The 54,049-nt window shown below is 38.8% G+C and carries 67 protein-coding genes (1 of these 67 cut by a window edge); 40 read left to right on the top strand and 27 right to left on the bottom strand.

Annotation, left to right across the window (positions count from 1 at the left end):
• Both AC3WJG_RS00335 and AC3WJG_RS00330 read left to right on the top strand, forming a co-directional pair.
• A protein-coding gene (locus tag AC3WJG_RS00335; protein ID WP_013057886.1) for a manganese catalase family protein crosses the window boundary here: on the top strand, positions 1-709 show its 3' portion. It extends 146 nt beyond the left edge of the window; 709 of the gene's 855 nt are visible here — the last part of the coding sequence; its start codon lies off the left edge, out of view; it ends in the stop codon at positions 707-709.
• Between the two features lie 258 nt (positions 710-967).
• Complete coding sequence (locus AC3WJG_RS00330; RefSeq protein WP_013057884.1) at positions 968-1,108, top strand: hypothetical protein; 141 nt, start codon at positions 968-970, stop codon at positions 1,106-1,108.
• A gap of 470 nt (positions 1,109-1,578) precedes the next feature.
• On the opposite strand, the gene AC3WJG_RS00325 is transcribed toward AC3WJG_RS00330, so the two are convergent.
• The 3 genes from AC3WJG_RS00325 to AC3WJG_RS00315 all read right to left on the bottom strand — a co-directional run bounded on the left by AC3WJG_RS00325 (position 1,579) and on the right by AC3WJG_RS00315 (position 3,820).
• Positions 1,579-2,658, bottom strand: a complete 1,080-nt coding sequence (locus AC3WJG_RS00325; RefSeq protein ID WP_492587857.1) for a PrsW family intramembrane metalloprotease — start codon at positions 2,656-2,658, stop codon at positions 1,579-1,581.
• Between the two features lie 276 nt (positions 2,659-2,934).
• On the bottom strand, positions 2,935-3,183 hold the full coding sequence (locus AC3WJG_RS00320; RefSeq protein ID WP_013083940.1) for a hypothetical protein: 249 nt from the start codon (positions 3,181-3,183) through the stop codon (positions 2,935-2,937).
• Between the two features lie 22 nt (positions 3,184-3,205).
• The gene (locus tag AC3WJG_RS00315; RefSeq protein ID WP_028414459.1) at positions 3,206-3,820 is read right to left on the bottom strand and encodes an NAD(P)-dependent oxidoreductase; all 615 of its coding nucleotides are present in this window, start codon (positions 3,818-3,820) and stop codon (positions 3,206-3,208) included.
• Between the two features lie 266 nt (positions 3,821-4,086).
• On the opposite strand from AC3WJG_RS00315, the gene AC3WJG_RS00310 reads away from it, so the two are divergent.
• Positions 4,087-4,263 (top strand): hypothetical protein, encoded by a 177-nt coding sequence (locus tag AC3WJG_RS00310; protein ID WP_162871486.1) that lies wholly within the window; start codon positions 4,087-4,089, stop codon positions 4,261-4,263.
• A 92-nt stretch (positions 4,264-4,355) separates the two neighbouring features.
• Positions 4,356-5,843 carry a hypothetical protein gene (locus tag AC3WJG_RS00305; RefSeq protein WP_028409256.1) on the top strand — a complete coding sequence of 496 codons (1,488 nt, stop codon included), beginning with the start codon at positions 4,356-4,358 and terminating at the stop codon, positions 5,841-5,843.
• A gap of 236 nt (positions 5,844-6,079) precedes the next feature.
• Here AC3WJG_RS00305 and AC3WJG_RS00300 read toward each other — a convergent pair whose 3' ends face one another.
• Complete coding sequence (locus AC3WJG_RS00300) at positions 6,080-6,802, bottom strand: DUF421 domain-containing protein (protein ID WP_225049449.1); 723 nt, start codon at positions 6,800-6,802, stop codon at positions 6,080-6,082.
• 327 nt (positions 6,803-7,129) lie between these two features.
• Between AC3WJG_RS00300 and cspD the strand changes: the two genes are divergently transcribed.
• Positions 7,130-7,327 (top strand): cold-shock protein CspD, encoded by a 198-nt coding sequence (cspD, locus tag AC3WJG_RS00295; protein ID WP_013057877.1) that lies wholly within the window; start codon positions 7,130-7,132, stop codon positions 7,325-7,327.
• Between the two features lie 242 nt (positions 7,328-7,569).
• Complete coding sequence (locus tag AC3WJG_RS00290; RefSeq protein ID WP_060746373.1) at positions 7,570-9,147, top strand: peptide chain release factor 3; 1,578 nt, start codon at positions 7,570-7,572, stop codon at positions 9,145-9,147.
• Positions 9,148-9,245: 98 nt separating this feature from the next.
• Here AC3WJG_RS00290 and AC3WJG_RS00285 read toward each other — a convergent pair whose 3' ends face one another.
• Positions 9,246-9,572, bottom strand: a complete 327-nt coding sequence (locus tag AC3WJG_RS00285; protein ID WP_013057875.1) for a DMT family transporter — start codon at positions 9,570-9,572, stop codon at positions 9,246-9,248.
• Positions 9,569-10,102, bottom strand: a complete 534-nt coding sequence (locus AC3WJG_RS00280; RefSeq protein ID WP_034276194.1) for a TetR/AcrR family transcriptional regulator — start codon at positions 10,100-10,102, stop codon at positions 9,569-9,571. Before AC3WJG_RS00280 ends, AC3WJG_RS00285 begins: the two co-directional genes overlap by 4 nt.
• 227 nt (positions 10,103-10,329) lie before the next feature.
• On the opposite strand from AC3WJG_RS00280, the gene AC3WJG_RS00275 reads away from it, so the two are divergent.
• Complete coding sequence (locus AC3WJG_RS00275; protein ID WP_028409253.1) at positions 10,330-10,905, top strand: poly-gamma-glutamate hydrolase family protein; 576 nt, start codon at positions 10,330-10,332, stop codon at positions 10,903-10,905.
• On the opposite strand, the gene AC3WJG_RS00270 is transcribed toward AC3WJG_RS00275, so the two are convergent.
• Entirely contained in the window at positions 10,856-11,410 is a 555-nt protein-coding gene (locus AC3WJG_RS00270) for an HAD-IIIA family hydrolase (protein ID WP_060746372.1), read from the bottom strand. The two genes, AC3WJG_RS00275 and AC3WJG_RS00270, sit on opposite strands and share 50 nt — an antisense overlap.
• A gap of 148 nt (positions 11,411-11,558) precedes the next feature.
• On the opposite strand from AC3WJG_RS00270, the gene AC3WJG_RS00265 reads away from it, so the two are divergent.
• Together AC3WJG_RS00265 and AC3WJG_RS00260 are read left to right on the top strand one after the other, a co-directional pair.
• The gene (locus AC3WJG_RS00265; RefSeq protein WP_337134131.1) at positions 11,559-12,881 is read left to right on the top strand and encodes an AlbA family DNA-binding domain-containing protein; all 1,323 of its coding nucleotides are present in this window, start codon (positions 11,559-11,561) and stop codon (positions 12,879-12,881) included.
• Positions 12,882-13,038: 157 nt separating this feature from the next.
• Complete coding sequence (locus AC3WJG_RS00260) at positions 13,039-13,185, top strand: hypothetical protein (protein WP_165351766.1); 147 nt, start codon at positions 13,039-13,041, stop codon at positions 13,183-13,185.
• Between the two features lie 38 nt (positions 13,186-13,223).
• Here AC3WJG_RS00260 and AC3WJG_RS00255 read toward each other — a convergent pair whose 3' ends face one another.
• Positions 13,224-13,667: a hypothetical protein gene (locus tag AC3WJG_RS00255; RefSeq protein WP_013083930.1), complete on the bottom strand. Its 444-nt coding sequence runs from the start codon at positions 13,665-13,667 to the stop codon at positions 13,224-13,226.
• Positions 13,668-13,785: 118 nt separating this feature from the next.
• Between AC3WJG_RS00255 and AC3WJG_RS00250 the strand changes: the two genes are divergently transcribed.
• The 9 genes from AC3WJG_RS00250 (at position 13,786) to AC3WJG_RS00210 (ending at position 19,246) form a co-directional block, all read left to right on the top strand.
• Complete coding sequence (locus tag AC3WJG_RS00250; protein ID WP_013057868.1) at positions 13,786-14,004, top strand: DUF1659 domain-containing protein; 219 nt, start codon at positions 13,786-13,788, stop codon at positions 14,002-14,004.
• 15 nt (positions 14,005-14,019) lie between these two features.
• A complete protein-coding gene (locus AC3WJG_RS00245) occupies positions 14,020-14,232 on the top strand; it encodes a DUF2922 domain-containing protein (RefSeq protein ID WP_028409249.1) in 213 nt (70 codons plus the stop codon).
• A 55-nt stretch (positions 14,233-14,287) separates the two neighbouring features.
• Positions 14,288-14,425, top strand: coding sequence for a YvrJ family protein (locus AC3WJG_RS00240; protein WP_013083928.1), 138 nt, complete (start codon positions 14,288-14,290; stop codon positions 14,423-14,425).
• Between the two features lie 84 nt (positions 14,426-14,509).
• On the top strand, positions 14,510-14,923 hold the full coding sequence (locus AC3WJG_RS00235) for a BlaI/MecI/CopY family transcriptional regulator (protein WP_028409248.1): 414 nt from the start codon (positions 14,510-14,512) through the stop codon (positions 14,921-14,923).
• 3 nt (positions 14,924-14,926) lie between these two features.
• On the top strand, positions 14,927-15,778 hold the full coding sequence (locus AC3WJG_RS00230) for a M56 family metallopeptidase (RefSeq protein WP_098248071.1): 852 nt from the start codon (positions 14,927-14,929) through the stop codon (positions 15,776-15,778).
• A 36-nt stretch (positions 15,779-15,814) separates the two neighbouring features.
• Entirely contained in the window at positions 15,815-16,522 is a 708-nt protein-coding gene (locus AC3WJG_RS00225; RefSeq protein ID WP_028409246.1) for a DsbA family protein, read from the top strand.
• Positions 16,522-16,932 carry a disulfide oxidoreductase gene (locus AC3WJG_RS00220; RefSeq protein ID WP_098432216.1) on the top strand — a complete coding sequence of 137 codons (411 nt, stop codon included), beginning with the start codon at positions 16,522-16,524 and terminating at the stop codon, positions 16,930-16,932. Before AC3WJG_RS00225 ends, AC3WJG_RS00220 begins: the two co-directional genes overlap by 1 nt.
• Before the next feature lie 1,080 nt (positions 16,933-18,012).
• A complete protein-coding gene (locus AC3WJG_RS00215; protein ID WP_028409244.1) occupies positions 18,013-18,495 on the top strand; it encodes a DUF2243 domain-containing protein in 483 nt (160 codons plus the stop codon).
• A complete protein-coding gene (locus AC3WJG_RS00210) occupies positions 18,488-19,246 on the top strand; it encodes a cytochrome c oxidase assembly protein (RefSeq protein ID WP_337134130.1) in 759 nt (252 codons plus the stop codon). The genes AC3WJG_RS00215 and AC3WJG_RS00210 overlap by 8 nt, the downstream gene beginning before the upstream one ends.
• A gap of 38 nt (positions 19,247-19,284) precedes the next feature.
• On the opposite strand, the gene AC3WJG_RS00205 is transcribed toward AC3WJG_RS00210, so the two are convergent.
• Positions 19,285-20,169 (bottom strand): YitT family protein, encoded by an 885-nt coding sequence (locus AC3WJG_RS00205; RefSeq protein WP_098248075.1) that lies wholly within the window; start codon positions 20,167-20,169, stop codon positions 19,285-19,287.
• Between the two features lie 301 nt (positions 20,170-20,470).
• Between AC3WJG_RS00205 and AC3WJG_RS00200 the strand changes: the two genes are divergently transcribed.
• Positions 20,471-20,596 (top strand): hypothetical protein, encoded by a 126-nt coding sequence (locus AC3WJG_RS00200; protein WP_013057857.1) that lies wholly within the window; start codon positions 20,471-20,473, stop codon positions 20,594-20,596.
• A 98-nt stretch (positions 20,597-20,694) separates the two neighbouring features.
• Complete coding sequence (locus AC3WJG_RS00195; protein WP_013057856.1) at positions 20,695-21,168, top strand: hypothetical protein; 474 nt, start codon at positions 20,695-20,697, stop codon at positions 21,166-21,168.
• Positions 21,169-21,195: 27 nt separating this feature from the next.
• Here the strand turns inward: AC3WJG_RS00195 and AC3WJG_RS00190 are convergent, their stop codons facing one another.
• The gene (locus AC3WJG_RS00190) at positions 21,196-21,654 is read right to left on the bottom strand and encodes a GyrI-like domain-containing protein (protein WP_098334374.1); all 459 of its coding nucleotides are present in this window, start codon (positions 21,652-21,654) and stop codon (positions 21,196-21,198) included.
• 251 nt (positions 21,655-21,905) lie between these two features.
• Between AC3WJG_RS00190 and AC3WJG_RS00185 the strand changes: the two genes are divergently transcribed.
• Positions 21,906-22,340 carry a hypothetical protein gene (locus AC3WJG_RS00185; RefSeq protein ID WP_060746361.1) on the top strand — a complete coding sequence of 145 codons (435 nt, stop codon included), beginning with the start codon at positions 21,906-21,908 and terminating at the stop codon, positions 22,338-22,340.
• An 88-nt stretch (positions 22,341-22,428) separates the two neighbouring features.
• Here the strand turns inward: AC3WJG_RS00185 and AC3WJG_RS00180 are convergent, their stop codons facing one another.
• The gene (locus tag AC3WJG_RS00180; protein ID WP_013057853.1) at positions 22,429-22,656 is read right to left on the bottom strand and encodes a hypothetical protein; all 228 of its coding nucleotides are present in this window, start codon (positions 22,654-22,656) and stop codon (positions 22,429-22,431) included.
• A 128-nt stretch (positions 22,657-22,784) separates the two neighbouring features.
• Between AC3WJG_RS00180 and curA the strand changes: the two genes are divergently transcribed.
• Positions 22,785-23,783, top strand: coding sequence for an NADPH-dependent curcumin/dihydrocurcumin reductase (curA, locus tag AC3WJG_RS00175; RefSeq protein ID WP_337134129.1), 999 nt, complete (start codon positions 22,785-22,787; stop codon positions 23,781-23,783).
• Positions 23,784-23,821: 38 nt separating this feature from the next.
• Here the strand turns inward: curA and AC3WJG_RS00170 are convergent, their stop codons facing one another.
• Complete coding sequence (locus AC3WJG_RS00170) at positions 23,822-24,454, bottom strand: YitT family protein (RefSeq protein WP_217598563.1); 633 nt, start codon at positions 24,452-24,454, stop codon at positions 23,822-23,824.
• 417 nt (positions 24,455-24,871) lie between these two features.
• Here AC3WJG_RS00170 and AC3WJG_RS00165 point away from each other — a divergent pair, with 417 nt between their 5' ends.
• Positions 24,872-25,696, top strand: coding sequence for a 5'-nucleotidase, lipoprotein e(P4) family (locus tag AC3WJG_RS00165; protein WP_060746360.1), 825 nt, complete (start codon positions 24,872-24,874; stop codon positions 25,694-25,696).
• Here the strand turns inward: AC3WJG_RS00165 and AC3WJG_RS00160 are convergent.
• Both AC3WJG_RS00160 and AC3WJG_RS00155 read right to left on the bottom strand, forming a co-directional pair.
• The gene (locus tag AC3WJG_RS00160) at positions 25,689-25,904 is read right to left on the bottom strand and encodes a hypothetical protein (RefSeq protein ID WP_180232254.1); all 216 of its coding nucleotides are present in this window, start codon (positions 25,902-25,904) and stop codon (positions 25,689-25,691) included. The genes AC3WJG_RS00165 and AC3WJG_RS00160 overlap by 8 nt on opposite strands.
• Positions 25,905-26,084: 180 nt before the next feature.
• Positions 26,085-26,654 carry a GNAT family N-acetyltransferase gene (locus tag AC3WJG_RS00155; RefSeq protein ID WP_025751097.1) on the bottom strand — a complete coding sequence of 190 codons (570 nt, stop codon included), beginning with the start codon at positions 26,652-26,654 and terminating at the stop codon, positions 26,085-26,087.
• Positions 26,655-26,966: 312 nt separating this feature from the next.
• Here AC3WJG_RS00155 and AC3WJG_RS00150 point away from each other — a divergent pair, with 312 nt between their 5' ends.
• The gene (locus tag AC3WJG_RS00150; protein WP_060746359.1) at positions 26,967-27,758 is read left to right on the top strand and encodes a sulfite exporter TauE/SafE family protein; all 792 of its coding nucleotides are present in this window, start codon (positions 26,967-26,969) and stop codon (positions 27,756-27,758) included.
• 30 nt (positions 27,759-27,788) lie between these two features.
• Here the strand turns inward: AC3WJG_RS00150 and srtD are convergent, their stop codons facing one another.
• The 3 genes from srtD to AC3WJG_RS00135 form a co-directional block, all read right to left on the bottom strand.
• Complete coding sequence (gene srtD, locus AC3WJG_RS00145) at positions 27,789-28,514, bottom strand: class D sortase, LPxTATN-specific (RefSeq protein WP_028409236.1); 726 nt, start codon at positions 28,512-28,514, stop codon at positions 27,789-27,791.
• A 1-nt stretch (position 28,515) separates the two neighbouring features.
• A complete protein-coding gene (locus AC3WJG_RS00140) occupies positions 28,516-29,652 on the bottom strand; it encodes a processed acidic surface protein (RefSeq protein WP_337134128.1) in 1,137 nt (378 codons plus the stop codon).
• Between the two features lie 343 nt (positions 29,653-29,995).
• A complete protein-coding gene (locus AC3WJG_RS00135) occupies positions 29,996-30,127 on the bottom strand; it encodes a hypothetical protein (protein WP_013057845.1) in 132 nt (43 codons plus the stop codon).
• A gap of 335 nt (positions 30,128-30,462) precedes the next feature.
• On the opposite strand from AC3WJG_RS00135, the gene AC3WJG_RS00130 reads away from it, so the two are divergent.
• The 4 genes from AC3WJG_RS00130 to AC3WJG_RS00115 all read left to right on the top strand — a co-directional run bounded on the left by AC3WJG_RS00130 (position 30,463) and on the right by AC3WJG_RS00115 (position 35,392).
• Positions 30,463-31,020 carry a thioredoxin family protein gene (locus AC3WJG_RS00130; protein WP_026106641.1) on the top strand — a complete coding sequence of 186 codons (558 nt, stop codon included), beginning with the start codon at positions 30,463-30,465 and terminating at the stop codon, positions 31,018-31,020.
• Between the two features lie 382 nt (positions 31,021-31,402).
• A complete protein-coding gene (gene aimA, locus AC3WJG_RS00125; protein ID WP_028409234.1) occupies positions 31,403-33,046 on the top strand; it encodes a glutamate/serine transporter AimA in 1,644 nt (547 codons plus the stop codon).
• A gap of 432 nt (positions 33,047-33,478) precedes the next feature.
• Positions 33,479-34,102 carry a LysE family translocator gene (locus AC3WJG_RS00120; protein ID WP_337134127.1) on the top strand — a complete coding sequence of 208 codons (624 nt, stop codon included), beginning with the start codon at positions 33,479-33,481 and terminating at the stop codon, positions 34,100-34,102.
• 444 nt (positions 34,103-34,546) lie between these two features.
• Positions 34,547-35,392, top strand: coding sequence for an N-acetylmuramoyl-L-alanine amidase family protein (locus AC3WJG_RS00115; protein ID WP_098332004.1), 846 nt, complete (start codon positions 34,547-34,549; stop codon positions 35,390-35,392).
• A 12-nt stretch (positions 35,393-35,404) separates the two neighbouring features.
• Here AC3WJG_RS00115 and AC3WJG_RS00110 read toward each other — a convergent pair whose 3' ends face one another.
• From AC3WJG_RS00110 to AC3WJG_RS00085, 6 genes are all read right to left on the bottom strand, one after another.
• Positions 35,405-35,722, bottom strand: a complete 318-nt coding sequence (locus AC3WJG_RS00110) for a DUF3243 domain-containing protein (RefSeq protein ID WP_013083905.1) — start codon at positions 35,720-35,722, stop codon at positions 35,405-35,407.
• Positions 35,723-35,945: 223 nt separating this feature from the next.
• Positions 35,946-36,452 (bottom strand): PCYCGC motif-containing (lipo)protein, encoded by a 507-nt coding sequence (locus AC3WJG_RS00105; RefSeq protein WP_028409232.1) that lies wholly within the window; start codon positions 36,450-36,452, stop codon positions 35,946-35,948.
• An 84-nt stretch (positions 36,453-36,536) separates the two neighbouring features.
• The gene (locus tag AC3WJG_RS00100; protein ID WP_098524749.1) at positions 36,537-37,157 is read right to left on the bottom strand and encodes a class I SAM-dependent methyltransferase; all 621 of its coding nucleotides are present in this window, start codon (positions 37,155-37,157) and stop codon (positions 36,537-36,539) included.
• A gap of 58 nt (positions 37,158-37,215) precedes the next feature.
• On the bottom strand, positions 37,216-39,777 hold the full coding sequence (locus AC3WJG_RS00095; RefSeq protein WP_337134125.1) for a heavy metal translocating P-type ATPase: 2,562 nt from the start codon (positions 39,775-39,777) through the stop codon (positions 37,216-37,218).
• Positions 39,778-39,808: 31 nt separating this feature from the next.
• Positions 39,809-40,168: an ArsR/SmtB family transcription factor gene (locus AC3WJG_RS00090; protein WP_013057833.1), complete on the bottom strand. Its 360-nt coding sequence runs from the start codon at positions 40,166-40,168 to the stop codon at positions 39,809-39,811.
• Between the two features lie 299 nt (positions 40,169-40,467).
• The gene (locus tag AC3WJG_RS00085) at positions 40,468-40,899 is read right to left on the bottom strand and encodes a PAS domain-containing protein (RefSeq protein WP_028409230.1); all 432 of its coding nucleotides are present in this window, start codon (positions 40,897-40,899) and stop codon (positions 40,468-40,470) included.
• A 504-nt stretch (positions 40,900-41,403) separates the two neighbouring features.
• Here AC3WJG_RS00085 and AC3WJG_RS00080 point away from each other — a divergent pair.
• The 7 genes from AC3WJG_RS00080 to qoxD all read left to right on the top strand — a co-directional run bounded on the left by AC3WJG_RS00080 (position 41,404) and on the right by qoxD (position 47,698).
• Positions 41,404-41,556: a hypothetical protein gene (locus AC3WJG_RS00080; protein WP_169305203.1), complete on the top strand. Its 153-nt coding sequence runs from the start codon at positions 41,404-41,406 to the stop codon at positions 41,554-41,556.
• Positions 41,557-42,035: 479 nt separating this feature from the next.
• Complete coding sequence (locus AC3WJG_RS00075) at positions 42,036-42,383, top strand: rhodanese-like domain-containing protein (RefSeq protein ID WP_028409228.1); 348 nt, start codon at positions 42,036-42,038, stop codon at positions 42,381-42,383.
• 307 nt (positions 42,384-42,690) lie between these two features.
• Positions 42,691-43,269, top strand: coding sequence for a hypothetical protein (locus AC3WJG_RS00070; protein ID WP_025751110.1), 579 nt, complete (start codon positions 42,691-42,693; stop codon positions 43,267-43,269).
• Between the two features lie 565 nt (positions 43,270-43,834).
• Positions 43,835-44,788, top strand: a complete 954-nt coding sequence (gene qoxA / locus AC3WJG_RS00065) for a cytochrome aa3 quinol oxidase subunit II (protein WP_013057827.1) — start codon at positions 43,835-43,837, stop codon at positions 44,786-44,788.
• Positions 44,789-44,834: 46 nt separating this feature from the next.
• A complete protein-coding gene (gene qoxB / locus AC3WJG_RS00060) occupies positions 44,835-46,778 on the top strand; it encodes a cytochrome aa3 quinol oxidase subunit I (RefSeq protein ID WP_013083896.1) in 1,944 nt (647 codons plus the stop codon).
• Positions 46,778-47,386: a cytochrome aa3 quinol oxidase subunit III gene (gene qoxC, locus AC3WJG_RS00055; RefSeq protein ID WP_013057825.1), complete on the top strand. Its 609-nt coding sequence runs from the start codon at positions 46,778-46,780 to the stop codon at positions 47,384-47,386. The genes qoxB and qoxC overlap by 1 nt, the downstream gene beginning before the upstream one ends.
• A 3-nt stretch (positions 47,387-47,389) precedes the next feature.
• Positions 47,390-47,698 (top strand): cytochrome aa3 quinol oxidase subunit IV, encoded by a 309-nt coding sequence (gene qoxD / locus AC3WJG_RS00050; RefSeq protein ID WP_013057824.1) that lies wholly within the window; start codon positions 47,390-47,392, stop codon positions 47,696-47,698.
• 29 nt (positions 47,699-47,727) lie between these two features.
• Here the strand turns inward: qoxD and AC3WJG_RS00045 are convergent, their stop codons facing one another.
• Together AC3WJG_RS00045 and AC3WJG_RS00040 are read right to left on the bottom strand one after the other, a co-directional pair.
• A complete protein-coding gene (locus tag AC3WJG_RS00045; protein WP_028409226.1) occupies positions 47,728-48,066 on the bottom strand; it encodes a hypothetical protein in 339 nt (112 codons plus the stop codon).
• A 1-nt stretch (position 48,067) separates the two neighbouring features.
• Entirely contained in the window at positions 48,068-48,847 is a 780-nt protein-coding gene (locus AC3WJG_RS00040; protein WP_098524747.1) for an undecaprenyl-diphosphate phosphatase, read from the bottom strand.
• 181 nt (positions 48,848-49,028) lie between these two features.
• Here AC3WJG_RS00040 and AC3WJG_RS00035 point away from each other — a divergent pair, with 181 nt between their 5' ends.
• From AC3WJG_RS00035 to AC3WJG_RS00025, 3 genes are all read left to right on the top strand, one after another.
• Entirely contained in the window at positions 49,029-49,442 is a 414-nt protein-coding gene (locus tag AC3WJG_RS00035) for a hypothetical protein (protein ID WP_098524746.1), read from the top strand.
• 100 nt (positions 49,443-49,542) lie between these two features.
• A complete protein-coding gene (locus tag AC3WJG_RS00030; protein WP_028409223.1) occupies positions 49,543-50,085 on the top strand; it encodes a GNAT family N-acetyltransferase in 543 nt (180 codons plus the stop codon).
• 133 nt (positions 50,086-50,218) lie between these two features.
• Entirely contained in the window at positions 50,219-51,046 is an 828-nt protein-coding gene (locus AC3WJG_RS00025) for an LCP family protein (protein WP_098524745.1), read from the top strand.
• Positions 51,047-51,080: 34 nt separating this feature from the next.
• Here the strand turns inward: AC3WJG_RS00025 and AC3WJG_RS00020 are convergent, their stop codons facing one another.
• Positions 51,081-51,344 (bottom strand): hypothetical protein, encoded by a 264-nt coding sequence (locus tag AC3WJG_RS00020; RefSeq protein ID WP_013057818.1) that lies wholly within the window; start codon positions 51,342-51,344, stop codon positions 51,081-51,083.
• Positions 51,345-51,757: 413 nt separating this feature from the next.
• Here AC3WJG_RS00020 and hutI point away from each other — a divergent pair, with 413 nt between their 5' ends.
• Together hutI and AC3WJG_RS00010 are read left to right on the top strand one after the other, a co-directional pair.
• Complete coding sequence (hutI, locus tag AC3WJG_RS00015; RefSeq protein ID WP_492587844.1) at positions 51,758-53,035, top strand: imidazolonepropionase; 1,278 nt, start codon at positions 51,758-51,760, stop codon at positions 53,033-53,035.
• Positions 53,036-53,110: 75 nt separating this feature from the next.
• Positions 53,111-53,485, top strand: a complete 375-nt coding sequence (locus AC3WJG_RS00010) for a DUF7674 family protein (protein ID WP_098524743.1) — start codon at positions 53,111-53,113, stop codon at positions 53,483-53,485.
• A gap of 47 nt (positions 53,486-53,532) precedes the next feature.
• Here the strand turns inward: AC3WJG_RS00010 and AC3WJG_RS00005 are convergent, their stop codons facing one another.
• Positions 53,533-53,826, bottom strand: coding sequence for a DUF3817 domain-containing protein (locus tag AC3WJG_RS00005; protein WP_098778950.1), 294 nt, complete (start codon positions 53,824-53,826; stop codon positions 53,533-53,535).
• Positions 53,827-54,049: the final 223 nt, after the last annotated feature.

Here is a 54,049-nt window from a genome sequence, read left to right as displayed (position 1 = left end):
CAGAGGAAAAGAGACGCAGTATCGCGATTTAATGAAAGGTGTTTTTTTAGAAGAAATAGCTCATGTAGAACTCGTTCAAAATACCATTAATGCATTGTTAGATGAATCTGGCGGAGCCGGGGTAGGAAGTCAAGGTTCAGATCAGGCTCCTCTTGATGAAGCCGTAAAACATGCTAATCCTCATCACTATATCATGGGCGCTCAAAGCTCACTGCCAGTAGATGCGGGCGGAAATCCATGGAACGGCTCGTGGGTTTATAATCACGGAAATCTAGTGGCTGATTTGCTGAATAACGTTGTATTAGAATCAACCGGCGTTTTACAAAAAACAAGAATATACGAAATGAGTTCTAACCAAACGTTAAGAGAAACGCTAGGTTTCTTAATCGTTCGAGATAATGCTCATCAAAATGCGTTTGCAAAAGCTCTTGAAACATTAGGCGTGGACTGGGGAAAACTATTCCCTGTACCAAATTATGATATTAACAAATACCCTGAATGCAGAAAATTTGTCGAGATGGGGTATCATAACACGCAATTTGATTTTAGGTTAGATCCGCATCGAATGGGAGAAATATTTCAAGGACAGACGCCAAGCAGAAATGGCGGAGACTTGAGCGTAACACCTCCACCGGAAGCTTTTCCAGTCCCTCATTTATCTGAAATGCCAAATGAGCATGCTCCAGGTTTAGGAGATATGAATGCATAAAAGTATGTGAATCGACTTTAATTAAACAAAGCTAAAATAAATAAAAAACATTGACTGGGAGATAATAGTCAATGTTTTTTATTTGCTTTAGCGAAATTCTTTCATTTCGCTAAAGCAAAGCACATCTCGCCATTCCTGTAAGCGCATGATAAAGAGCTTTTTTACATCTGTTTGTTAGTTTATTTGTTTTTTACAAGAAGAACAGGGAATACTTTCTTTAATCGCTTGTGATAGAAAGCTAATAAGGGGTATGCTGCTATGAGTAACCAAAAAGATGAATTTTTATTTAAACGAGAGCTCTATCGCTTAGTACAAGAATACAAACGCTGTAAAGTTGAAGAAATTAGACGGGCAATTAAAAAGGATATTCTTCTTTTGAAGAAGGTTATAAATAACTAAAATAGATAAGCACCGGCAAAAAAAGCTCATGTTAGTTAATAAATGAGCTTTTTTTTGCTGCTTTAAACTTGTTCAAACGAATTAGTATGTCTGTAAATAGTTTCAGGAAGATTATAGACCATGTTAAACAGAGCTAACGCAGTTGTTTCTAGTTCCTCATAACGATAAATGATATCGTTTTCAATATCGCAGATTTGAAAACTGTTTAATTGTTTTGAATAACTTAGTGTAAACCTATTGGCAAAAGTATGAGTAATGTCGCTATCTCTATAATTTACTAAATTTGCTATCATGTGCTTAATTTCAGTTAGGTTCATCCACCAAGTCACCCTTTCATGTTATTGAAGTTATCATACCATGTACAGGTAGTTTGAATGCTTTTTTTTACAATTTGTAACAACAATTTTCAAAATGAAACATAAAGGTAATAAAAAGTTAAAATGAGCAGTTTAACGCAAGCCGAACATTCCCTATGAGGAGGTAGGTTTTTCTTTGCAGTAGGTCAACTCCAACTTTTTATCTGCGATTTCTTTTAGCCCAATACGAATCATACTGAATACTAAAATCCATAATATAACCGTTAAAATTGTATGTCCAGCGGGCAACATACCTAGTATAGGTGAGTCCCAAAGAGCGTGCATAAAAACGACAAGCAAAAATACACCGAGAAATTTTGGTTTTATCAACATGCTCCACTGAAATTTCTTATTTCCTTGGACGATGCAGACGGCAGCGCCAGTCAAGGCAGCCCACGCCACATGTCCTCCAGGAGCAAAAATACTGCGCCAGAGTATTGTAGAATAGAGCATGTGAAAGCTGCCGGAAAGAAGTGCCCGTAAAGCATAGCCAGCGGTTTCAAAAGCAGCAAAACCAGCTCCTATTGCAGCTCCCAAGAGGAGTCCGTTAAGGATATATCTATATTTAAGATTGCGCACAAAATAAATAACCGCGATAACTTTAGCCAGTTCCTCGCATATTCCAATCACGATCACGTTTGTGTTATTTCCAAGAATATCATAAAACACAAGTGCTAATAAAAGTGAAAGGATTCCGCCAATAAAAACGACATAAACAATTTTGTAAATAGCAATATTCTGCGGAGCGTTCATTTCCCAAAAGAAAATAAGCGTAGTAAATGGTACTGCAAAAGCACCGACTACAATAAGACCGGGTATGAAGTTGATGTTTTCGAACAAGCTTACCCCTAGATATAGCCCTAAGTATGCGACAAGCGCAATAAGAAAGACTCTTGCAAAAAGCCAAGGCTTTGGCCATATATTTACAACTTCTTCTATTTTAGGAGTTGTAAGCCCTGTCCCTACAATAAAAAGCCGTTCAGCTTCCATTTCACTGTGCTGTCGGAAGACTCGAGAGAATATATTTCGAAATTTAGGTTCAACCGAACGTTCATTTCTTGGGATTTTATCAACACGATGGGCAAACAAGTAGAATATGCTGTAGTTTTCGTCGTGGTCCACGATTTCATGGCCGCAATTTAAGCAGAATTTTACCCCTTCCGGATTAGAATAAGCGCAATGGGGGCATTTCATTTATCTTCCTCCTTTTTCTAGATACAAATCGTTTGACGCTTGTCTTATGACATCTTCTACATATATTATGTGAACTGATGAAAAAAGCATAAGAGGGTTTGATAGGTAATTTGCTTAAATAATGGAATGGTATGTATATAAAAGACAGAAGCTATTGCTAAAAGAGACCTCATGAAACCAAAAAAAGGCTGCGTCATAAGCCGAACATTCGACTTACAGCACAGCCCTTTATATGATTAAAAATGTGGATTTAAGCCTGTTTTCTTTACAATGCTACTACGCAATAAAAAAGCTTCCTGAAATAAAAACGATGACACCAATGACCATCATTAATGTTTCGCGGTCTTTTTTTCCTGGTTTTTTATTAGCAGGAAGCAGCGATTTTGAAAGAGGCTTGGCAAAAATGATGACAAGCATGCAAACAGCAGCAAAGATGCCAAGCGCCACCTGAAAATTACCTTCAATAAAGACGCATGCCATTAAAAGTACAAGACTTATTTTCAGAAAAATTTTTGATAGGTTCACTATCAACACTCCTTTAGAACACTTAATACGAAAGACTTAGTGATTTTTTTATATGCCTGTTGTTTTCTACGGCTTGAAGAAGAAAGTGAGCGACGTCAGAACGGCTGATGTTGCGTCCGTTTTCTGGTATGCTAGCTTCTCCTATACGATAATACGTAGTTAATGGACCGCTCGTTAAACCCATTGGCCGAGCAACAGTCCAATCGAGCCCGCTTACCTTCAAGAGCTTCACGGCTTCGTGATGATCGCGAAGCACATTTTTTAAAATACGCTGAGCAAGCCAGCCCGTCATGCCTGGAATTTCTCCGTCGATTCCGGCAGAAGCCGTGTAGGCGATACGCTGAATTCCATTTTCATTCATACATTGAATCAGCAGATTTGTCGTTTCTACTAAAAGGGTAGAATGCCCTAGATTTTCGGTTCCAAGACAAGAAATTACTGCATCACACCCTCGCATGGCCTGACACACTTCATAATAATCAAGCACGTCGCCTTGTATGATGTGTACGTTCGCATGCGTTATCTTAAGCTTAGATGGATTTCGCACAAATGCTTTTACATAATGTCCGTTTTTAATCGCTTGCTTTATTAATTCCTGTCCGGTCCTGCCGCTTGCGCCAATCAAAAAAATGTTCATACGATCAACCCTTTCGTTTCAATGTAGGTAGTAAAAACGAAATTTTCTTTTACCATAACACATTTTTCTCGATTTAGCTTGTCAAAACATAAAAGCTGCTTACGAGATTCACCAAAGTAAGAGGTATCCTCTGTTCTTTTTTAAAACTTATGTCATAGACTGTCTAGAAAACAAAGAAATGTACGAACGGTTTATAAAGGTGTTTAATGCTATAGAAGCGAAAGGGTATTATAGGAATAAGGGACGAACAGAAGGGGCGATGCACTATGAAAAAATCGGTAAGCCGAGCACGTATCATCATAGTACTAATAGGTTTTCCGCTCATCTTTTTCATTATGGCGCTTGTGACGGGTGAGTGGCGATATATGACTTGGACCATTCCGCCTGCACTGATGTCATGTTGGACGGCACTCTTTGTATTAAGGAAGCAAGAAGAAAGATAACAGGAGATTTGAACTATTGCATCGAATTTATAGAAAAAGTATAAAATGATAGAAAGCTATAGTAAGAAAATTTAATGAAGGACGGTGTGAAGATGAACGGACAACAGTTATTGTATGGGTTGCTTACGTCTAAAGGCGATATCCTAAGAGCTGCTTATGTGTTATGTGACCACCGCATTTATACGGAAATGTCAGCACAGTATCAGCAAACGGAGCATACGGATTTTCAAGCGTCATTGGTAGAAGAAATGAAATTGCTTGAAAAACAGCCTGAAGTAGACATGCATCTGCATATTTTGCTTGAAATGGCGAAGTTTTTTGAACTTCCTGTTTCCCATGCTACAACAAATGGCGAGCTGTACGAGCTAAGCGATAACATTGGAAATTTGCTTGTATCTAAATACAATGAGCTGTTTTCAATTGCACGCTGTCATACGCTGGAAGACGTAATGCGCCATCAAATCCGACTGTTCTTTCATCTTATTGATTCGCAATACATGATTGCTACAAATCGTCAGCAAGCTGTGTTTCAGCAGCAGCTGATGAATTGGATTGAACAGCTGCCCCCCATGTATCAGGAAAGAATGATTGATGCATTAGGAGAATATCAGCAGGAAGCACTTGTGAAACTGCTGCAGAAAAAAGGGACAATTGAACTGTACAAACAGCTTCCTCCGCACGCATACCCTGCTATTTCAGGCCTTATGGCAACCGTAATGAGTATCTTTATTCCCGTTAATTACCCGCCAGCACTGCTATTTAGTATGAATGCGCCGCTGTTTTTAATGGCGAGCTTTGAAAGTCATGAAATTATTGCAAAACGCAAGGAAGCTGGAACTTTTTTACCGCTGTTATTGGTAGTTGTTCAGCTGATGTGGACGTACAAGCTTGAGCATCAGGATGAGCTGTTGAATTATCAGTCTCTGCTGATCAAGTGGTCATCTGTACACACAGCGTATCAAGATTATATGAAAAAGAAAGAGCAGTCACTGTTTGACCGTGAACGGTTAGACAGCTTTATTTATAAAACAGAGCAGTATGTTAAGCAGCTCCGCGCTACGGAGAAAAAGACGGTGAAGCAAATTGAAACGCTCAAAACAGCCATTCGCCATCAGCTTGATGAAATGGAGCTCACATCGTTAAACGGAGGGCTTGTGCTTCAAAAAATGATTGAAGAGCATGAATCATTAAAACAAGATGTAGAAGAACTGCAGCGCAAGCTTTCGATTAAAGGTGACTTCTTCTCTAAAGTAAGGCTGACGTTCCGTTCTGCAGAACGAGCCGTCAAAAGCAAAGTGAAAGAAGTAGAGCGTAAAAAAGTGCTTATGCAAATGACGGACTTTATTTTAGCAAATCGCTTGCCCGTATGCGTGGATATCCAAAATGAAATTTATGATTATCAAGACGAGCTGACGACGACTATTTTTCAAATTAATCAGCAGGTCGAGCTGCTTGAAGAAACAAAACAAAGCCGTCAGCTAGCCGATGCAAAAGTACGCCGCTATGATCAAGAAATAAAGCGATTTGAACGGAACTACTATGGCTTGAAAGAAGGAACCGTTGAAGAGGTGGCACAGTAAAACTGGGACAAACACATTTTATCCGAACGAGTTTGATTCTTGATGGAGAATCGAACTTGTTCGGATTTTTTTATGGTGGTCGTGAACATAGGTTTTATATATGTAATTGCTTCTAGCTGTTGATAGGAGACCAAAGCCCTGCACGGAAATCAACAGCGGTGTCACAAGCGATCCATACGAACTCATTTACCTCATTTGTCTGCCTTTAGATTGGCGTAATTAGTTATGTCTCAACCTTATTCTCTGTCTGTAGGAGAGGACAGCTGATCTTTATACTCATCTACATAGAGCATGCCGTTTGTTGACACAACTGCATACAGCACTTGGTTCAACTGAAGCTGACGATTTGAAAGCTCAAGGTTGATCCACTGTTCGGTATAGTGAGATGTTAAATTTTTATGAATAATTTCTCCGTCCATGATGAGTTCTACCGGTAAACTCATTTCTTTAAACGGCTTAGACAAAACGTCCTGTTTGGCAATGTTTTGATAAGCAGTTTTCTTTAATACCGACAGTTTTCCGCTTACTTCTAAAACAGCAAATTCTACTTCAGCAATGTTGAACGTTCCTAGTTCTCGTAAATGCTGATTCAAGTCGTCAATAGAATATTTGACTTTTTTCATATTTGCTTCAAGAAGCTTTCCTTTTTCCATAATAACCGTCGGACGTCCTGTAATCCATTTTCGCAAGCGCCTGCTTTTTAGAGCTGTTGATGCTAAAAGAAAATGAATGGCCACAAGAAAAGCAAAAGAAGCGAACATCGGCAGAAATTTTAATTTTAAATCAAATCCCATATTTGCGATGAACGACCCAATGATGATGGACATCGCAAATGTAAAATGATTATTATGCGTGTTAATTTGTTTTCCAATCAGGAAAGTTGTAATGCTTAAGATAATAAAAGAAACAAAGGTTCTAAGAAGGGACATGAGAATGTCTTCCATAAGTTGTGATGTCACCTGCTTTCTCATAAATAGAAAGAGTATCTATCTCTATAGCGTTATCCATTTAAAGGATCGTTATACAAGAAAAAACATCAAGAAAAATTGCGAATAATGCGTTCACATTCTGCTGCTTAAAAAGGGGCAGAAAGGCTGTAGGTAAGGGATAAAACCAAACAAAAAGAATGTGCAAATTCCTTTGAAATTTTTTGGAGGATTTGTTACAATAAAGGTGCTTATTTTTGTTCGGTAAGGATAGTTCGAAGTGTTCGTCTTGACTTATTGTAAGAGCAGGAATAGAGTAATACACAATGTGTGGATTGTCACACAAGGAGGAAAAGAGATATGTTACAAGGTAAAGTAAAATGGTTCAACGCTGAAAAAGGTTTCGGTTTCATCGAAGTAGAAGGACAAGACGATGTATTCGTTCATTTCTCTGCTATCCAAGGCGAAGGTTTCAAAACTTTAGAAGAAGGTCAAGAAGTTACATTTGAAATCGTTGAAGGCAACCGTGGACCACAAGCTGCTAACGTTCAAAAGTAATTTTTTTTATAAAGTTTAAGCCGATCAGCAGAACGTTTCTCTGGTCGTTCGTTAAACTAAACTGGGAGAAGGCCCCTTTTATAAAAGGGGTCTTTTCTTGTTCGCTCTTTACACCTTGTTGACGATTTCTTTGATTTTGTAGAAGTATTCAAATATGAAAAAAACTAGTCACGCAGTATAAAAAAAGCGTATAATGAAATGATGAAAATAGGAATTGTAGAGCAGAAAGGATTTTAAAACGTATGAACAACCAACTTCAAGAAACGATGGTCGATTCACGTCGTACATTCGCCATTATTTCTCACCCGGATGCCGGGAAAACAACGTTAACAGAAAAAATGCTGTTACTGGGCGGAATGATTCGTTCAGCCGGAACGGTTAAAGGAAAAAAATCAGGTAAGTTTGCTACATCTGACTGGATGGAAATCGAAAAACAACGTGGAATTTCGGTTACATCAAGTGTTATGCAGTTTGAGTATAAAGATCACTTTATTAACATCTTGGATACACCAGGACACGAAGACTTCAGTGAGGATACGTATCGTACCTTAACGGCTGTAGACAGTGCGGTCATGGTTATTGACGGAACAAAAGGGATTGAAGCACAAACGCTTAAACTTTTTAAAGTTTGTCGTATGCGTGGTATTCCTATTCTAACATTTATTAATAAATTAGACCGTGAAGGAAAAGAGCCGCTTGAGCTGCTTGAAGAAATTGAAGATGTACTCGGTATTGAATCATACCCTGTAACGTGGCCAATTGGCATGGGGAAACGATTCCAAGGAACGTATGACCGTTTTTCAAAACAAATTGAAGTATACCAAGGAAACAAAGAGTCATATTTTGCAGACTTTGACGGTGAAAATATCGACGATGAAATTAAAAAACACGTCGATGAAATGTATTTACCAGGCTTAGTGGATGATTTATCTCTATTAGACGAAGCAGGTAATGATTTTTCAATTGAAAAAGTAAAGCAAGGCCTGTTAACACCTGTTTTCTTCGGGAGTGCGATTGCAAACTTTGGTGTACAGTCTTTCTTTAATTCATTTTTACAATTAACATCACCGCCGCAGCCTCGTGAATCAACGAATGGCACCGTTCAGCCTACGGATGAAAACTTCTCAGGTTTCATCTTTAAAATTCAAGCGAACATGAACCCGGCTCACCGCGACCGCATTGCGTTCGTACGCGTATGTTCAGGGAAATTCGAGCGTGGAATGAACGTGACGTTAGCAAGAACGAACCGTAAAATGAAGCTAGCGCAGTCTCATCAGTTCTTGGCATCAAGCCGTGAAACAGTAGACATAGCGTATCCAGGGGATATCATTGGCTTGTATGATTCAGGCACGTATCAAATTGGCGATACCATTGTAGGAGAGGGAAAAGTATTCGAATTTGATGCTCTTCCAAAGTTCCCGCCTGAACTGTTTGTAAAAGTTCGTGCGAAAAATGCAATGAAATCTAAGCACTTTGAAAAAGGAATTAATCAGCTTGTACAAGAAGGAGCCGTACAGCTTTACCGTACGCCGTTCTTTGGAGATTATATTTTAGGAGCAGTCGGTGAACTTCAGTTCCAAGTGTTTGAACACCGTATGAAAGGTGAGTACAACGTCGATCTTGAATTCACGCGCATGTCTCATAACATTGCAAAATGGGTAGACAAATCAACAATTGAAGATCGCATGCTAGATTCTCGCGTGATGCTAGTAGAAGATCGTGATAAACATGCCGTTCTTATGTTTGAAAACGATTTTGTATGGCGTTTGTTCCAGGACAAATATCCATCTGTTAAATTCCTAGATCCGTTTAATCTATAAAAGAGTATAAAAAAAAGGAAAACGATACATACTACTTTCATAAGTAGACAGTCGATTTTCCTCCTTTGCTTAAGAGTCAGTATTTACTGGCTCTTTTTTTAGTGAGCCACTGATTTTAAATTTAAAAGAATGACTCCTGCAATGATTAATACGATGCCAAATACCATCGTGAGACTGCCGCTTTCTTTCCAAATGACTACGCCAATCACAGCTGTTACAGCAGTTCCTACACCAGACCAAATGGCATACGCAACGCTGAGTGGAATGTGTTGAAGCGATGTGGAAAGCGCATAGAAAGCAAGACCAAACCCTAATAAAACACCAAGACTAGGCCAAAATTTTGTAAATCCGTTTGATGCTTTTAACATAGATGTACCAAATAACTCTGAACTAATAGCAATCGCTAAAAATAAATAGGCTTTCATCGAAAACCCTCCTCTGTTAATTTCCGAAGTTGTTGTTGAATCTGTTTTTGCATGTCTGGATCCACGGGTGCGAGCCCAAACATTTGACTGAACCATAATCCGTCAGCTGCTAAGCGCACAATGGTAGCAAGGACTGGATCAATGTCGTCTTGTTCAATGTGCTGCTGCCACTTTTCGTATTGCTTTTGAAAATGCTGCAGGAGTTCAGGATTGGTTGCAATACCTGCAAGTAACCCCGCGCTCATCACTTGTTCACGCTGAAGGTCATGAAGCGTCTCAGCGAGATAAGCCCGGCTCCATTTGCCAGGAGAATCGTCATGTTCAACTTGTACGTTTAGTCCGTCATCATATTTCTTTGTGACTGAATACAACATTTGCTTAATCAATTCATCTTTTGAAGAGAAGTGATACAACAAACCGCCTTTACTGACGCCGGCTTCTTTTGCTACTTTTTCAAGCGTCAAATTTCCAACGCCGTCACGCTGTACAACCTGCGTAGCTGCAAGCAATATATCATCAAATGTAGACACATGAATTTCCTCCTTTTTGATTTTCCCTAGAATACTTTACCGTCTGGACGGTTTGTTTGGCAATACTTTTATTTCGAATTTCAAAAAAAATTTTTGTGCACACTAAAATATAAAGTATAAAAACAAAAATAAATGAGTAAACAAAGGGTTAATCCCTTTACTATATGAAGAAAAAGGAAAAATAAAGCCTGGGTATATGAAGATAAAAGAAAGGTGTGAAGAAACAGATGAGGGATGTGTATCAAAGTTTTCAAGAATTATCTCAGTGTGAACGAGCCGGAATCGATTACGAAATAGAATGTGTCATTCGCCGGAGGGAAATTGTCGTGCTTGCGATTCATGGAGGAACGATGGAAATTGGGACAGAAGAAGTAGCGGAAAAAATAGCAGAAAAGTTGAATGCAACCGTGTACGTATTTAAAACGCTGAAAACAGAAAATCCGTTTGAATTGCATGTTACGTCTGCAAACTACGATGAAGAAATGGCGCGTCATCTTGTTAAAAAATCAGAAGTCACGATTTCTCTTCACGGTGCCTATAGCGATGTCTGCACGACTTATATCGGAGGAAGAGACGAAGAGTTAGAAAAAGCGGTGCGTCATGCGCTCTCAGGTTTTCCGATTAGTGAAACGCCCGTGCATTTAAAAGGCGTTTCACCTCGAAATATCGCCAACGGCAATCAGCGGCATAAAGGACTGCAGCTTGAAATCACCACTCCGCAGTATGAACAATTATTACAGAATAATCAGCTGTTTAACGAGTATGTGAATGCGGTAGTATCAGCTGTGAACTCAGTGATGTAAAGATAAATTCAACAGCTTCCTGTATATTAGCTGCAATAAAGGCTGCTTGTACGTCAGCCCATTTTTCCCGTGCATGTAATGTGTCGTGCCCAGCTCCTGTTAACACTAAAATACATTGTGCCCCTGCTGCATGGGCCGCTACGAGATCTTTCCACCGGTCGCCAATCACGATGCAGTTAGCCAAATTCAAGCTGTGCTCCTCGGCTGCTTTTAACAGCATGCCTGGCCTTGGTTTGCGGCATGAACAATTGTCCGAATCTTCATGAGGACAAAGGTAAACATCATCAAATCCAAAAGATAAAAGTTCAGAGAAAAACTGTGATTTCTTTACCTTTCCTTTTGCAATATCGGGCTGATTGGTAAAGGAAAACAGCGGAATGTTTTGTTTCTTTATGTCGATAATCGCTTGCTTTGCTTGGGGGAACAGCTGAAAATCACCTGGATATTGTATTTCATTACTGCCGCCAATGGTTCCGTCTCGGTCTAAAAATATTGCTTCAATCATATTCTTCACCTCTTTTTCTATCATAATATAAAACAGGATTAATTTGGTAAAAACTTTGTTTTTTGAAAAAAATCAAAGAAATATGACTGTCTTTTTACTTCTCATCATATGGATAAGTTAAATAGAAATGGTGAGGAGGGGAAGACAAGTGAACGAAGAATCGTTTTATTCACCATTTATAAGCGAAGAAGGAAAGAAAAAAACAATTGGAGAAATTGAGTTTTCAGATGTGCAGCGCATGATGGAAAAACATTTAGAAGAAGGCTATCAGCTTGAGTTCAAGCGCGAAGTAAGCTCAACGGTCAAACGGAAAATCCCAAATATCATCGCTTCGTTTGCCAATGAAAAAGGAGGGTGGCTTATTTTTGGCGTAGATGAAGACGACCATTCCATTAACCTGCTCGAGCGCAAGGAATATGAGCTGTTTATTAATAATATGCTTAAAGATGTCACCAATCCCATTCCTCGTATCGTTACGCGTTTTTTATCACCTGAAGATCACCCCGGGCAAGGTGTTTTTGTTATTTGGATTCCTGAAGGTCCGAACCCTCCGTACATGTCTTACGGGAAAATTTACAGAAGAATTGGAAGCGGCACATCTCCTGTTACGGAAATCGATGACCGCTATCATTTAGATCGACTCTATCAAAAATCCGAGGATCAAACGCAGCGAATAGAGGACTTTTGCACAAAAGAACTGTCTATCTATAACAGAAAATGGCAGATGCACGGGAAAAGCTATATTCATTACGGGATGTGTAATATGTACGTGCTGCCACTATATGATTTGCATTTAGTTGAACAAATGGAAGAAGAACGGTTAAAGCAATATATTTTAAGCAAGTCTAGCGAACCCAAACACTATTGTTTGGACGAGGAAAGTACGGTGATGCTGCATACACCGTTTGTTAAAGCCTCTTATTCAGCGGAATCCATCATTTTTCGAAGCACAGATGTGATTGATGCGTATGATAAAACAATTGCGTGGGAGCAGTTTTATAACGGATCAGCTAAGTTTCATATTCCTATTCCGTACATGGAAGAATCAAAACAAATTCATGACGTATTAAAGTCAAGTATTTCAAGCTACATCGATGAGACGATTTTTGAGCAGTTTCAATATATAAACGGACCCTTTTTTCTCACATCTTTAATCAGCTGCATCGGCGGCTACATCGATTGTATGATGGAATTAAAAGCAGAACTGGAAGACATGATTATTGTCATTGACTTAGAGAACGTTCGAAACGATGTGCTTTACTTTCCGCATGAGCAATTTCAAACATTTCTGGAAGGAGAAGGGCTCGTCTTTTCAGATAAAAAGCAATACCGATTTAATCGATCATTTAAAACGACAAAATTAGGAGGGAATTTGGAGCTTCTTGCCTACGTTGATTATATCGTGACAGCGTTTGGCCTTTCAAAAAACCAGTCCATTGACTTCCTTAAACACTCGTTAAATCAAGGATAAAATATACAATTTTTTGACAATAACTAAAAAAATGACAAAAGTAAAAAAAAGTATGATAATATCTTTCGTAAGTAATGAGCAAGTAAAGAAGAGAAAGGGGACTCTTTTTTACGGATGCCGTTGCTAGGTAGGGTTAAACATAAGGGGAGAAAAGGCAATGAAAAAAGCGACATCCATACTTCTAATTGTCCTAGCACTGGCTGGGTTAGGAGGAGTATGCGCTGCTTATTACCATCTGGAGCAGCAAAAGCAAACGGAAGAAATGACGTATGAACAGAACTACATAACCGTAAGAAATGCATGAAAAAACCAGCCGATCGGCTGGTTTTTTTGGGTTTCAAGTCATAGTAAGTAAAATAAAGATTTTGCTTGTTCAGTTTTTTTAAATAACTCCAATGATGTATAGACGCAAAATAGAAAGCCAACGCTTGAAAAAACAAAAAACAAGCGGAGAAAAGGGCGTTTTCTTTGAATGCGAAAGTACGTAAAAACAACGAGTGAACATACAAGCAGTACGCTCATAGCAGCAAATCGAATCGCGAGGTCTGCTAAATCATCAACCGTACGCTGAAACAATTTTAGCGTTTCATCGTTCAAATCAGTCTCAGGAATGTTCGTTTTGTCTTGCTGATTTAACACCCCTACATCCCATTTTTCTCGACTATAATCATGAGAAACCGTGTAGTAAAACGGACCAAGCTTTTTTTCATCTGCACCGTCGTCAGCAAGTGCTGAAGCTGGATGCATGAATGCTAGAACAAAAAATAAAAAGCTCCACTTTCTCATTACCAAAGCCTCTTTCTAACTCAGACTATCTCCCATTATAAACCAAAAATTTTTATGTTTCCATCATCCCTCTTTCCTATTTCCATTTCTATATATAAAGTGAAAGGGGGAATAAAAGATGGCAGAAAAAATTCAGCATTCAAGCCAGCTTCGCTTAGTATTAGAACAAGGAATAAAAGAGGATGGAAAACCCGATTTAAAGACCAAATCCTATATGAACATTCAGCCTGGAAGTTCTGCAGATGCACTCATTACAGCAAGCGAAACCATTGCCAGCCTGCAGTCGCTGCCGCTTGTTGAAATCAACGAAGTTGTCACGTTTTCACTTTTAAAATAAGAAAAGAGGTAGAGTATGAAAACTTTAACGATGCAGTTTTTAAATGAGTCACAAAAAGCAGTAAGTCTATCGATTGAATCACCAAAAGATACGTTAGACGCAGCAGCCATTGCAGCAGCAATGAACGCGCTGATCGCAAGCGATGTCTTTACTTCAAGCGGCGGAGCGCTCGTTGGCAGAAAAGGCGCCCAAATTGTCGAGCGAAATGTAACCGAATTTACGATTTAAAAATGAAAGTCCTTCCACTTCGGTGCGAAGGGCTTTTTTAAAAGGAGAGAGGAAGATGACAGAGTGGTTTACGCTTATCTCAGACGTTGGTTTTCCCGTTGTGGTGACGCTTTATTTACTTCACCGAATTGAAGCCAAGCTCGATACAGTTGTGCTATCCATTCAGCATTTAACCGACGAAGTAAAAAAGTGATTATGACAATTGTAAGGCAGTTGTCATGGAAAAGTTGACGGATTTAACACCTCACACTACAATTAGTAGTGTGAGGTGTCAAATATGAAAATTGAAAAATTCAAATTTAATGAAACCGGCCTTAATCGCTTTTTTGGCCCGCTGGAAGCAAAAATTATGACGGCTTTATGGGACGGAAGTGAAATGTCCATTAAAGATGTGCAGCACGTGCTTGAGAAAGAAAAAGCAGTGAACTTCAACACCGTTATGACCGTTATGAATCGATTGGTGGAAAAAGGCGTGTTGCAAAAGCGTTTAAAAGGACGTACGTCGATGTATCAGCCGATTCTTTCTAAAGAGGAATTTATCGACGCTCAGTCGAAAGAGTTAACGCACGAATTGATCGACGAATTTGGCTCGCTTGCTGTTACTCATATGCTTGATGCGTTAGAAGAGGTCGATGATTCACTGTTAAGCATGCTCGAATCAAAAGTCAAACAGTTAAAAAAGGATGAATAATCAATGAATCAAGGAATACTAAAGCGTTCTAAGCTTATTTTTAACCTGTGCTTTTTTATTGCCGTGACGTTGCTTATGCAAATGGGCATGTATGTGCTGCATTTGCTGTTTGGATGGAATTTATCGTTTAACTTAATTTTACTTTGTAACAAAGTAGCCCACTTTTTCGGCTTGTTTTTTATTGAATACATGCTGAATGCGGTTATTTTTCATACGATGTTTGTACTGTTCATTAAAGCTGTAAAGCAAGTGATTCAAATGCGGAAAGTCCGTAAAATGATTACGAAGCTGCGAAATGAAACAACAACGGCTCGCCTGCAAAAAGCGTACGGAAAGAATGTAACAGTTTTAACAACAGATCAGCCTATTGCATTAACAATGGGGTTGTTTACACCGCACATCGTTCTGTCTACCGGATTGCTCTCAGTGCTTGATGAAAATGAACTAGAAGCTGTTGTTTACCATGAGCAGTCACACGTTGCAAACAAAGATCCGCTCAAAACATTTTTACTCAGCACGCTTGCTTCTGCATTATGGTATATTCCGTTTATTAAATGGAGCCATAAACGTTTCAAAGTCATGCGTGAAGTGCTGGCTGATCAAGATGCCATTGTGAAAAATGGCACATCTGCTCACATCGGCAGCGCCCTTTTAAAAATGCTTAAAACGGGACAGACAAGTCTTTCGTGTGCGCACGTATCGTTTGCTGATACGTCGGTTAATTATCGCATTCAATATATTTTAAATCCGGAAACGAAAATGCCGATGCAGCCTCCTGTTATTTTAACGCTGACGTCGCTATACGTGTTTTTTATTTTGTGCGCGCTAATTTTTACAGCTCTAACAGCTTTGTAAGTTTGTAAGAGAGAAAGAAAAGAAGGAGATGAGATTGTGTCAAAAGCAAAGAAAAAGAAAAAAGTAACGCCCAATCAGCAAACGTCCTCAAGCAAGTGGATTTTTTGGGTGATTGGAATTATTGCGGTCTGTATTTTAGGATTAATCGTCCTTTCGAATATGTCAAAGGGCGGAGGAGATGAAAAGGCCGCTCTTACATATGATAATCAGCCGTATCTTGGAAAAGAGTCAGCTCCGGTAGAAGTGGTAGAGTTTGGAGATTACAAATGCCCGGCTTGTAAAAACTTCACGGAATCTTTTTTCCCGCTGATTCAAAAAGATTATGTGGATACAGGTAAAGTGAAATTCTACTTTATGAACTATGCGTTTATCAACAACGACTCCTCTCGTGCAGCAGAGTTTGCCGAGACGGTATACAAAGAGCTTGGGAACGATACATTTTGGAAATTCCATGAACTTCTTTATAAAAAGCAAAACGCAGCGGATGAAAAGAAAGATGTCTTAACGGAATCTTACTTAGAAGATACGCTGAAAGAAGTATCTAGCGATGCCGATGCGAAAAAAGTAGCGAGTGCTTTTAAAGACGGAAAAGGAAAAAATGCGTTTGATCAAGATATGAAGACAGCCAATGATTTAGGCATTACGGGTACACCAACGATTTATGTAGGCGGCAAAAAATTTGAAGGAAAAACAATCGATGACTTTGATCAAATGGTCAAAGATGCGGCTAAGGAGAACAAATAATGAACAAGTCTTTGGTTTTCGGGTGGATTACAGCGCTTATCGCGATGCTTGGAAGCTTGACGTTTAGTGAAGTTCTTCACTTTATCCCGTGTGAACTTTGCTGGTATCAGCGAATTTTAATGTATCCGCTCGCGATTGTGCTAGGTGTAGCCGTGTACCGGAATGATACGTTCATCTACAAATACGTTCTGCCGTTTTCTGTGATTGGTATGACGCTTTCAGGCTATCATTATTGCCTGCAGAAGATACCGGCTCTTAAAGCATTTGAAACGTGTACAAGCGGTGTTCCTTGCTCAGGTCAATATATTAACTGGCTTGGGTTTATCACCATTCCTTTTTTAGCGTTTATCGCGTTTACCATCATTACGATTATGATGCTTGTTCTTCGCAAGCAGACGAAAAAAGCTTAACCTCCGGGTTAAGCTTTTTTGTGTGAAAACAAAAAAAGGCCCGCTTACAAGAAGCGGGTGCAAATAGGGTACATCTATGAAAAATGATGAAATTGTTTTGACAAGAACAGTATATAAAAGAAAAGTGAAAAAACGGTGAAAAGAGAAAAGCTTTTTTGAAAAACAAGGAGAAAAATATGTTTTTCTTATAAAAAAAGCCCCGCTCACAAAAAGCGGGGAATAAATAGGGGTCATTTATGAAAAATGATGAAATTGCTTTGACAAACTTAGTATACAAAAGAAAAGTGAAAAAACGGTGAAAAGATGGAAGCTTTTAGAAAAAATAAAAAAAGACCTGCTTTTGGGAAACAGGTCACTAGAAAGGGAGTAAAACTATAAAAAATATGCTAATTGGCTTTACACATACTATCTTACCGCCCAATAGTGAAAAAACAGTGAAAAGAAACATCAAACAAAAAAAGACCTGCTCTGGGGAAGCAGGTCTTCACAAAGGAGTAAAACTATGAAAAAAATATGCTAATTGGCTTCGCAAGTACTATCCTATACCTTTATGGTGAAAAAATGGTGAAAAGAGAAACGGGATATAAAAAAGACCTGCTTTGGGGAAACAGGTCTTCAGAAAGGGAGTAAAACTATGAAAAAAATATGCTAATTGGCTTCGCAAATACTATCCTATACCTTTATGGTGAAAAAATGATGAAAAGAGAAACGGGATATAAAAAAAGACCTGCTCTGGGGAAGCAGATCTTCAAAAGGAGTAAAACTATGAAAAAAATATGCTAATTGGCTTCGCAAGTACTATCCTATACCTTCATGGTGAAAAAATGGTGAAAAGAGAAACGGGATATAAAAAAAGACCTGCTTTGGGGAAACAGGTCATTAGAAAGGGAGTAAAACTATGAAAAAAATATGCTAATTGGCTTCGCAAGTACTATCCTATACCTTTATGGTGAAAAGATAGTGAAAACGATATTAGGATATAGCTCCTATTTTTCCATATTATAGATTCATTTCTCTTTAATAGGGTATACGTTCATTAGAATCGATATAAACTTAAAGAGCTGCCAGGGAGGTATATATATGGAAAAGAAACACGAAGCAACTGCAAATCAGCGCGTGGTTCATCGCACTCGAAATAGCTGGTCAGGCTTTTTGTTTGGCGTAGGGTTAGTTGCTTTTATTGATGAAGCAGTGTTTCATCAGCTGCTTCATTGGCATCATTTTTATGATAAATCCACAACGGCCGCTGGTTTAGTGTCGGACGGTTTGTTTCATGCATTCAGCTGGTTCGCTACAATTGCATCACTTTTTATGGTGGCAGATCTAAGGCGCCGAGGCGGCTGGTGGGTGAAAAGGTGGATAGGAGGAGTATTGCTTGGAGCCGGGGCGTTTCAGCTTTATGACGGGACCGTGCAGCACAAGCTTATGGGACTTCATCAAATCCGGTACGGAGTGAAGATCGCACCTTACGACATTACGTGGAATGTACTTGCATGTTTGATGCTGCTTATTGGCATCATGTTAACATGGTTTACACGTAAACAAGGTGCACATCATGATTAAATATGAAGTATTGTCTCAGCTTTTATTAGCCCTGCCTTTTGTCGCTGCCTTTTTTTTATACATGTGGGCTGTAGCTTCTTCGAATGCAACGTATAGAAAATGGTCATTATATAGGACGTCCAGCTGGACACTTGGTATTTTATGCGCCATATTTTCTGTAGCCGGACCGCTCGCAGCCCGTGCTCATATGGACTTTACTGCGCATATGACGGGGCATTTGCTTTTAGGTATGCTAGCTCCGCTTTTAATGGCGTTAGGAGCACCTCTTACGCTGCTGCTTCGCACGCTTCCGGTTCATGCAGCCAGAAAAGTGTCAAAACTTTTAAAAGGACGGTTTGTTCGGTTCATCAGCAGTCCAGTGACAGCTTCTGTTCTTAACGTAGGAGGACTTTGGATTCTTTATACAACAAGTCTGTATGGCATGATGCATCACTCTTTTTTCGTGCATGTCGCTGTACATATTCACGTGTTTTTAGCCGGCTATTTATTCACCGTATCGATGATTTCAATCGATCCTTCGCCGCATCAAAAAACTTTTACGCACCGAGCGTCCGTATTGGTTGTTGCTCTTGCCGCTCACGGTATTTTATCAAAATATGTGTACGCTCACCCGCCTATGCACGTCTCGGCGGAAGGGGCGCAGCAAGGGGCTATGCTGATGTATTACGGAGACGATTTAATCGACTTATGTTTAATTGTGCTTCTTTGTTATGAATGGTTTAAGCGGGTTCAAAAAGTATCTCTTATATAAAAAACGCGCAGAAAGCATGGTGCTTTCTGCGCGTTTTTTTAGTGAATGTTTCGTTTTTTAAAGCGTCCTCCGCGGACTTCGGTAATATCTGCAACGGCTAAAAAGGCAGTAGGGTCAAAATCTTCAACAATGGTTTTTAGCTTTGATTCTTCAAGGCGCGTAATGATGCAGAAAATCACTTTTTTATCATCGCCCGTATAAGCACCTTCACCGTGCAAATAGGTAACGCCTCGACCTAGACGCGCATTAATCGCATCGCCGATGTCATCAGAATGATCACTAATAATCCAAGCTGATTTTGATTCTTCCAATCCTTCTACAACCGTATCAATGGCTTTAGCTGCAATGATGTAAGCAAGGATGGAATACATGGCGCGGTCCCACGTGAACACAAATCCCGCTGCTCCTAAAATGAAGAAGTTGAAAAACATCACAATTTCTCCTACAGAAAACGGAATTTTTTTACTGATTAAAATGGCAAGTATCTCCGTGCCGTCAAGCGCTCCGCCGTAGCGAATTACGAGTCCAATTCCAATTCCAAGAATAATCCCTCCAAAAACGGTAGCAAGAAGAACGTCTGCGGTAAACGCGGGGACTTTATGAAACATAGAAGTTAAGATGGATACAACCAGTATGCCAAAAATAGTGGAAATGGCAAATGTTTTCCCCATTTGCTTGTACCCGATAAATACAAACGGAAGATTTAGTACAAAAAGAAAGATTCCTAGATTTACCCCGGTAATATGCGAAAGCATGATGGAAATACCGGTAATTCCTCCGTCAACAACGTGGTTTGGAACAAGGAAAATCTCAAGTCCTGTGGCCATGAGCAGGGCACCGATCGCAATAGCGATGGCCCTTCCAAATACCTGTCCCTTGGACAGCTTTCGGTGCTGAATTTTCGCTTTTTCGAGTTCTGTCATTTGCATGTCTCCTTTGATGTCTCCTATGTATTTCTCACTTTAGAAAAGTGAAACTATCTTTAATTATACCTTACTATGCACAATTAGTGGGGATAGACGGCTTAATTACTTGTTTCACCATATAAAAAAAGCCTGCTTCAGAGTCATAAGCAGGCTTTTTAAGGAGTAAAACGATGAAAAAAGATAGTTGGCTTCACGGCTTTAACTATATAGAAACTTGATGAAAAAACAGTGAAAATGCCGGCATGTGCGCCAAGAAAATCGGGGATACTAGTTAAAAAAGCCAAAAGGAGATGACGAAATGAGCGTGTGGATGATGTATAATCACTTGATGCATTCGCAAACCTTTTTAAGCAGCGTATTAATTAGCGGTATTCTTCTTGTCAGCGGAGGATTTGTGTACGGCAGAATAATGAGCAAAAAGTGAACCTAATATTGCCACGGATAGGTTGTTGATGGAAGATGCTCACTAGTAGCTTGGTTAATGTTATACTTGCTCCATAAGTTTAGCGTGGAGGTGTCAGCATGAGCAAGCATCATGATTTAACAGCATCATACGGAGAATCGTTAGTGACGTGTGAACATCAGTTTGAAGCTAGCTATTACTATCATCAAGTGCGCGAACAGTGCATGAATCACATTCATGAAATAAGCAAAGCGGTAGATGAATTCACCGTTGATTTTACAGATGAAAGTTTGAAAATATTAGAGCTTCTTTACTATGATCTAGAAGACAGCAATTGTTTTGACTATTTTTCGATGACAAAAGAAGAATTCGAAGAGTGTATGGGCGTATACTTTGGTGAGGTGGTTACGTCTACTATTGACGAAGCGCGCTGGGTTGTGAAAGAATATCCGCTTATGGAAAACAAGTATGTGACCGGAATTGAAAAAGGGAATCTTTCACTCATGTTTCCCCACGGCTTTTTTAACCATAAAGAGCGTCATCCAGAGTGCGTTTTTACTCTTTATCATTTATATAAACAGCTGCAAAAATAGGAAAAGGTGAACATAAGTTCACCTTTTTTATTGTCCCAGCTTTATGGGAATATAAATATCCATTTCATATGTATCACTATATAAATTGTTGTGTATAGCTGTATTTACAATTTCAAGAGCAGGACCTTCAATCATGCTGTAAGGAGAGTTCGGCAGCCATTCATTCCAGATGCTGTTGTACGTCGACCCGAGCGATGTAATGGGACCTCTGTGTTTAAACTGCAGGTATGTAAACGAAGGAAACGTATGAACGCTCATACCATTTGGAATACAAGCCGTATCAGCCACTTCTGTCCCTGCAATATAAAAATAATTTTCTTTTTTCGGAGCCATGCAAATGCCTGTAATCATATGAGGTTCTTTTGAAGAGCTAATCATTTCTTTTTCTTTAAGTATTTGCTTCAAAAGATTCTCTTTTTGATACTCTCCGTTTTTTGCTATGCCTATCACTGAAAATCCTTCTTTATATACAACTTTACCTTGCATAATCCACCTCGAATTTTTCAAGCTCTAGCTTTTATTCTATCAATCATAAATTACTTTACCGTGATTGTAACATAATCTTAAGTAGATATCGATGCAGAAAATGGAACATTACAGGAGACAGCTTTTGTGAATTAAGGAATAGTTTAAGTAAGCTGGTTGATGGAGGTCTTTGAACTCCTAGTCATGTAAATTTAAAGGTAAGTATATACTTTATTACCCTATAATTTATATAACTAAGAGGAGGGAAAGTAATGGGAGACGTGATTCAAAGCCAGCTGAATATATTTTCATCGCAGTCTCAAAGCGTACAGTCGTTGACTTACGGCTCTGAAACAAGCATTTTAACTGTAAATGCTGAGACGAAAAAAAACAATCAGAAGATGAAAATAGATGGGTTTGCTACAATTGAAGCAAACATTCCTCTTGGATTAACTAGTTATCAATACGGGGTAACACTTAAAGTATATAGAAATTCTCAGCTTTTGTTTTCACAGAATTTACAGCAGGGAGCTGCAGCCGTTTTAACACTATCATTTACTCAGCAAAACGCTCTTTCTTTTACGTGGGTAGATACAGTAACATCAATTGGTACGTACACGTACTCAATCAGAATGGAATTTTTTATCCGGTCTTCAACTGGGGTGACCGTTCAAACGACTACCCGTGCAATTGCGATTACTACATAAAAACAGCGCCATAATTCTGGCGCTGTTTTTTTACTGATGCAACACTTTATTTATATAACGTTTATGAAGAGTAAATCCGGGAAACTCCTTAATATAAGTCAAAATGGTAGCTAAACCAGTAGTCGTCCTGCACATTCTTTGTGTTTGAAGCGACAATATGCTCATGACCTTGTTCATCCGTGGCAATCCAATTATAGTTGATATCCATTTTAATCGGATACATATTGCCTTTTTTAAACAAAATAACGGGGGGAGTTACTTCAACAAACTCGTTTAGTTTTTTAACAACATTTTCTTTACAGCGAATTAGCTCCATGTCTTTTTCTCCTTCGGTGTTATTGCACAATCATATTTTTTGCGTTGTGCACAATATATAATTTAAAATAACAAAGGTAAGTTTAGCACATTTTACAAAAAGCAGAGAAATAAAAAGGAGCGATATCGATGAATGAACAAATTTTATTAGCAGAACGCCCAAAAGGAATGCCAACAAAAGATACATTTAAATACGAAAAAATTGAAATGCCTACAGCAAAAGAAGGCGAGGTACTTGTTCAAACACTGTATCTTTCTGTTGATCCGTATATGAGAGGACGCATGAACGATACAAAATCATATGTTCCTCCATTTGAGCTAAACGCACCGCTTGCAGGCGGCATTGTAGCACGCGTAACGGAATCAAAATCAGATCGCTTTAAAGAAGGCGATATCGTGACGGGTATGCTTCCTTGGAAACGCTATTCAGCTGCAGAAGCAAAAAACTTACAGAAAGTTGATCCAGAGCTAGCGCCAATTACAACGGCTATCGGGGTTCTTGGTATGCCTGGTCTCACAGCTTACTTTGGACTGCTTGAAATTGGTCAGCCAAAAGAAGACGAAACAGTAGTCGTTTCCGGTGCAGCAGGTGCTGTTGGATCTGTTGTTGGTCAAATCGCTAAAATTAAAGGCGCACGTGTTGTCGGCATCGCAGGTTCTGAAGATAAAATTGCTTATTTAAAAGATGAGCTCGGATTTGATGAAGTAATTAATTATAAAAAAGGAAATGTAAAAGAAGCGTTGAAAGAAGCGTGTCCTAATGGCGTTGATGTTTACTTTGAAAACGTCGGTGGAGAGATTTCAGATGCAGTCGTTAGCTTATTAAATAAATTTGCGCGCATTCCGCTTTGCGGCCAAATTTCACTGTATAACTTAGAAAAACAAGACGTTGGGCCACGTGTTCAAACACCTTTATTAATTAACAGTGCGTTAATGAAAGGCTTTATCGTAGCCGACTATGCAGACAAATTCCCTGAAGGCATTAAGCAGTTAGGCGAATGGGTGCAGCAAGGGAAAATCAAGTACAGCGAAAACGTTGTAGAAGGTTTTGAAAATGTACCTGAAGCGTTCCTTGGTTTATTTGAAGGAGCAAACTTAGGAAAACAACTTGTAAAAGTAGCAGAATAAGCGTAAAAACCGTGCGGGATCATTCCCGCACGGTTTTTTTACATGGTTGAAGCCGTTTGTTGTTTCGCTTCTTCTTCCATATGTTCACCAGTTCGTTCGATTGGCGAGCGTTTGTGATAGCGTCCAAGCAGTCCTGTCATGATGAAGATACCGATTAACGAATAAAGAACCTGAACTACGCCGAATACCACAGTTGCAGAGCCTACAATCAACACATCTGTCAAAAGCATTGTTTTACCTGGATTGACGCCAAAGCGTTTATCAAGAAACACGCATAGCATGTTGATGCCGCCAAGAGAAGAGCCGTGGCGAAACAAAAAGATTAGTCCAATGCCGACAATAATGCCGCCCAAAACCGCGGCTACAAGCGGATGCGGAAGCGCAAATGAAAAGTTGGCAGCTAATAAATCGGACATCACTGACATCAGGCTAACGCTGATGAAGCTTTTTATCGTAAACTGCAGTCCAATTTGTGTAAGAGCCATAAAATAAAACGGTAGATTGATAATAAAGAACAATACCCCAAATGAAATACCGGTTAAATGCTGCAGCACGATGCCAAGTCCTGCCGTTCCGCCAATAACGAGGTTAGAAGCGGTTAAAAATTGAATTCCGATGGCAACGCATAAGCAGCCAAAGGTAATCCATCCCCATTGTTTTACGTGATTCATATCTCCATCCCCTTTTGTATATTTATACAATACTTTCGATAGAAAACACCGTCTTTTAATTCACAAAATCTATTTTACTATATATCTTTTCAAAAAAAAGCACTTTTGTGAGAGAATCTAACACAAGATAAAAAGTTAGATAATTCAGATTTATTAAGTTGTTTTGGGGCAAATTAATGATAAATCGATATGTTTCTAAAAAAAGATTAAAAAGAAAGAATGAGAAAAACGGATTTTGGAAAATGTATAAACAAATATTTGGATAATGGTTAAAAAAAGGGAGAAAACATTAGTTAAAACGAACTATTTAACTTTACACTTAAAATATTATTCGTCTTTATATTGATTTTTTGTGCATTTAAGGTAATATATAACATTATTAGAATGAAAATATGTAGAGATGGAAGTGGATGCGAAATGAATAAGAAATTATCAGCGTTGACAGGGGTGGCTGTACTTGCTTTTTCACTGACGGCATGTGCCCCTCAGCAGGAAAAAGAAGTGTCTGCTGAGAAAAAAGAACCCACTCAACACCTAGCTGATCAGCAAATCATGGCGGACGCTTGGTATCAAACATCCGGCGAAATGAAAGCTTTGTATTACCAAGGTTACAATACGGGCAAGCTGCGTTTAGATGAGGCGCTTGCAAAAAGTACCGATAAAAAGCCTGCCATTATTTTGGATTTAGATGAGACTGTGCTTGATAATAGTCCATTTCAAGCATCAGCAATCAAAAGCGGCAAAGGATTTCCTTATAAGTGGGATGAGTGGGTGCAAGCAGCAAAAGCGAAAGCAGTACCAGGTGCTGTTGATTTCTTGACGTATGCGGAGCAAAAAGGCGTAGATATTTACTATATTTCAGGCCGTACAACTTCTCAGCTTGAGGCAACAATTAAAAACTTAAAGAATTTACATATTCCTCAAGCAACCAAAGACCATGTGCTATTAACGGGTCCAAAAGATGAAGGAAAAGAAACGCGCCGTCAAAAAGTAGCGACAAATCATAATGTAGTTCTGCTGTTTGGTGATAACTTATCTGATTTTAGCGGCTTTGATAAAAAGTCCATTACTGATCGAAATAAGCTTGTAGAGGAGCAAAAAGAAGCGTTTGGCCAAAAGCTAATCGTATTTCCAAATCCAATGTATGGAGATTGGGAAGGAGCTATTTATAACTACGACTACTCAATTTCGGACAAACAAAAAGATAAGCTTCGCCGCGAACAGCTTCAGTATTTCAATTGAAAAATAGGTTGAAACATAACGAAATCGCTCCAATCAAAAGGCGAACAAATTGGATACATGAGCTGAACCGCTTGTTACACCGCTGTTGATTTCCGTACAAGACTTCGCTTTCCGCGGGCGGCCGATGAGCCTCCTCGTCGCTTTTCTCCTGCGGGGTCTCATCTATTCCGCTTTTCCCGCAGGAGTCTTCGTCTCGCCCTCCAATCAACAGCTGGTAGAATGAAACCTATGTTCACCATCACAATAAAAAATCCGAACGAGGTTGATTCTTCATTAAGAATCAACCTCGTTTGGATTTCTCTTCAACTCACATATTGTTGTCCCAGCTTCTTTTAATCTTTTTACTATACCCTATTTAAACGATAGCTTGTCCAAATGATCCTGCCTTTTAAGAAAGAAGCCAAGGAGCATAAGGAGCTTGCTTCCACTCGTGTTTCAACATGCCATAAATCACAAGGTCATGGTAGTGATCATATAGGTATTCACCTTCTCTGCAAATGCCTTCTTCTGTAAAACCTAGGCGCGCAGGGATGGCTTTACTTTTTTCGTTATTAACGCCGCAGCGTATTTCGACTCGGTGAAGGTTTAGCGTATTAAATGCATAGTTCAGGCATCCGTGTACGGCTCTTGTCATAATACCTTTTCCTTGAAAATCATGTCCAATCCAATAGCCGAGACTTGTACTTTTGTTTCCCCAATTAATTCCGTGAAAACCAATCATCCCGGCGATTTCTCCGTAGTACCGAATGATGGCCTGGAATCCTTGGTTATTATAATATTGAGCTCTCCATTCAGGGATGAGTTCATCATAGTCAGCAATACTTTGCATGCTATCTACCCATGGGAGCCATTCTTTTAGGTAAGGTCTTGACTCGTTAATAAGAGAAAGCAAGGGGAAAGCGTCAGTTGATTCAATCAAATGCAAACTAACTTCGTCATCAATTTTGTATTCAAACATACGAAAGCCTCCTGTGATGATGGGCCTGCTGAGATAAGCGTAACGTGTAGGCAGTTCTAACATCTAGTTTTTCTTTATTCTACCACAAGTAACAGAAGGGAGAACGAGGAAGTTTAGGCTAAAAGTAAATAACGCATAAAGTCGATAGGATTTTAATGATTAAAAAAATTAATAATTGAAAGCACTTTTATCAATATTTTTACAGAAAAGAAGCATATACAGTGATACAATGGAAGAAGAGATAAGGCGTTGTAAGTATACATACTTTCTAACAAACATGATATTGGATTGATAAAAGCAGGTGGTAAAAACATGGATGTACAACTATTAATAACGGTATTTGCACTCGGGTTTTTCGGGTCATTTTTAGCAGGTATGCTTGGAATTGGAGGATCAGTTGTTTTGTATCCGCTGCTGCTATTTGTTCCGCCTCTTGTAGGAGTGGGAACGTTCAGCGCGCACGAAGTAGCTGGTATAGGAGCCGTGCAGTCGCTGTTTGCGTCTGTTTCAGGAGCTCTTGCTTACAAAAAGGGCGGCTATTTGAATAAACCGTTAATTTTATATATGGGTATCAGCGTCTTAGTTGGCAGTCTCATTGGTTCAACGCTATCAAACTCGTTTTCAGAAGGAATGATCAATTTCATTTACGGCGTGATGGCAACAATTGCTGCAGGATTAATGTTTATGCCCAAAAAAAATAATCCAGCGGCCGATTCATTCGAAGTGACGTTTTCAAAACCTTTGGCAGCAGCTCTGGCGTTTTTAGTTGGAATTTGCGGGGGGATTGTTGGAGCAGGGGGCGCATTTTTACTTGTTCCTATTATGATTACCGTGTTAAAAATTCCTGTGCGCGTAACGATTGCAAGCTCATTAGCCGTGACGTTTATTTCGTCTATGGGAACAACATTTGGTAAAGTAATGACGCATCAAGTCCTTTTGCTTCCGGCGCTTATGATTATTGGAGCAAGCTTACTAGCAGCTCCAATCGGCGCTTTTGTCGGGCAAAAGACGAAGGTAGCGTCACTGCAAGTTATCTTAGCGATCGTTATTACGGCGACTTCGCTGAAAATATGGTTTGATTTACTAATGAAATCTATTCATTAAAAAAAGCTGCCTTTTTAAGGACAGCTTTTTTTATTTTGTTGTTGATGACACAAGGTGAGCGACTAAAATATAGCGTTCAGGTGCTGAACCAACGTAATTAAACGGATAACAGGTGCTGACGGTTAAAGTGGCTCTAGGCTTCGGCACAATAACAGTCCGGTCATCCGCATCAACGATTCGTACTTTGTTCACTTTGTATGTGAAGGTGCCTGCTGCCGTGTTCACCACGAGCGAATCGCCTTCACCCACGTCGCCAAGCTTACGAAAAACCGTATCGCGATGTCCTGATAGAACAGAATTGTCGTTTTGACCAGGCAGCACACTTCCTGCAAAATGACCCACGCCTTTTTCTAATTCATCTTCGTTCGTACCGTGATAAATCGGCAGCTTAGCGTTTAATTTAGGGATATATAATTCTCCCATTAAATCACCGATTTTCGGCTGTTTCGGGTAAGACACATTTGACACTTTCGGCTTTTTTTCCGGGCTAGCAGTACGAGAGTGTACCGTTTTTTTAGCTTCAACAGAAGAAGCTTCAGCAGAAGAGTCTGCTGTTGAAGAATCCTTGCTTTTAGAAACTGAAGCTGCGGCTGGTTCTTCTGTATCCATTGTTTTAAATGCCAAATAGCCTCTTGCAAATTTATAGGCGTTTGTGGTCGTAAACCAAAGACCAAAGCAAATGACGGCGGCTAAAAGGGAAAGAACAATCAACCGCTTTTTGCGATTGATTGTTCTTCTTGTTTTTCTTGGTTCCATTTTATGCACGTCTCACTTTGCGGAAAAGAACAAAGCCAGCGGCTACAAGCACTAATCCAATTAATGTATTTGTTACATAATTAGAAGCCGTTTCCGGAAGTTTTCCGCCTTTAACGGTTTTTTGTACAGCGCCATTCGTTTGTTTCTTTACAGGTTCTTGTTTCTTTTCTACTGCTGGTTTTTGCGCTTGAGCTGGTTTTGCTGCAGCTTCAGCAGATTTTTCCACTTCTTTTCCTGTGTCTGTGATGATATCAGAATTAAACATATCGCCTGTGATCACCATGTCTGCTAAAAATTTACCGTCTGTTGTATAAAGAGAAATTTTTAGACTTGCATTTTTTAATTCTTCTAAGTTGATTAAATCAGTAAGAGAAAGCGGTCTTTCATTTCCGCCTTGTACAAGTGAAAACTTAGCGTCTAAATGGAAGATTGATAGCATTTCTTTATAAATAGACATTAATTCAGCGATTTGATCAGCAGATAATTCTGTTGCTGTATCAAAATCTTCGAATGCCGCTAAGCGCTCGCCTAATTGATCTAAGCGGTTAAGCGTTGCTTCGTTTGAAAGCTCATCTTCTAACGATGTAAAATGTGCTTCAATTCGATTTAATTCTTCTGAAGTTAAGCCTAATTCAGACTGCATAAACGATAGTAAGCCGCTTAAATCTTCTTCGCTTAATAATTCATCATCGTAAGAAGCGTCTTCTTCGTCATATGACTCATCATCTTCATACCAGTCGTCGCCCTCTAGATAGAAGCCAACATCCTCGTATAAATCATCTAGGTACACATAGTCGTCTAAGCTTTGACCGTTCTCTTTTAATAGCGCATTTAAGCTTGTTTTGTCTAAGTAAAAATCTGCATACACATCTTGCACGTTATGTAAGTCAGCTGCAATTGGTTCACCTAAAAAATCTTCTAAATCTGCGATTGTATCGAAGTTTTCAAGACTTTCATCGTACAGTGAAAGCGAATATTCAACGTCGTCTTTGGTTACTTCAAAGCCTCGCGTTTGGCTTACCGATTTTAAATATTTGTTGAAATCTGCGTCAAATGTTGACGCTGCTGCGAATGAAGACGTTGGAAATAAGCCAACAAACAGCAGAAATGATAATAGTATTGCCCCCAGTTTTTTCATCAATTTTCTCCTTTTTTTACGTTTTCTACAAGATTATATAGGAAGAGTTATAAATTTACAATATATACTTATATTATATATACCTTGAATATAGTGGTAATTTAAGGGATTTATAGAACTATATATTTTGAGAACACCGTACGAAAGGGAGTGGAAAGCCCTAGATAGAAAAAGGAGGAAATAAAGAAAAAGGTTTATAATTTTTTTTAACAGAGGCAGAAATATGAAAAAGTATCAAAAAAGAACAGCACTTAGAAGCTGTTCTTTTTGAAATGATATGTAAGCCTTAGCATAGATAGTTGAAATTCGATACCGTTCCGCTTTAGAAAAAGGTGGTTACGAGTTATGATTTTAGTAAGGATAGTGAAGAAAAGTGAGAGCGCGGTTTTGTCAGCTCTATTTTGATTCCTTTTAGCCTTAAACGTTCTACAAACTGTTTGCGTTTTTTTCGCTTTTCATGCGGGGATTGATTCATATTTGCCTCATCCTCCATATTTAGTCAAGTAGCTAACATATCATTATCATAATCAAAAGATGACGGTTACACAATAAACATTCTCAAATATTCACAAAGATTTAAAATTTGTTACATTGATAGTGTACATGTACCCCATTCTCTTTTTTTATAACATCTCAATGTGCTGTTTTTAAATTGAAGTTTTGTAAATCCTGTCGCAGGCTAAAAAACGCGCTGACTTTTATATTTTGATTCACTGTGCTTAAAAGCTATACTAGTAGTGCGTATAGAAAAGAGTAAAACGAATTTTTACATCTCATCTATTCGTATACAAAAAAGAAAGAGGGATTTTGATGAAAACAGAACAGCAGTATTTTGAAGAAGGAAAATCAATTCAAACATATATGAACGACATGAGTACATTAAAAGAGGAAAGCTTAGCTGTTTATGAACAATTTCAGCTTCCTAAAGATGGACTGGCTGACAAATTAAAGGCTCACAAGCTTCACTTCTTAGCGATTACTGAAGATTGGTGCGGAGATGCGATGATGATTAACCCAATCATTCGTAAAGTAGCTGAAGCTGCCGGTATTGATGTGCGCGTTGCACTGCGAGATGCGGACACCGAATTAATTGACCGTCACTTAACAAACGGAGGACGTGCTATTCCGATTATTTTAATTTTTAATAATGAAGGGACGTTACTTGGGAAGTGGGGCCCCCGTGCTCCCGAAGTTCAGCAAATTGTCGATGAGCTTCGTGCCACGCTTCCTTCAAAAGAAGATCCTTCGTTTGAAGAGAAACAAAAAGAAGTTTTTTCTTCGTTACGAACAAGATATAAAGAAGAACCAGCTCTTTGGTCGCATGTTTATAACAGCTTTAAAGAAACGGTTTTAGCAGTTGTGAAATAACTTAAAAAAGCAGGATAAAATGAGCGCTTCATTTTATCCTGCTTTTTTTCTAGCTATTGCAACAAGATCGTTTGTCTATCACTTTAATGGAAAGGCAGCCCTTATGAATGTTAGTGTTCAAATCGCGCACTTTTAATTGAAAAAACGCACAAAATTCTAAAAATAAAAATATTTTTTATTCAAAACGCGTACTTTTTAACTTGATGATGATATAATAACAAATAATAAATGAAGAAAGGAGACGCGTAAATGAATGGAAAAGCTTTCGGCTAGTACTTTTAAGCAGCATTTTTAAAGTTCAAAATGAATTTTATTTTTTAAATTTAATGAAAGCGCTTAATAACTCACTTCTCAGAAAATATAGAAGAAAGGTGTTAGATACATGAATAACTTACATAGAAAAATGGGAACGTTTTCTCTCATGATGGTCGGCCTTGGATCTATTATTGGATCAGGATGGCTGTTTGGGGCATGGAGAGCTGCTCAAATTGCAGGACCCGCAGCAATTGCTTCTTGGATTATTGGAATGGTTGTTATTTTATTTATAGCTCTTTCTTACAGTGAACTAGGATCGATGTTTCCAGAAGCAGGAGGTATGGTTAAATATACGCAATACTCGCACGGCTCATTTCTTGGCTTTATTGCGGCTTGGGCAAACTGGATTGCAATCGTATCGGTTATTCCTGTTGAAGCCGTTGCTTCTGTTCAGTATATGAGTTCATGGCCGTGGGAGTGGGCGAAATGGACAGGCAGTTTAGTAGAAAACGGGATTCTTACCGGAAAAGGCTTGGCTATTGCTACAGGACTATTAATCATTTATTTTCTTTTAAATTACTGGACCGTCGGCTTATTTTCGAAAGCTAATTCACTTATTACCGTGTTCAAGATTGTAATACCAGGGCTTACGATTGGTGCTCTTTTATTCGCAGGATTTCACGGAGGAAACTTCTCCTCTGCAGGAGGCGTTGCTCCAAATGGATGGGCAAGCGTTTTGACAGCTGTTGCTACGTCTGGGATTGTGTTTGCTTTTAACGGTTTTCAAAGCCCTATTAATATGGCGGGAGAAGCAAAAAATCCAGGTCGCTCTATTCCGATTGCAGTAGTCGGCTCCATTTTAATTGCAACCGTGATCTATGTATTGCTTCAAATTGCGTTTATTGGAGCGGTAAATCCTTCAGAAATCGTAAAAGGATGGAGCCATCTTAACTTTAATTCGCCGTTTGCGGATCTAGCGATTGCGTTAAATATTAACTGGCTTGTCATTGTGTTATATGCCGATGCTTTTGTATCGCCATCAGGAACAGGTATTACGTATACAGCTACCACGTCACGCATGATTTATGGTATGGAAAAAAATAAATATTTGCCGAATATACTGGGACGAGTTCATCCGCTTTATGGAGTTCCTCGTCAAGCCATGTTTTTTAATCTATTTGTCTCATTCATCTTTTTATTTTTATTTAGAGGCTGGGGAATTTTAGCCGAAATTATTTCTGTAGCTACGTTAATTTCATATCTTACTGGTCCTATCACAGCTATGACGTTAAGAAAAACGGGGACCGATCTTTATAGACCTTTACGTATAAAAGGGTTAAATGTAATAGCGCCTCTTGGCTTCATCTTTGCTTCACTTACTCTTTACTGGGCAAGATGGCCGTTAACTGGACAGGTATTATTTATTATTTTAATAGGGTTACCGATTTATTTTTACTACCAAGCAAAATCAAAATGGAAAGGCTTTGGTCAAAACTTCCGAGCCGGCGTTTGGATGATTGTCTACTTATTATGTATGATGACAATTTCTTGGATAGGAAGTGAAAAATTCGGGGGACTCAATATTATTAAATACGGCTGGGATATGGGTCTTATTGCAATTGTTTCACTATTCTTTTATGCTTGGGCACTTAAAAGCGGATACAAAACCGAGTATTTAAAAGAAGCCATCGACGTTAATAATGAAATGAAAGCAGCGGAAGCACAGACTGCCTCAGCTAAAGAACAGATCATAGAAAAACAAATTAAATAAGTAGTAAAAATGAGGCTGGGACAAAAGTATTTCAGTTGAAGTCAAATGCGAACTATTAATTATTTTTTGATTGGTAGTTCGTGTTTTTTTGTTGTTATGTTGAATAAAGATTTTATATGTATAGCTGGTTCTAGCAGTTAATTGGAGGGCAAGGCGAAGACTCCTGCGGGAAAAGCGGAATAGGTGAGACCCCGCAGAAGCGCAAGCGACGAGGAGGCTCACTGGCCGCCCGCGGAAAGCGAAGCCTTGCACGGAAATCAACTGCGGTGTAACAAGCAGTCCAGCTGATGTATCCAATTTGTTTGTTTTTAGATTAGATTGATTTAGTTATGTGTCAGCCTCTTCTTTTGTGGATGAATTTTATTTTTTTGAATACTAGATGGTAAAAAATGTTATAATGGTTGGCAAAATCATGCAGGGGGAGAACGACTTATGGATATCGTATCAATCACTTCTTTTTTAGGCGTAGCCGCTTTGCTTACGGTTATGCCTGGACCTGATAACTTATTTGTTTTAGCACAAAGCATATCAAACGGTAGATATGCAGGAATCTCGACTTCATTAGGGCTTTGTACGGGCTTGCTTGGTCATATAGCTGCAGCAACATTGGGTCTATCGGCTGTTATCTATCAATCGGCTTTAGCGTTTGCTATTGTAAAATACGCTGGAGCAGCTTATTTATTATATCTGGCTTATAAGACGTTTACAGCAAAAGATTCAGCTCTCGCTGTTGAAAACAAAGAAGCGGTTGAGTACAAGGTGCTATATAAAAAAGGAGTGATTATGAATCTGCTAAATCCAAAAGTTTCGCTTTTTTTCCTTGCTCTTTTACCTCAGTTTGTTAATCATTCAACCGGACACGCCACACAGCAAATGCTCGTTTACGGCGCCGTATTTTTAGTTCAAGCGCTGATTATTTTTGCGTTAATTAGTCTATTTGCAGGGAAAGTAGGGGAGTTTTTGCGAAAATCTCCGGCGCTGTCTAAGCGGCTTAATCTCGTGCAAGGCTCTATCTTTACGCTTATTGGCTTAAAAATCGCTTTTAGTGAGAAATAGCAGAAGATAAGACGGCGAACCTGCTTTTTATCTCTATTAAAAGGCGTTGACATAAGTTAGTTAAAGGGAGATCCGAACGATAAATCCAATTCGTTCGGATTTTTTATGTCTATGGTAAAAGCAGGTTTCATGTATGCAGTTGCTTCTAGCTGGTGATTGGAGGGCAAGGAGAAGGCTCTTGCGGAAAGCGAATTCTTGCACGGAAATCAACAGCGGTGTAATGAGATTCACGCTAGCTCATTTATCCGTCTTTATTTTGTGCTTTAAAACAGCGGAGAATACCTAGCGAAATCCTGCTTTCTTGTGTGAGTTTTTTTGAATGTTTTAAGGGGACGAACCCTTCTTGTCCAATCACATATATATATAGAATGAGAGATAACACATCAGGCAAAGCCGGTGTTAATCACAAGTTCTTTCATATTATGATTGAAAGGAAAGGTTCACATGAAAAAAGTATGGCTAGATGCAGGACACGGCGGTACAGATTCAGGCGCTTTAGGAAATAATTTGCGTGAAAAAGATATTACGCTGCAGCTTGTACTACACGCGCGAGCGTATTTAGAACATAACTATTCCGTAGATGTTCAAGTAACCCGTTCAACCGATGTGTTTGTTTCATTATCAGATCGAGCGAATCGGGCTAATGCATGGGGAGCGGATATTTTTGTTTCTATGCACATTAATGCTGGAGAAGGTACTGGGTTTGAAACGTATCGGTATCCATCACAAGAGGGAAGTCAATCTTCTCTTTTACAAAAAGAGCTGCACACGGAGATTTTACCAACCATGCGCAAATTTGGGACGATTGCAGATCGCGGCTTAAAAACGGCTAATTACGCTGTACTGCGTGAAACAAATATGCCAGCTGTTTTATCAGAAAACTTGTTTATCGATACGACAGCCGATGCTGAAAAATTAAAAAACGCGACGTTTCTTCGAGAAGTGGGCGAAGCACACGCGCGTGGAATTGCTAAGTATTTAAACTTACCTTCTAATGGAGTTACATTCTATACCATTCAATCTGGAGATACATTTTATAGCATTGCAAAGAAGTATAATATCACCGTTCAGCAGCTGCAGGATGCAAATCCTGGCGTAGATCCTGCAAAACTGCAAATTGGTCAGCAAATTGTTCTTCCTGTCACTACGTATACTGTACAAGCAGGAGATACGTTTTATAGCATTGCGAAAAAATATAGCATGACCGTTCAGCAGCTGCAGGATGCAAATCCTGGCGTAGATCCTGCAAAATTACAAATTGGCCAGCAAATTATCATTCCAGCTGTTTAATATCTTTTTTATTTATTGAACTAATCTTACAAGCATATGGGCAAGGTGATGCTGCTGTTCTTTGTCTCCAACCTTCCACAGTTCGTGAAGCAGGTTTTCCTCTCGATTGCGCGGCTCTTCATGTTTGGCAAGGTAATCAGCTACTTTTTGAGCTGTTTTAGCAAGCTGTTCTTCATTCATCCCTAACTTTTCGCCTTTTGAGACCTTGTCTCCTAGATAACTTTTAAATCCTTCGAAGCTAGAGAGAATATCCTCTTTTTTCTCCTCGCTCATAGAATTAATTGCTCCTTCAACTTTTGCTGAATGATTTGTTTCTACAGAATTACTCATAGTTTTTTTCTCCTCTCATGGTTATATTTGGGTGTTAGAAAGCATATTCCCTGAGGATTCAGTAAATAAACGTCCAAATGTGTTATTTTTACATTATGGCGTTTTACAAGGACTTAAAAAGGTGAGGTCAACCGAGATTTTATCAACCAATAGTAAAATGACAAAAAAGACTTTGAATAAAGAAATCAAAGTCTTTTACTAATTTTTATTTTATACTGAAGCATCATACCTGGGGCGTAGGAGTAGGCGGGGCATAGCCTTCCTTATATTTATCATCGATTTCTTGGCGAATGTCTTCGATGCTTTTGCCTTTGCTGTAGTCTACTACAGCTTGAGCCGCTATTTCTAAACAGACGCCGCATTTTGTTCCGTGATCATCCCACGTCACTGCCCCGTTTTCTTTGTTTCCGAAGATAAAACAGTCGTAGTTGTTTTGATGATTAGCTTCTTCTCCACATCCGCAGTAGCAAGGAATGTTTTCTAGTAAGGTTTGATGCTTAGCAGCGGCTGCATAAATAAGCTGCATGTCTTCGGGCTTGTCACTTAGAAAAGAGGGAAGAGTTTCACTATTTTTTGTTTCTTCTCGCTTATCACCTAATGTGTGCTGCTGATGTTCTTTATGTTGTGTTGCTTCTGTACGTTTGCCGCCTGAACTTTCTTTACTTTCGTTTCCGCAGCCGGAGACCATGCTTGCTGCAAGAACAACTGTTATGACCTTTGATTTTATCATCAAAATGTTCATCCTTTCTTCAATTAAAGCTAGACAATAATATGTAGACCTATCATGTTAAACAGGCATCATTCGTCTTTGAAGTCATTCATCAACTTTCTGCAAAATAATTTTCCGATACATACCTTTCAACATGACGCTTGAATTCTCCTTCAAGATAAGCTGATCTCGGCTTGCTTCAAACACATGTTCAAAAGAGAGTCCAATATCCGTTCCTAGTAATTTTACGAAAGGGCGGAATATTTTTTTAGGAAAAGCCGCTGATTTTTTTTTAGTTTCAAATTTATCAAAAATCAGGATAGTTCCCTTAGGCTTTACTACTCTTGTCATTTCTTTTAAAGCTTGCTCCGCATCAGGGACTACGCTAAGAATTAAGCTTGCTACAACTACATCAAACGAAAAAGAGTCGAATGTTAGCTGCTGAGCGTCCATTTGGTGGAAGGTTATAGATGGATTTTTGTATTTATCTTTTGCTTTTTGAAGCATTTCACTGGAATAGTCGATGGCTGTTACATTTACTTCATGAGGAATAAAAGCTAAATCTGCACCCGTTCCAACACCTACAAATAAAATGCGCTGTTCAGATGAAAAGTAGACGTCTTGAAAGACTTTTTTTCTGGCTCGATAAAACATCCCGTTATTAAAAAACGCATCATAAAAAGGAGCCCAACACTTATAAATAAATTGATTCCAGCGGTTATTCACGTAAACCCTCCTAGAAAATAAGCTTTCCAACGCCTGCTGGAAAGCTTATGGATTACATTTAATTTTTCATTTTGAGTAAGCGAAGACTGTTTAAAATAACAAGTAGCGCTGCTCCTGTATCGCTTAAGACGGCAATCCATAGAGTAAGCCACCCTGGGAAGATAAAGGCTAAGGCGATGACTTTAACAATAATAGAAAACCAAATGTTTTGTTTGATGACAGCTAATGCTTTGCGGCTTAGCTTCATCGTATGAGGAAGCTTTTCTAAATTGTCTGCCATGAGAACAATATCAGCTGTTTCCATGGCCGTATCAGTACCAGCTCCGCCCATTGCAATGCCGAGATCAGCAGTTGCGAGGGCAGGGGCGTCATTAATTCCATCTCCAACCATAGCCGTTTGATACCCTTCATGTTGAAGCTGCTGTATGGCTTTCACTTTGTCTTCAGGCAGCAAATCGGCGAAATAGCGGTCTATCCGAGACTGAGAAGCAATCATTTTAGCTGTTCCTTCGTTATCACCAGTCAACATCACAATTTGCTGCATACCGTTTTGTTTGAGGCTTTCTAAAGCAGATACGGTTGTATGTCTGATGGTATCAGCTACGCTAATAATACCTAGAACACTTTTAGCTGTTCCGACAATAATAATCGTTTTACCTTCGTTTTGAAGCTTTTCAATATGAGACCAGCAGTGGGATAGAGGTGTTTCTAAATCTGAGAATAATTTTGCATTACCTGCGTAATAAACCGTTTCTTGAATTGTTGCCTGCACGCCTTTTCCTGTAAGGATTTTAAAATTTGATCCTTGTAAAGAACCGACTTTTTTCTCCTCTGCATAATCCACGATAGCACGGGCAATGGGGTGATTCGAATAGTCTTCAAGCGTTTTTGTTATCGCTAAAAGCTGATTTTCTTCAGCAGCAAGGGAAACAACCTCTGAAACAGCTGGTTTGCCTTCTGTCAGCGTTCCTGTTTTATCAAAAGCAATTGCATTGATTGCACCAGCTTTTTCTAAAAACGTCCCGCCTTTAATGAGCACGCCATTTTTCGCCGCGTTTCCAATCGCAGATACAATGGCCACGGGAGTAGAAATGACTAGCGCACATGGACAAGCCACAACTAATAATTCAAGCCCCTTGTAAAACCAGTCACTCCATGCACCATCAAAAAGGGGAGGGATGACCATAATGAATAAAGCTAAAATAAAGACGATAGGCGTGTAAATGGTTGCAAATTTATCAACAAATGCTTGAGTAGGCGCTTTTTTCTCCTGTGCTTCTTCCACTAAATGAATAATTTTAGAAATCGTCGTATCTTCCACTAGCTTTGTTACCTTAATTTCTAACGATCCGCTTTCGTTAATGGTGCCTGCATAAACCGTATCACCGATTACTTTATCAACTGGAATAGATTCGCCTGTAATAGGAGCTTGGTTGATACTGGATTCGCCGTTTATAATTTCACCATCTAGCGGAATTCGGTCTCCTGGCTTTACGACAATCACAGTGCCGATTGAAATATCTTCCGCTGCTTTTTTAATCAGCTGGCCGTTTTCTTTCACCCATGCTTCAGAAGGAGCTAAGTTCATCAAACCTCGTATCGAGTTTCTTGTTTGTTCAATCGACCTTGTTTGCAGAGCAACACCTAAAGCAAATAGCCAAACGACCGTAGCACCTTCAAGCCATTCCCCAATAACAGCTGCTCCAAGTGCTGCAACGGTCATTAAAACATTCATGTCTAAAGAACGGCTTTTAATTCCGTAATAAGCACTTTTAGCCGGCTTATATCCGCTGACAATCATGGCAATAGCGTAGAGTACAGTTGTCATATAAGAAGCAACTCCTGTATGAGAACCGATAAAACCTAATGCGATGAAAATACCCGAAAAAACAATCGGTCCATTTTGCCCTTTATGGTGCCGCGACTCAGCAGACTGCCTGCTGCTGGTTACTAAAGTAGCGGTATACCCAGCTTTAGATACTTCTTTAATAATGTCATCGGCTTCGTTATCGTGCTCAATTTGTGCTTTTCCCGTTGAAAAGTTAACGCGTACATCTTTGACAGCAGGAACTGTTTTTAAATGATTCACAATCGTGTTCGCACAAGCCGCGCAGTCCATTCCTTCAATCAAATACGTTTTCATTTTTTTATTTGATGGGATAGCCTCAATGTTAAACCCTAGTTTTTCTACTGAGCTTGGAATGAGTGACAGAGCTGACTCACTTGCCGCCGCTACCTGGAGCTTTCCTGTATTATAGTTGAGGGTTACGTGTTGAATATCGTTTAATGTTTTTAAACTTTTTTCAATCGTCGCGGCGCAGGAAGGGCAATCCATTCCATATACGCGGTATGCAGCCGTTTCTTCTATGTCACTGTCGCCTGGTACTATATCGTGATCACTGCAGCAAGAATGCTGGCCTTTATCGGTCGTTAACGCAATCGTATCTGAACAGCAGCTGTGACTGTGTTCATGACTCTTTGTGCCACAGGAAGAAGGCTCTTCAGTAGAAGCGGCTTCTGAAGAAGAGGAGCAGCAGGTCTTGCTTTCAATTTCTGTTGAAGAAGATCCGCTGCAGCAGCTTCCGGTATGCTGATGATTTTTTTTATCTTCGTGTTTCATTGTGTCCCACTCCCTATACGGTAAAAAAAACTTAAATGGTTACGTCTTCTTTTTTAGCAAACATGATATCAATTACTTGTTTAATATGTGCATCTCTTAAAGAATAAAAAGCTAACTTTCCTTCTTTGCGATAATTGGCAATTCCTATATTACGCAGCAGTCTTAAGTGATGAGAAGCAGTCGCAACTGTAGAGCCTACAATATTGGCTACGTCACATACACATAATTCCTCGCCTTTATACAGAGCCAAGACAATTTTAAGCCTCGTTTCATCTCCTAACGCTTTGAACAGGGCAGAAACCCCTTGAACAGCTTCGGCATCGATGGCAGGCTTAATACGATTTACTTTTTCTTCATTAAAACAATAAATATCACAGCGGTCTTTTGGCATGATTTCCTCCTTCATTCAAACGTTCAAATGATTGTTTGTTTATAATATATGTCAATTTTTAAAAATGTTCAAACATTTATTGAGTATTCGGAATTTTTTTCTGAGCAAAACATAAATATAGGAAGAATAAATATGGAGAGTATGCCTATTAGTGTATGTACTCTGTACTAAATGGTGCGGGCGAAAAGAGAATGACTTTACATGCAGAACAAAACAAAAAGCCACCCCTGTAGGTAGCCTTTTAATGATTTTAAAAATGATAGAAATAATGAAATATAGCTTAGACTTTGTTTACTTAATTAGTGTTTTAATCGGTTAAATAATAAATCTGCTGCATTATTTAACACCTTGTCCGATTCTTTTAATCGTTTGTCTGAGTTTTCTAAATAGGATTGAGCAGATAATACAACATCTAACGGATCCTTGACATTCTTCTTCTCGGTACATACTAAATGCCCTACACCATTTTTCCAATGAATCGTGCACTTAAAATTTACAAATGTATCCTCGCTCGTTCTCAAACGCAAATGCCTGATGATGGGGTTAGATGAGGAGTGCTGTGACAGCATCCAGATTGCTTGTTTCCGGTCGTCTTTATGAATAATGCTCCACAGACTGGAGACTGAAGAAAAATAAGAATGTGCTTGACTAGAAAAATGAAGGATTTCACCTTCTTGATTTAATTGAAAGTAAGGAACGGGGATCCATTTAAGTATGTTACTTTCCATCATGCACCTCTCCCAACTTAAGTAATCTCTTTTACCATATCACAATTACCTAATATTTGTATGATTTTTATTATTTTCCCCATGCTTTTCCCCGGTTTAAGCTGTAAAACCTAAAGAACTATTCAGTTTAAAACACTTGAAAAAAGAACGTATGTTCGATAAACTGAAAATTAAAGGAGCGAATTCTATGCGACAGCTACTTCAAGAAAGCTACTCTTCAAAACGACCTGTTGAAATTATTTATATGGACGATAAAGGATGTTTGACACAGCGATTTATTATTGTGTATAAAATTTATCCTCAGAGCGTAAAAGCTTGGTGCTTACTAAGGAACGAGAAGCGAACGTTTAAAATAGAGAATATCCTTTCATGCGGATTCAGCAATAAAAGGAAAAGCAGTTTTAGGCAGAAAGCTCACTCAATTTAAGAGGGGCTTTTTCATATCATTTCCTCTTATGGCGTGTGAGTTATTTTCATACACTATATCCACCAGAAAGGGGAATGAACATGACATTAAACCAAGGAAATAAAACTAAACACATCGCTAAAGGAAGAACGGAAAAAGGTGATATGACAATGCAGGGTGAGAAAAAACAGCATGAAGCACAAAGTACCTCTTTGTCTCATAACAATTGTCGGGCAAACCTTGATGGAGATTAATCTAAAAAAGGAAAGCTTTCGTTTCCGAAGCTTTCTTTTTTGGTGTATATCGCATTTTTAAGTTAACTTGTATTTTTCTGAGCCAATCATAATATAGTTTCTCGCTTCACGTGTTCATACTAAGCTATCTCGCTTCCTTCACTTTTAGAATCATTTTTCTGACGCTTGTGCAACATTAGTTCTAATGTATTACTCATAAGCGAACCTCAGTTTTAACGGGAAAGAAAAGGGGAAATGAAAATAAAAATTCTGCGTTTCTTCATTATAATAAGAAAAAACGATCTGTTTACTAGTATTTAAATCTTTCGAAAAATCAAAATAAATAATGATTGATTTCGTCACTTTATTGTGGTTTCATAATAAAGTGTAAAAAGACCATTTTTCTTTCAGAGAGAAATGAGATAGAGTGCTTCTGTGTTGATTCTTTCTTTTGAATATAGTATACATACAGGGGTATAGAAATTAATTGGGAGGAAAACATGGCGATACTATATATGAGCATAGGTATTTTACTTTTATTAATTTGTTACAGTTTTTATAAACGCTATGTGCCGGTGCAGGGAATAAAAAAAGTGACGACCGCCGACTGTGCTTCTACAACGATTTCGTATGTAGATGTTCGTCATTTTCATGAAATGAAACAAAACCCCTGTCAAAAAGCAATCCATATTCCGCTTCCTTATTTAGAGAGACAGCATGAGGAAATTCCATATAAAGAAGTGGTCGTAATTGTTCCTGACAGCATTTCCCGAAATTTAAGCATTCGGCAGCTCAAAAAACATGGGTATCAGGTCAAGGGATACATGTGTGCGGAAAGATGTGTGTAATAAAAAGAACAGCAAATGACCCTTTATAAGGTTTCCTTTTGGAAATCTGTGATATATAAGCTGAAAGATACCTGTGTCAAAACGGGTATCTTTTTTTGTTATGAAGATGAGAAGGGGGCAGGGAACGGTTTCTTTTGGTTCAACAGCTACTGAGTCTTTTAGCGTATTTTCATGACAAAAGGTTTGAAAAATCCCTTTTGTGGTAAAAAAAAACGTAGTTCTCCTAGTGCATAGACAGAGGTTTAATAGGCAGTTATAATTTAGGCAATTACATAAAAGGGGAGTAAGCTAAGGAAGGTGAATAGATGTGCGAAAGATAAAGCGGTTGCTATTTCTGTTCATTTGTATAGCGGTTGTAATTGTTGCGTATGAGATGATTCGATATCCGATTGAAAACAATGCTGCAAGTGTGCAGCAGCATTTGCGAAATTGGGAGCATAAAGAAAGTATTGATGGTTCTGCAAAGATTACGCTGCAAGATTTTAAACGGGTTGATCACTCTAATACATACATAGCCTTATTCTCCATACCTGGTGATAAAGAAGGAATGGCCGTATTGAAGCAAGGATGGAACAAACGCCTGCGTATTGAAGTCAGTACCAAAATGAGCAATTTAGTGGATTATGATGATATCCATACAAATAAAGGAACATATGCTCTGTTTACAGGAACAAATAGAAGTAAACAAATTGAGCGAGTAAAGGCGGCTTTGGTGCACGATACATATACAATTGATGCCGCGGTCCCAAAAAGTGATTATTTTGTGCTGTATGAAAAGATACCGAGTCATATTAAGCATCCGTTTCCAGCAACGACAACGCTGCTGGATAAAGCAGGGGATGATATCACCGTTAAAGAATTTATGGATCAGGAGCTGCGTGAATAACACGCAGCTTTTTTCTATAATAAAAGCTTTTTAAAAAAATTCACGTTTTGTTCATATTTTCGAAAGAAAGAATTTTAAGCAAAAAAATCAAATATTTGCTACAAAGTAAAGGGGAATTAACGGGCAAAATAAGTTTCATACAGGGCGTCACATTTTCTTTGAAAATTTGTCACAAAATATTCAATTATGTCGATGTGTATTGATATATCAATGTTGAAGCGAACATACAAAGCTAATTTTGCAGTTATTCCTAAAGAAATAGTTAAGAAATGGGAGCTGAATCCTTTTATTTACATTTATTCATACCAAATTATGTGATAGAATATCGCAAGGTTGAAGCACTCTAACCCCATTGGTACAGTCACTATATTAGAATATTTTTAATATAAAAAAATAAAGCAAAAGGGACGAAAAAAATGTCATTTTGTATTACAATAGTAGTGGCCTACAAATAAGGGGGAAGAGAGTCTGTATAAAAATGTCGTTATCTAGCGAAAGATAGCGCATTTTGAATGTTCATCAATATAGGCTTCGCATCATGTGTTGTTAGAAAGGAGAGTTTTAAGTGAAACCAAAAAAAGGATTTTGGAAGCTAGTAGGTTTACTATCTGCGCTTTCACTAGTATTTTTGAGCGGTTGTTCAAAGCTTGCTGTATTGAACCCGCAAGGTCCTGTTGCAAAAACGCAATCTGATTTAATCATTTGGTCTATGTGGATGATGTTGATCGTGGTTGTTGTCGTATTTGCTATTTTTATATTTGTTCTTGTCAAATATCGTGAAAAACCTGAAAACATGGACTATGAGCCACCTGAGCAAGAAGGTAACTTAAAAATGGAGGTTATTTGGACAGCATTCCCAATCATCATCTTAATTCTATTAGCAGTGCCAACTGTTAAAGCGATCTATTCTGCAGAAGAAGTACCGGCAGAATCAAAGGATAAAGATCCAATCGTGATTCACGTTACATCTGCAAACTGGAAATGGATTTTCAGTTATCCGGAACAAAATATTGAGACGGTTAACTACGTAAACATTCCAGCGGATACGCCAGTGAAATTTGAGTTAACAGCTCAAGGGCCTATGAACTCATTCTGGGTACCAGAACTTGGCGGACAAAAATATTCGATGAACAACATGTCAATGCCATTATACTTAGAAGCTGATAAGCCTGGTTCTTATATGGGACGTAGTGCTAACTTCTCTGGTGAACATTTCACTCAAATGCAGTTCGAAGTTCAAGCTCAAACGGACAAAGACTTCAAAGAGTGGGTTAGTGACGTAAAAGGTACAGCTGGTAAATTGACTGAAAAGAAATATGATCAAATCCTAAGCCCGGGCGTTGTTGGTCGTCAAACTTACAACGGTACACATTTAAAATGGATTGACCATGCAAAAGATGTATACATTCCTGGCAAAGAGCTAGAACGTGGTACAGGACATGATCACAGCAAGATGAAAGAAGACGAAAAAACGAGTAATGAAGAAATGGAAAACATGGATCACTCAAATCATGAATAACATTCATTTATTACACTAAATAACGTAATGATTGGGGGAAGACATAATGAAGCTAGATGAATTTTTCGTCACTGGCGAACCTATGATTTACGCTGCTGATGCAGCAATCGCTATGACGGTCATCGGTATCGTTTTTGTCTTAACATATTTCAAGAAATGGAAATGGTTATGGACAGAATGGTTAACAACAGTTGACCATAAAAGACTCGGTGTCATGTACATCCTTTCAGCTGTATTAATGCTTTTCCGCGGCGGAATCGATGGAATCATGATGCGTATGCAGCTTGCATTCCCGGGTATGAACATTTTAGATGAACATCACTACAACGGAGTCTTCACGGCTCACGGTGTTATCATGATCTTATTCATGGCAATGCCATTTATTATCGGACTAATGAACGTAATCGTTCCATTACAAATTGGTGCGCGTGACGTAGCATATCCGTTCTTAAACGCAATTAGTTTCTGGACATTCTTTATGGGAGCAATGCTATTTAACCTTTCTTTCGTAATCGGAGGAGCTCCTGATGCAGGTTGGACAAGTTACTTCCCGCTTGCAGGTAAAGAATTCAGTGAAGGTATCGGAAATAACTTCTATGCCGTTTCACTACAGATTGCTGGTGCTGGTACATTAATGACTGGTATCAACTTCTTTGTAACAATCTTAAAAATGCGTGCCCCTGGCATGACAATGATGAAAATGCCAATGTTTACTTGGTCAATCTTCATCACATCAATTATTATTATTTTCGCGTTCCCTGTATTAACAGTAGCGCTTGCACTTATGACACTTGACCGTGTATTCGGAACAGCCTTCTTTACAATGGCTAACGGCGGTCTTCCAATGATGTGGGCTAACTTATTCTGGATTTGGGGTCACCCTGAAGTATATATCGTTATTTTACCGGTATTCGGTGTCTTCTCAGAAGTTATCAGTACACATTCTCGTAAGAACTTATTCGGTTATAAAGCAATGGTTGTATCAATGGTCGGTATCGCATTCTTAAGTTACCTTGTATGGGTGCATCACTTCTTTACAATGGGTAACTCACCGTCAGTTAACTCGTTCTTCTCAATCACAACGATGTTAATCGCCGTACCAACCGGAGTTAAAATCTTTAACTGGCTCTTTACAATGTATAAAGGCCGTATCAAATTTACGACTGCGATGCTTTGGTCATTAGCGTTTATTCCAAACTTCGTAATCGGTGGGGTAACAGGGGTTATGCTTGCGATGGCATCAGCCGATTATCAATATCATAACAGTTACTTCCTAATCGCTCACTTCCACTATGTATTAATCTCTGGTACAGTGTTTGGCTGTTTCGCAGGTTTATACTTCTGGTATCCAAAGATTTTCGGTCACACGTTGAACGAAAAATTAGGAAAAATTTCATTCTGGATTTTTGTTGTTGGATTTAACGTATGTTTCTTCCCACAATTCTTCCTAGGTTTAGACGGTATGACTCGTCGTATGCAAACTTATGCAGACAACCTTGGGTGGAACGGATTAAACTTAGTTTCAACAATCGGTGCATTCTTAATGGGTCTTGGCTTCTTCGTATTAGTAGTTAACTTATTATACAGTGCATGGAAAAACAAACGCGACACTGCAAACGATCCTTGGGATGGCCGTACACTTGAGTGGTGGACTAAATCACCAGTTCAAGCTTACAACTTTGCAGTAATTCCTCATGTGAAAGAGATGGATGCATTCTGGCACATGAAAAAACGTAATGAAACAGAAATTAAAGCAGAAGACTTAAAACCAATTCACTTACCAAGCAACTCTGGTGTGCCGTTTATCTCAGGTATTTTCTGGTTTATCGGTGGATTTGGCTTAGTATTTGAATGGATTCCAATGGCAATCGTTGGATTAGCAGGTATTTTTGCTTGTATGCTTGCTCGTTCATTTGATTATGATCCGGGCTTCTATGTAAAAGTAGATGAAATCAAGAAGGTTGAAGGAATTACAGGGGGTGACAAATAATGGCAGGACATTTAGATAAATCATTGCCGTTAGAATACCAAGAAGAACAAAGTCGCCTGAATATCCTTGGATTCTGGATTTTCTTAGGTGCCGAGATCGCGTTGTTCTCTACGCTGTTCGTAACGTACTTAACGTACCATACGCGCACAGCGGGTGGCCCTACTGCAGAAGAACTGTTCGTTGTTAAAGATTTTATGATCGAAACGCTGTTACTACTATTCAGTAGTTTCACGATGGGAATTGCCATCTTTAAAATGCGTAATAATGATTTAAAAGGACTTTTAGTTTGGTTCGTTATTACGCTTGTGCTTGGTGGAGGATTCCTTTTCTACGAAATTCGTGAGTTTTACATGTACGCAGTTCACGAAGGTGCGACAATGCAAACAAGTGCCTTCTTATCAGGGTTCTTTACACTACTTGGAACGCACGGTCTTCACGTAACAGTCGGTGTATTCTGGGCAATCAGTATTATTATTCAATTAGTAAGACGAGGATTAACACCAGTTACTGCTCGTAAAGTATTTATTATCGGTTTATACTGGCATTTCCTTGATGTTGTATGGATCTTCATCTTCACGCTTGTATACTTGAACGGATTGGTGGGATAAGACATGGAAAATAAACAAGGCCAAAAAGCAGGTTTTCCGCTTAGTCATGTATTTGGGCTTATCCTTTCACTAGCCTTAACATTCGCAGCGCTTGGTTTAGTAGTGCTAGCTGATCTATCAAGAAGCATTACGATGACTCTTATCATGATCCTAGCGTTATTACAAGCAGCAATGCAGCTAGTAATGTTCATGCACATGACTGAAAGTGAAAATGGTAAAGTACAGGTTGCAAATATTCTTTACAGTTTCTTTATTGCACTTTGTATCGTTGTTGGTACACTGTGGATTCTTGCAGCTCACTTTAACCATTAAAAATAAAACCACTTACTTCGGTAAGTGGTTTATTTTTTTTCATTCAGTTTATATTTCAACGTTTGATATTCTCCCGTGGGAACTTTTTTTACTACTTTTCCTTTATCATCGCTATAAATATTTACTTGTTCGTACACTTCAATTCGGTATCCGCCTCTTTTTTCTGTTTTAACATGAACTTCTTTGACTGACATATTTAATTGTTCTGCCTCGTCTTCATCTGCAGAGGTTTCAACAGCTCCTCCATCAAGTGAAAGGTGAGATAAGCTGTCAAACGACTGCTGGGAATTGTTATCAACATAGCTTGTCACGACTAAAATGCCGGCAAAAAACAATACTAAAAAAAGCGTCCGGACTTTCATTTTCATTTTAAAACACCCCCATAAACTGACAAACCAGTACGACTGCACCCAATATCCAAACGTAAATTGCAAACGTTTTTAATGAATGATGCTTTAAATAATTGATCATCCATTTTACCGCTACATAACCAAATAAAGCAGATGAAAGGGTGGCGACGAATAAAAAGAAAACGGAAAGCTGCTCGACTTCACCTGTGACTACATCTTTTAATTGAAGTAACACCGCTCCGCAAATGGCGGGAGTCGACAATAAAAATGAAAAGTAAGCGGCTGTTTCACGGTCTAATTTTCGCATTAACGCAGCTACCATCGTTAAGCCAGAACGAGATACAGCAGGGAATATCGCAGCTGCTTGAAACGAGCCGATAAAAAAGGCATCTCCGTATGAAATATGGTCCATTTTTTTATAGCCATTTTTTACGGAATCACCAAACCATAACAGCAGTCCCGTCACAAGAAATTCCCAGCCGATCGTTAAACCAGATTTCGAAATACTGTCAAAATAGTCCTTGAACAAAAGACCAATCGCAACTGCAGGGATCGTTCCTATCACTAAAAGCCCTGTAAGCTTGCTAAAGGGATGACGAATAATATGCCATAGCTCACGCTTATAAAAGACAAACACAGCAAGCAGAGTGCCTATATGCAGCATCGTATCTAAATACAATCCTGCATCGTCTAAGCCAAATAAGTGGCGCCCTAAATATAAATGCCCCGTGCTGCTTATCGGTAAAAACTCTGTAAGCCCCTGAATGATTCCCAAAATAAATGCTTCAAACCACGACATCTTATCACCTCATACAGCGTGTCCTTATTAGTAGTGTATAGAGTAAGTTCTGAGAACATGACAAAAACATGGAAGTATAGGCATTCATTTAGTGAAATAAATACATAAAAATAGGTCATAGTATAAGAAGAGACGACCATTCTTATCTCCATCTCATCCACAATGGAAAGAGGTGCTAAAAATGATACGAAAATGGGTTGCTGTATGCGTCGTATTCGCTGCTTTTATTTTTCCACAGGCAGTAAGTGCCGAACAGCCAAAAGTAGAGATATTTCAAATTGAAACGGGCAGAGTCGTTCGTTCAACGCTCAAACCTCCCAGTGTTCAAAAAGAAGCCGAAAAAAGTATTGCGTCCATTACTGGTTTATATAAAAAGGCAAGTCCGCTTCCTAAAAAAGGCTATCTTGTTAAAGTACCTCTTGATCCAGCCGTAAAAATTGAAAATAGTGCGGTCAACACGCTGGCAAGTGAAGTTATTTTTGTTCTTGAGCCGAATCAAAAGCCAGTCATGATGGTATTTGACAATGAAAATAGAACCTATTTTTTTGAATTTACTCATGATTTAACTCTTCTCAGAAAAGCATTACAGCTATAAGTCATCGAAATGATGGCTTTTTTTACATAGACAGTTGACAGTTTATTATGATAAATGTAATATATTTAGAAAAGTCAGAAATAATAAGGGGGAGAATTATGTGATAGCTCTACGACCATTCTCCAAAAAAGACTTTAAACAGCTAATGGATTGGATTCCCTCCGAGTCATTTATGGTGCAATGGAGCGGCTCTAGCTTTTCTTTTCCGCTTACTCCTAGACAGTTAAAACACTACATTCGATATGCAAATGAAGATGGTGCTTCTACCTATGCTTTTTCTGTCATAGATGACAATGAACAGCTTATTGGGCATATTTCTCTGGCTCACATTGATTATTATCATAAAACAGGAAGAATTGGCCGAGTGCTGCTTGGTGAAAAGTATAGAGGAAAAGGGCTTTGCTCGCACATGTTTGAAAAAGTGTTAGCTTTCGGTTTTGAAGAACTGGGTCTTCACCGAATTTCGCTCGGCGTTTTTGATTTTAACGAGCGGGCGATTCAGTCTTATGAACGAATTGGATTTACACGTGAAGGCCTTCTTCGAGATGTCCGGCTTGTAGATGGACAGTACTGGAGCTTAATTGAAATGAGTATGCTAGAAAGTGAATGGGCACAGCGTGATGTGCATCAAAAATCAAGCTAACATCTACTAGTGAAAAGCCAGCTTCCCAACAAGCCGGCTTTTTTGACGTGTGCTTAAATTTCCTCAAGAAGGTATAAATTTTCATTCATTAAGGCATATAGAGAGTAAGTGATGTGTAAAGGAGGCCGTATGAATGAAAAAATACAAAGTAGGCATCTTAGCGGCATGTATGTTGCTTTTAGGAACCGCTGGGTTTGGAATTGTCTATCAGCATCAAACATCTGCTAAAGAGCAGCCTCATTCGTTTAATGTACTGGTGATGGGCGTAGATGAAAGGCCAGGCGATACGGGCCGCTCAGATGTATTAATGGTGGTCAATTTAGATAAAAGCCATAATAAAGCAAAGGTTATGCCGATCCCTAGAGATACGCGCGTGCACATTGATGGAAAAGGAACGGATGAGAAAATTAATCATGCTTATCGATACGGAGGCATTCCTTTAACCGTGCGCACGGTTGAGAATTTTTTAAATATTGACGTTGACTACTATGTGAAAGTAAATATGGAGGGGTTCAAAGATGTAGTCGATGAACTTGGCGGCGTGAACGTGAATAACCCGTTTCCTTTTGTCTTTGATTCATTTATTTTTCCTGAAGGAGAAAATGCGTTGAACGGTGAAAAAGCTCTTGCCTATGTGCGGATGAGACATGAAGACCCAAAAGGTGATTTAGGAAGAAACAATCGCCAGCGTCAAGTGGTGGAAGCTCTATTAGATAAAGGAATGAACATGTCAACTGTGAAAAATATCCCAAGTCTTCTCACGCTCGCAAAAAAGCATATCCAAACGAATATTGATGTCAGCGATGCATTTACGATGTATAACGTCATTAAGAATGGACGGCCTGATTTCGAAACGGTAACGGTAAAAGGAGAAGGACAAATAGTAGATGGTACATGGTATTATGTTGTAAAAGCATCTGAAAAAAAGCAGCTGAGCGCTATGTTTCAACAAACCCATTAATAAAAAAGAGGGCTGAAAAAATTCAGCCCTCTTTTTATTCACCAATTTCTTCTTGACGCTGCAAGCAGGAAATTTGTTTTTTCTCTGGATGGACACCAAATGTATAGCCCCACGTTTGCAATTTATCTAGAATGATTTCGTCTTTTTTAAAGCCAAAGATCATCACTACATCTTGGTTTTCATCTAAAAGCAAATACTTTTCATCTTTGCGCCACATCGTTAAGTTTGACGCATAGAAAAGATTCCAGCCGTTATTCATGCGATGGCCGGTTGCTTGGTTTTTATAGTTGACAATCATATTTCTTCCTCCATTAGTGAATCTTTCTAAAAGTAAAACTTCAAAGAATATTATAAACGTTCTCTTCCTAGAAATCTATTATTTATCCTGTTGATGGGAACTTGCCGTGATGTTTATAAAATACATGTGATAAAAGATTTAGTATATAAGGATATATCTGTATAAAACAAGAGTCAATAAGTAAGAAAACGGAGAAAAAAAGGGTCTAAAAGCGTATGTAATTGAAAAAAATATAAGTTATCTAGCTTTAAAGACTTAAAAACACGCTTTTCAGACCATGGACATGCTTTTTCGAATTTCTACCTACAAGAAAGAAGGCAGAGGTGCGAAATGTGTAGGTGAATCTAAATGAGTTTACGGTAAACATGGAGCCCCAAAACGTGGTACACGCTAGAAAAGGGGGAAATTCAACGATGTCCAAAAAAGCGCTGTGGATTAAAAATGCTTCGCAAGTTGTAACGGCCAAAGAAAATAAAGGTCCTTTAGCTGGAAAAGAAATGAGAAACTTGACGGTGATTGAAAATGGCTCAGTCTGGATAGAAGGAGATCAAATTGTGACCGTAGGTACAACAAAAGAGCTAGAACAAAAATATGAAAGAGACAGGAAGGACGCAACGATTATTGATGCTTCTCACAAAATTGTAACTCCGGGTCTGGTTGATCCCCATACACACGCTGTGTACGCTGGATCGCGTGAAGAAGAATTTTATAGGCGATTTGAAAGACCAACTTCTTACTTGGATTTATTAGAAGAAGGTCGAGGTATTCACTCCACTGTCGTTCAAACACAGGAAGAATATGCGTACCGGATTTATCAGCAGAGCTATGAGCGTCTTACGTCTTTTCTAGCTCACGGAGTCACAACTGTAGAAGTGAAAAGCGGATATGGCTTAGAACTAGAAACAGAACTAAAGCAGCTGCAAATCGCTAAAATGCTGAATGATACACACGCAGTTGATGTCATAAGCACCTTCTTAGGAGCACACGTCGTACCTTTAGCATATAAAAGAGATACGCAGAAATACGTCAATTTACTTATTCACGAAATGATTCCTCAAATTTCTTCTTATAAGCTTGCAGCATTTAATGATGCTGTATGTCTTCCAAATGCTTTTTCATTCAAACAATGTCAAGAAATACTAGAAGCCGGGAAAAGCCATGGCATGCTTCCTAAAATACATGCCGACCCCTTTGAATACTGCAGAGGAGCGGAGCTCGCAGCAGAGGTAGGAGCGATATCAGCAGATTATCTTTTGTATGCTTCTGATGAAGGATTAAAGAAACTGGCTGAAAAACGGATCGTAGCGACCCTTTTACCGGGGAATTCCTTATTTGTTGGAATGAAATGGCCAGATGCTAGAAAAATGATCGATTTAGGCGTTCCGGTTACTCTTTCTACAGACTGCAATCCAGGTTCATCTCCAACGACTTCACAGCAATTTGTGATGAACCTGGCATGTATGAATATGAACATGAGTCCTGAAGAAGTGCTTGTAGCCACAACTATTAACGCAGCTCATGCTATTAATCAAGGAGATAAGATTGGGAGTATTGAAGCAGGAAAACAGGCTGACTTAGCGATTTTTAATGTCTCTAGTTATCGAACCCTTCAGTATCAGTATGGCTTAAATCATATTGATAGCGTAGTGAAAAAGGGAGAAGTAGTTGTAGAAAACGGAAAAGTTTTGTAAAACAAGTTTATAGAAAAAGAGAAAAGGGTAAAGAATAGAGAATTTGTTACACATGCAAAGGCAGGGAATTTAGATATGATTACAAAACAAAATGTTATTCCATTACTAAAAGAAGCTTGCCCATCTTTTGAGCCAAGCGAAGAAGTGGACCTCAACGATAAAGAAGAGCTGCAGCATGAATTAAGCCGAGTTGCGGGTCATTTAATCTCTCTAGAATATAACGGCCAGCTCCAGCGTGAACCGGACGTATTTGAAGCGATTGAACAGCTGTATATAGAAGGTGAAGCTGATGTGAAAGAAGCTGTTACAACGGGACTCTTTCAAGCAATGCATGAAATGATTATAGATCAGCAAATTAGCCCAGAAGAAATTGGAATGCTATTAAAACCTCACTCACTGAAGTGGTGGAAAACGATTGACCATTTTAGCGAAAACAGTGGTGAACAGTAAGGAAAAAGAACGTCATGGGAACATGATGTCCGTGACGTTCTTTTCTTTTACTGTTCTTTTTTCAGCTGTCTCTCCAAAATAAAAGGGCCGAACGGAATAACCGACATAAGAAATGCAAACAAAGAGCGGCCGATTGACCATTTATGCGCGAATTTTACATGAACGACTGCAAAAGCATACAGCACAAAAAGTGCACCGTGTGCTGCGCCTACAACTGATACAGCTTCTGGTATGCCTGCTGCATATTTTAGGGGCATAGCAATGCCAAGCAGCAGTAAAAATGAAATTCCTTCTAAAATTCCTACTAAACGCAGGCGACCGATTGGTGATGTAAGAACCATGTTTTCTCCTCCCGTAACGACGGAATAAATTTCTGTATCAATGACAAAAATGTACCATAGCGGGCTCTTCATATACAAGCATCATTTGTATCTGTCACAAAAAAGTCGAAAACGCTTTAATTTGCTCTATAGAAGTGTTTGGTTTAAAAAACTGACATACTCTTGTGATGCAAGGGATAAAGAAGCACACTACGTGTTGACAAGTTATTTTAATTATTTTATA

Source organism: Priestia sp. FW507-14D1A (assembly GCF_058781295.1).
Note: the sequence above shows the minus strand (reverse complement) of the source record. Positions and strands in the feature narration are given on the sequence as shown.

What these genes read in the sequence shown, in the direction of transcription:
- AC3WJG_RS00235 (WP_028409248.1), top strand. Translation starts at nt 14,510, where the DNA reads ATGAAAATTGAAAAATTCAAATTTAATGAAACCGGCCTTAATCGCTTT.
- AC3WJG_RS00190 (WP_098334374.1), bottom strand. Translation starts at nt 21,654, where the DNA reads ATGCAAGGTAAAGTTGTATATAAAGAAGGATTTTCAGTGATAGGCATA.
- AC3WJG_RS00285 (WP_013057875.1), bottom strand. Translation starts at nt 9,572, where the DNA reads ATGAAAGCCTATTTATTTTTAGCGATTGCTATTAGTTCAGAGTTATTT.
- AC3WJG_RS00315 (WP_028414459.1), bottom strand. Translation starts at nt 3,820, where the DNA reads ATGAACATTTTTTTGATTGGCGCAAGCGGCAGGACCGGACAGGAATTA.
- AC3WJG_RS00130 (WP_026106641.1), top strand. Translation starts at nt 30,463, where the DNA reads ATGAAAACAGAACAGCAGTATTTTGAAGAAGGAAAATCAATTCAAACA.
- AC3WJG_RS00205 (WP_098248075.1), bottom strand. Translation starts at nt 20,169, where the DNA reads ATGACAGAACTCGAAAAAGCGAAAATTCAGCACCGAAAGCTGTCCAAG.
- AC3WJG_RS00080 (WP_169305203.1), top strand. Translation starts at nt 41,404, where the DNA reads ATGACATTAAACCAAGGAAATAAAACTAAACACATCGCTAAAGGAAGA.
- AC3WJG_RS00260 (WP_165351766.1), top strand. Translation starts at nt 13,039, where the DNA reads ATGAAAAAAGCGACATCCATACTTCTAATTGTCCTAGCACTGGCTGGG.
- AC3WJG_RS00290 (WP_060746373.1), top strand. Translation starts at nt 7,570, where the DNA reads ATGAACAACCAACTTCAAGAAACGATGGTCGATTCACGTCGTACATTC.
- aimA (WP_028409234.1), top strand. Translation starts at nt 31,403, where the DNA reads ATGAATAACTTACATAGAAAAATGGGAACGTTTTCTCTCATGATGGTC.
- AC3WJG_RS00155 (WP_025751097.1), bottom strand. Translation starts at nt 26,654, where the DNA reads ATGTTTGAATACAAAATTGATGACGAAGTTAGTTTGCATTTGATTGAA.
- AC3WJG_RS00085 (WP_028409230.1), bottom strand. Translation starts at nt 40,899, where the DNA reads ATGATGGAAAGTAACATACTTAAATGGATCCCCGTTCCTTACTTTCAA.
- AC3WJG_RS00270 (WP_060746372.1), bottom strand. Translation starts at nt 11,410, where the DNA reads ATGATTGAAGCAATATTTTTAGACCGAGACGGAACCATTGGCGGCAGT.
- AC3WJG_RS00325 (WP_492587857.1), bottom strand. Translation starts at nt 2,658, where the DNA reads ATGAAATGCCCCCATTGCGCTTATTCTAATCCGGAAGGGGTAAAATTC.
- curA (WP_337134129.1), top strand. Translation starts at nt 22,785, where the DNA reads ATGAATGAACAAATTTTATTAGCAGAACGCCCAAAAGGAATGCCAACA.
- AC3WJG_RS00215 (WP_028409244.1), top strand. Translation starts at nt 18,013, where the DNA reads ATGGAAAAGAAACACGAAGCAACTGCAAATCAGCGCGTGGTTCATCGC.
- AC3WJG_RS00275 (WP_028409253.1), top strand. Translation starts at nt 10,330, where the DNA reads ATGAGGGATGTGTATCAAAGTTTTCAAGAATTATCTCAGTGTGAACGA.
- AC3WJG_RS00170 (WP_217598563.1), bottom strand. Translation starts at nt 24,454, where the DNA reads ATGAATCACGTAAAACAATGGGGATGGATTACCTTTGGCTGCTTATGC.
- AC3WJG_RS00220 (WP_098432216.1), top strand. Translation starts at nt 16,522, where the DNA reads ATGAACAAGTCTTTGGTTTTCGGGTGGATTACAGCGCTTATCGCGATG.
- AC3WJG_RS00200 (WP_013057857.1), top strand. Translation starts at nt 20,471, where the DNA reads ATGAGCGTGTGGATGATGTATAATCACTTGATGCATTCGCAAACCTTT.
- AC3WJG_RS00005 (WP_098778950.1), bottom strand. Translation starts at nt 53,826, where the DNA reads ATGGTTCTTACATCACCAATCGGTCGCCTGCGTTTAGTAGGAATTTTA.
- AC3WJG_RS00240 (WP_013083928.1), top strand. Translation starts at nt 14,288, where the DNA reads ATGACAGAGTGGTTTACGCTTATCTCAGACGTTGGTTTTCCCGTTGTG.
- srtD (WP_028409236.1), bottom strand. Translation starts at nt 28,514, where the DNA reads ATGGAACCAAGAAAAACAAGAAGAACAATCAATCGCAAAAAGCGGTTG.
- AC3WJG_RS00025 (WP_098524745.1), top strand. Translation starts at nt 50,219, where the DNA reads ATGAAAAAATACAAAGTAGGCATCTTAGCGGCATGTATGTTGCTTTTA.
- AC3WJG_RS00095 (WP_337134125.1), bottom strand. Translation starts at nt 39,777, where the DNA reads ATGAAACACGAAGATAAAAAAAATCATCAGCATACCGGAAGCTGCTGC.
- AC3WJG_RS00045 (WP_028409226.1), bottom strand. Translation starts at nt 48,066, where the DNA reads ATGAAAATGAAAGTCCGGACGCTTTTTTTAGTATTGTTTTTTGCCGGC.
- AC3WJG_RS00150 (WP_060746359.1), top strand. Translation starts at nt 26,967, where the DNA reads ATGGATGTACAACTATTAATAACGGTATTTGCACTCGGGTTTTTCGGG.
- AC3WJG_RS00040 (WP_098524747.1), bottom strand. Translation starts at nt 48,847, where the DNA reads ATGTCGTGGTTTGAAGCATTTATTTTGGGAATCATTCAGGGGCTTACA.
- cspD (WP_013057877.1), top strand. Translation starts at nt 7,130, where the DNA reads ATGTTACAAGGTAAAGTAAAATGGTTCAACGCTGAAAAAGGTTTCGGT.
- AC3WJG_RS00185 (WP_060746361.1), top strand. Translation starts at nt 21,906, where the DNA reads ATGGGAGACGTGATTCAAAGCCAGCTGAATATATTTTCATCGCAGTCT.
- AC3WJG_RS00230 (WP_098248071.1), top strand. Translation starts at nt 14,927, where the DNA reads ATGAATCAAGGAATACTAAAGCGTTCTAAGCTTATTTTTAACCTGTGC.
- hutI (WP_492587844.1), top strand. Translation starts at nt 51,758, where the DNA reads ATGTCCAAAAAAGCGCTGTGGATTAAAAATGCTTCGCAAGTTGTAACG.
- AC3WJG_RS00010 (WP_098524743.1), top strand. Translation starts at nt 53,111, where the DNA reads ATGATTACAAAACAAAATGTTATTCCATTACTAAAAGAAGCTTGCCCA.
- AC3WJG_RS00120 (WP_337134127.1), top strand. Translation starts at nt 33,479, where the DNA reads ATGGATATCGTATCAATCACTTCTTTTTTAGGCGTAGCCGCTTTGCTT.
- AC3WJG_RS00245 (WP_028409249.1), top strand. Translation starts at nt 14,020, where the DNA reads ATGAAAACTTTAACGATGCAGTTTTTAAATGAGTCACAAAAAGCAGTA.
- AC3WJG_RS00020 (WP_013057818.1), bottom strand. Translation starts at nt 51,344, where the DNA reads ATGATTGTCAACTATAAAAACCAAGCAACCGGCCATCGCATGAATAAC.
- AC3WJG_RS00110 (WP_013083905.1), bottom strand. Translation starts at nt 35,722, where the DNA reads ATGAGTAATTCTGTAGAAACAAATCATTCAGCAAAAGTTGAAGGAGCA.
- AC3WJG_RS00255 (WP_013083930.1), bottom strand. Translation starts at nt 13,667, where the DNA reads ATGAGAAAGTGGAGCTTTTTATTTTTTGTTCTAGCATTCATGCATCCA.
- AC3WJG_RS00135 (WP_013057845.1), bottom strand. Translation starts at nt 30,127, where the DNA reads ATGAATCAATCCCCGCATGAAAAGCGAAAAAAACGCAAACAGTTTGTA.
- AC3WJG_RS00075 (WP_028409228.1), top strand. Translation starts at nt 42,036, where the DNA reads ATGGCGATACTATATATGAGCATAGGTATTTTACTTTTATTAATTTGT.
- AC3WJG_RS00250 (WP_013057868.1), top strand. Translation starts at nt 13,786, where the DNA reads ATGGCAGAAAAAATTCAGCATTCAAGCCAGCTTCGCTTAGTATTAGAA.
- AC3WJG_RS00105 (WP_028409232.1), bottom strand. Translation starts at nt 36,452, where the DNA reads ATGATAAAATCAAAGGTCATAACAGTTGTTCTTGCAGCAAGCATGGTC.
- AC3WJG_RS00180 (WP_013057853.1), bottom strand. Translation starts at nt 22,656, where the DNA reads ATGGAGCTAATTCGCTGTAAAGAAAATGTTGTTAAAAAACTAAACGAG.
- AC3WJG_RS00310 (WP_162871486.1), top strand. Translation starts at nt 4,087, where the DNA reads ATGAAAAAATCGGTAAGCCGAGCACGTATCATCATAGTACTAATAGGT.
- AC3WJG_RS00090 (WP_013057833.1), bottom strand. Translation starts at nt 40,168, where the DNA reads ATGCCAAAAGACCGCTGTGATATTTATTGTTTTAATGAAGAAAAAGTA.
- qoxC (WP_013057825.1), top strand. Translation starts at nt 46,778, where the DNA reads ATGGCAGGACATTTAGATAAATCATTGCCGTTAGAATACCAAGAAGAA.
- AC3WJG_RS00115 (WP_098332004.1), top strand. Translation starts at nt 34,547, where the DNA reads ATGAAAAAAGTATGGCTAGATGCAGGACACGGCGGTACAGATTCAGGC.
- qoxB (WP_013083896.1), top strand. Translation starts at nt 44,835, where the DNA reads ATGAAGCTAGATGAATTTTTCGTCACTGGCGAACCTATGATTTACGCT.
- AC3WJG_RS00165 (WP_060746360.1), top strand. Translation starts at nt 24,872, where the DNA reads ATGAATAAGAAATTATCAGCGTTGACAGGGGTGGCTGTACTTGCTTTT.
- AC3WJG_RS00305 (WP_028409256.1), top strand. Translation starts at nt 4,356, where the DNA reads ATGAACGGACAACAGTTATTGTATGGGTTGCTTACGTCTAAAGGCGAT.
- AC3WJG_RS00035 (WP_098524746.1), top strand. Translation starts at nt 49,029, where the DNA reads ATGATACGAAAATGGGTTGCTGTATGCGTCGTATTCGCTGCTTTTATT.
- AC3WJG_RS00195 (WP_013057856.1), top strand. Translation starts at nt 20,695, where the DNA reads ATGAGCAAGCATCATGATTTAACAGCATCATACGGAGAATCGTTAGTG.
- AC3WJG_RS00210 (WP_337134130.1), top strand. Translation starts at nt 18,488, where the DNA reads ATGATTAAATATGAAGTATTGTCTCAGCTTTTATTAGCCCTGCCTTTT.
- AC3WJG_RS00330 (WP_013057884.1), top strand. Translation starts at nt 968, where the DNA reads ATGAGTAACCAAAAAGATGAATTTTTATTTAAACGAGAGCTCTATCGC.
- AC3WJG_RS00140 (WP_337134128.1), bottom strand. Translation starts at nt 29,652, where the DNA reads ATGAAAAAACTGGGGGCAATACTATTATCATTTCTGCTGTTTGTTGGC.
- qoxD (WP_013057824.1), top strand. Translation starts at nt 47,390, where the DNA reads ATGGAAAATAAACAAGGCCAAAAAGCAGGTTTTCCGCTTAGTCATGTA.